Annotated in this window: 58 protein-coding genes (1 of these 58 running past the window's edge); 27 read left to right on the top strand and 31 right to left on the bottom strand. The window is 35.4% G+C overall.

Annotated elements, in window-relative coordinates; translation table 11 throughout:
• The 5 genes from O9307_RS03590 to O9307_RS03570 form a co-directional block, all read right to left on the bottom strand.
• Nucleotides 1-644 carry the 5' portion of an ABC transporter ATP-binding protein gene (locus O9307_RS03590; RefSeq protein WP_298295420.1) on the bottom strand. Its footprint begins 43 nt before the window's first position, so only the first 644 of its 687 coding nucleotides appear in the window; its start codon is at nt 642-644; the stop codon falls past the left edge of the window.
• Between the two features lie 117 nt (nt 645-761).
• Entirely contained in the window at nt 762-1541 is a 780-nt protein-coding gene (locus O9307_RS03585) for a class I SAM-dependent methyltransferase (RefSeq protein ID WP_298295418.1), read from the bottom strand.
• Between the two features lie 159 nt (nt 1542-1700).
• Entirely contained in the window at nt 1701-2159 is a 459-nt protein-coding gene (locus O9307_RS03580; protein ID WP_298295416.1) for an FKBP-type peptidyl-prolyl cis-trans isomerase, read from the bottom strand.
• A gap of 79 nt (nt 2160-2238) precedes the next feature.
• Nucleotides 2239-4101 (bottom strand): ABC-F family ATP-binding cassette domain-containing protein, encoded by a 1863-nt coding sequence (locus O9307_RS03575; RefSeq protein WP_298295433.1) that lies wholly within the window; start codon nt 4099-4101, stop codon nt 2239-2241.
• A 77-nt stretch (nt 4102-4178) separates the two neighbouring features.
• Nucleotides 4179-5096 carry a T9SS C-terminal target domain-containing protein gene (locus O9307_RS03570; RefSeq protein ID WP_298295414.1) on the bottom strand — a complete coding sequence of 306 codons (918 nt, stop codon included), beginning with the start codon at nt 5094-5096 and terminating at the stop codon, nt 4179-4181.
• Between the two features lie 114 nt (nt 5097-5210).
• Between O9307_RS03570 and O9307_RS03565 the strand changes: the two genes are divergently transcribed.
• From O9307_RS03565 to ftsY, 10 genes are all read left to right on the top strand, one after another.
• Nucleotides 5211-6374 carry a glycosyltransferase family 2 protein gene (locus O9307_RS03565; RefSeq protein ID WP_298295412.1) on the top strand — a complete coding sequence of 388 codons (1164 nt, stop codon included), beginning with the start codon at nt 5211-5213 and terminating at the stop codon, nt 6372-6374.
• A gap of 83 nt (nt 6375-6457) precedes the next feature.
• On the top strand, nt 6458-7768 hold the full coding sequence (locus O9307_RS03560; protein WP_298295410.1) for a dihydrolipoamide acetyltransferase family protein: 1311 nt from the start codon (nt 6458-6460) through the stop codon (nt 7766-7768).
• 173 nt (nt 7769-7941) lie between these two features.
• A complete protein-coding gene (locus tag O9307_RS03555; RefSeq protein ID WP_298295408.1) occupies nt 7942-8712 on the top strand; it encodes a 3'-5' exonuclease in 771 nt (256 codons plus the stop codon).
• A 75-nt stretch (nt 8713-8787) separates the two neighbouring features.
• A complete protein-coding gene (locus O9307_RS03550) occupies nt 8788-9399 on the top strand; it encodes a fumarylacetoacetate hydrolase family protein (protein ID WP_298295407.1) in 612 nt (203 codons plus the stop codon).
• On the top strand, nt 9399-9743 hold the full coding sequence (locus O9307_RS03545; RefSeq protein ID WP_298295405.1) for a histidine kinase: 345 nt from the start codon (nt 9399-9401) through the stop codon (nt 9741-9743). Before O9307_RS03550 ends, O9307_RS03545 begins: the two co-directional genes overlap by 1 nt.
• Before the next feature lie 36 nt (nt 9744-9779).
• Nucleotides 9780-11033, top strand: a complete 1254-nt coding sequence (locus O9307_RS03540; protein ID WP_298295403.1) for a CinA family nicotinamide mononucleotide deamidase-related protein — start codon at nt 9780-9782, stop codon at nt 11031-11033.
• A 71-nt stretch (nt 11034-11104) separates the two neighbouring features.
• The gene (gene rpmB / locus O9307_RS03535) at nt 11105-11341 is read left to right on the top strand and encodes a 50S ribosomal protein L28 (RefSeq protein WP_024980263.1); all 237 of its coding nucleotides are present in this window, start codon (nt 11105-11107) and stop codon (nt 11339-11341) included.
• Between the two features lie 28 nt (nt 11342-11369).
• Nucleotides 11370-11552, top strand: a complete 183-nt coding sequence (rpmG, locus tag O9307_RS03530) for a 50S ribosomal protein L33 (protein WP_017495179.1) — start codon at nt 11370-11372, stop codon at nt 11550-11552.
• Between the two features lie 46 nt (nt 11553-11598).
• On the top strand, nt 11599-11751 hold the full coding sequence (locus O9307_RS03525) for a DUF4295 domain-containing protein (protein WP_066310049.1): 153 nt from the start codon (nt 11599-11601) through the stop codon (nt 11749-11751).
• Nucleotides 11752-11872: 121 nt separating this feature from the next.
• Nucleotides 11873-12826 (top strand): signal recognition particle-docking protein FtsY, encoded by a 954-nt coding sequence (gene ftsY, locus O9307_RS03520; protein ID WP_298295391.1) that lies wholly within the window; start codon nt 11873-11875, stop codon nt 12824-12826.
• 168 nt (nt 12827-12994) lie between these two features.
• On the opposite strand, the gene O9307_RS03515 is transcribed toward ftsY, so the two are convergent.
• A complete protein-coding gene (locus O9307_RS03515) occupies nt 12995-14068 on the bottom strand; it encodes a serine hydrolase (protein ID WP_298295389.1) in 1074 nt (357 codons plus the stop codon).
• 235 nt (nt 14069-14303) lie between these two features.
• Here O9307_RS03515 and O9307_RS03510 point away from each other — a divergent pair, with 235 nt between their 5' ends.
• From O9307_RS03510 to O9307_RS03500, 3 genes are read left to right on the top strand one after another with little or no spacing between them, the layout of a single operon-like run.
• Nucleotides 14304-14744 (top strand): hypothetical protein, encoded by a 441-nt coding sequence (locus tag O9307_RS03510; RefSeq protein ID WP_298295387.1) that lies wholly within the window; start codon nt 14304-14306, stop codon nt 14742-14744.
• Nucleotides 14725-15021: a DUF721 domain-containing protein gene (locus tag O9307_RS03505; RefSeq protein ID WP_298295385.1), complete on the top strand. Its 297-nt coding sequence runs from the start codon at nt 14725-14727 to the stop codon at nt 15019-15021. The genes O9307_RS03510 and O9307_RS03505 overlap by 20 nt, the downstream gene beginning before the upstream one ends.
• A gap of 21 nt (nt 15022-15042) precedes the next feature.
• Nucleotides 15043-15516: a hypothetical protein gene (locus O9307_RS03500; RefSeq protein ID WP_298295383.1), complete on the top strand. Its 474-nt coding sequence runs from the start codon at nt 15043-15045 to the stop codon at nt 15514-15516.
• A gap of 94 nt (nt 15517-15610) precedes the next feature.
• On the opposite strand, the gene O9307_RS03495 is transcribed toward O9307_RS03500, so the two are convergent.
• The 3 genes from O9307_RS03495 to bshC all read right to left on the bottom strand — a co-directional run bounded on the left by O9307_RS03495 (nt 15611) and on the right by bshC (nt 19065).
• The gene (locus O9307_RS03495; protein ID WP_064715300.1) at nt 15611-16030 is read right to left on the bottom strand and encodes a nucleoside-diphosphate kinase; all 420 of its coding nucleotides are present in this window, start codon (nt 16028-16030) and stop codon (nt 15611-15613) included.
• A 108-nt stretch (nt 16031-16138) separates the two neighbouring features.
• Nucleotides 16139-17407 carry a DUF5009 domain-containing protein gene (locus O9307_RS03490; RefSeq protein ID WP_298295380.1) on the bottom strand — a complete coding sequence of 423 codons (1269 nt, stop codon included), beginning with the start codon at nt 17405-17407 and terminating at the stop codon, nt 16139-16141.
• A 14-nt stretch (nt 17408-17421) separates the two neighbouring features.
• Complete coding sequence (gene bshC, locus O9307_RS03485) at nt 17422-19065, bottom strand: bacillithiol biosynthesis cysteine-adding enzyme BshC (RefSeq protein WP_298295378.1); 1644 nt, start codon at nt 19063-19065, stop codon at nt 17422-17424.
• Nucleotides 19066-19391: 326 nt separating this feature from the next.
• Here bshC and O9307_RS03480 point away from each other — a divergent pair, with 326 nt between their 5' ends.
• The 8 genes from O9307_RS03480 to O9307_RS03445 all read left to right on the top strand — a co-directional run bounded on the left by O9307_RS03480 (nt 19392) and on the right by O9307_RS03445 (nt 29576).
• Nucleotides 19392-20675, top strand: coding sequence for an MFS transporter (locus tag O9307_RS03480; protein WP_298295376.1), 1284 nt, complete (start codon nt 19392-19394; stop codon nt 20673-20675).
• Nucleotides 20676-20754: 79 nt separating this feature from the next.
• Nucleotides 20755-21009, top strand: a complete 255-nt coding sequence (locus tag O9307_RS03475; RefSeq protein ID WP_298295374.1) for an autorepressor SdpR family transcription factor — start codon at nt 20755-20757, stop codon at nt 21007-21009.
• 8 nt (nt 21010-21017) lie between these two features.
• Nucleotides 21018-21659, top strand: coding sequence for an SdpI family protein (locus tag O9307_RS03470; RefSeq protein ID WP_298295372.1), 642 nt, complete (start codon nt 21018-21020; stop codon nt 21657-21659).
• A gap of 213 nt (nt 21660-21872) precedes the next feature.
• Complete coding sequence (locus tag O9307_RS03465) at nt 21873-23249, top strand: alpha/beta hydrolase (protein WP_298295370.1); 1377 nt, start codon at nt 21873-21875, stop codon at nt 23247-23249.
• Nucleotides 23250-23364: 115 nt separating this feature from the next.
• Nucleotides 23365-25578, top strand: a complete 2214-nt coding sequence (locus O9307_RS03460; RefSeq protein ID WP_298295368.1) for a B12-binding domain-containing radical SAM protein — start codon at nt 23365-23367, stop codon at nt 25576-25578.
• Between the two features lie 161 nt (nt 25579-25739).
• Nucleotides 25740-26225, top strand: a complete 486-nt coding sequence (locus O9307_RS03455) for an acetyl-CoA carboxylase biotin carboxyl carrier protein subunit (protein ID WP_298295366.1) — start codon at nt 25740-25742, stop codon at nt 26223-26225.
• A 127-nt stretch (nt 26226-26352) separates the two neighbouring features.
• Complete coding sequence (locus O9307_RS03450) at nt 26353-27792, top strand: acetyl-CoA carboxylase biotin carboxylase subunit (protein WP_298295364.1); 1440 nt, start codon at nt 26353-26355, stop codon at nt 27790-27792.
• A 242-nt stretch (nt 27793-28034) separates the two neighbouring features.
• Nucleotides 28035-29576, top strand: coding sequence for an acyl-CoA carboxylase subunit beta (locus O9307_RS03445; protein ID WP_298295362.1), 1542 nt, complete (start codon nt 28035-28037; stop codon nt 29574-29576).
• 83 nt (nt 29577-29659) lie between these two features.
• On the opposite strand, the gene O9307_RS03440 is transcribed toward O9307_RS03445, so the two are convergent.
• Genes O9307_RS03440 through O9307_RS03425 form a run of 4 tightly spaced genes read right to left on the bottom strand, consistent with a single transcriptional unit; the run spans nt 29660 to nt 33456 of the window.
• Entirely contained in the window at nt 29660-30712 is a 1053-nt protein-coding gene (locus tag O9307_RS03440; RefSeq protein WP_298295360.1) for a PCMD domain-containing protein, read from the bottom strand.
• A gap of 4 nt (nt 30713-30716) precedes the next feature.
• The gene (locus O9307_RS03435; protein WP_298295359.1) at nt 30717-31454 is read right to left on the bottom strand and encodes a hypothetical protein; all 738 of its coding nucleotides are present in this window, start codon (nt 31452-31454) and stop codon (nt 30717-30719) included.
• Between the two features lie 57 nt (nt 31455-31511).
• A complete protein-coding gene (locus O9307_RS03430; RefSeq protein ID WP_298295357.1) occupies nt 31512-32198 on the bottom strand; it encodes a response regulator transcription factor in 687 nt (228 codons plus the stop codon).
• Nucleotides 32191-33456 (bottom strand): HAMP domain-containing sensor histidine kinase, encoded by a 1266-nt coding sequence (locus O9307_RS03425; RefSeq protein ID WP_298295355.1) that lies wholly within the window; start codon nt 33454-33456, stop codon nt 32191-32193. Before O9307_RS03425 ends, O9307_RS03430 begins: the two co-directional genes overlap by 8 nt.
• Before the next feature lie 163 nt (nt 33457-33619).
• Here O9307_RS03425 and O9307_RS03420 point away from each other — a divergent pair, with 163 nt between their 5' ends.
• A complete protein-coding gene (locus O9307_RS03420; protein WP_298295353.1) occupies nt 33620-34045 on the top strand; it encodes a DUF1573 domain-containing protein in 426 nt (141 codons plus the stop codon).
• Between the two features lie 76 nt (nt 34046-34121).
• Here the strand turns inward: O9307_RS03420 and O9307_RS03415 are convergent, their stop codons facing one another.
• Both O9307_RS03415 and O9307_RS03410 read right to left on the bottom strand, forming a co-directional pair.
• Entirely contained in the window at nt 34122-34601 is a 480-nt protein-coding gene (locus tag O9307_RS03415; RefSeq protein ID WP_298295350.1) for a hypothetical protein, read from the bottom strand.
• Between the two features lie 52 nt (nt 34602-34653).
• Complete coding sequence (locus O9307_RS03410) at nt 34654-34941, bottom strand: hypothetical protein (RefSeq protein ID WP_298295348.1); 288 nt, start codon at nt 34939-34941, stop codon at nt 34654-34656.
• 498 nt (nt 34942-35439) lie between these two features.
• On the opposite strand from O9307_RS03410, the gene O9307_RS03405 reads away from it, so the two are divergent.
• The gene (locus O9307_RS03405; protein ID WP_298295346.1) at nt 35440-36318 is read left to right on the top strand and encodes a hypothetical protein; all 879 of its coding nucleotides are present in this window, start codon (nt 35440-35442) and stop codon (nt 36316-36318) included.
• Here O9307_RS03405 and O9307_RS03400 read toward each other — a convergent pair.
• Nucleotides 36301-40029, bottom strand: a complete 3729-nt coding sequence (locus O9307_RS03400) for a metallophosphoesterase (protein ID WP_298295344.1) — start codon at nt 40027-40029, stop codon at nt 36301-36303. The two genes, O9307_RS03405 and O9307_RS03400, sit on opposite strands and share 18 nt — an antisense overlap.
• A gap of 25 nt (nt 40030-40054) precedes the next feature.
• Here O9307_RS03400 and O9307_RS03395 point away from each other — a divergent pair, with 25 nt between their 5' ends.
• Nucleotides 40055-41227 carry a Pycsar system effector family protein gene (locus O9307_RS03395; RefSeq protein WP_298295342.1) on the top strand — a complete coding sequence of 391 codons (1173 nt, stop codon included), beginning with the start codon at nt 40055-40057 and terminating at the stop codon, nt 41225-41227.
• A 20-nt stretch (nt 41228-41247) separates the two neighbouring features.
• Here the strand turns inward: O9307_RS03395 and O9307_RS03390 are convergent, their stop codons facing one another.
• The 13 genes from O9307_RS03390 to O9307_RS03330 all read right to left on the bottom strand — a co-directional run bounded on the left by O9307_RS03390 (nt 41248) and on the right by O9307_RS03330 (nt 51680).
• A complete protein-coding gene (locus tag O9307_RS03390; protein ID WP_298295340.1) occupies nt 41248-41985 on the bottom strand; it encodes a carboxypeptidase-like regulatory domain-containing protein in 738 nt (245 codons plus the stop codon).
• Nucleotides 41986-42191: 206 nt separating this feature from the next.
• Nucleotides 42192-43124 (bottom strand): alpha/beta hydrolase, encoded by a 933-nt coding sequence (locus O9307_RS03385; protein ID WP_298295338.1) that lies wholly within the window; start codon nt 43122-43124, stop codon nt 42192-42194.
• A gap of 104 nt (nt 43125-43228) precedes the next feature.
• Complete coding sequence (locus O9307_RS03380) at nt 43229-43573, bottom strand: HepT-like ribonuclease domain-containing protein (RefSeq protein ID WP_298295336.1); 345 nt, start codon at nt 43571-43573, stop codon at nt 43229-43231.
• Complete coding sequence (locus O9307_RS03375; RefSeq protein WP_298295334.1) at nt 43566-43865, bottom strand: nucleotidyltransferase domain-containing protein; 300 nt, start codon at nt 43863-43865, stop codon at nt 43566-43568. The genes O9307_RS03380 and O9307_RS03375 overlap by 8 nt, the downstream gene beginning before the upstream one ends.
• A gap of 157 nt (nt 43866-44022) precedes the next feature.
• A complete protein-coding gene (locus tag O9307_RS03370; RefSeq protein WP_298295332.1) occupies nt 44023-44331 on the bottom strand; it encodes a DUF3784 domain-containing protein in 309 nt (102 codons plus the stop codon).
• A 180-nt stretch (nt 44332-44511) separates the two neighbouring features.
• A complete protein-coding gene (locus O9307_RS03365; RefSeq protein ID WP_298295330.1) occupies nt 44512-44823 on the bottom strand; it encodes a hypothetical protein in 312 nt (103 codons plus the stop codon).
• 3 nt (nt 44824-44826) lie between these two features.
• A complete protein-coding gene (locus tag O9307_RS03360) occupies nt 44827-45177 on the bottom strand; it encodes a hypothetical protein (protein WP_298295328.1) in 351 nt (116 codons plus the stop codon).
• Nucleotides 45178-45338: 161 nt separating this feature from the next.
• The gene (locus O9307_RS03355) at nt 45339-45947 is read right to left on the bottom strand and encodes a hypothetical protein (RefSeq protein WP_298295326.1); all 609 of its coding nucleotides are present in this window, start codon (nt 45945-45947) and stop codon (nt 45339-45341) included.
• 273 nt (nt 45948-46220) lie between these two features.
• Nucleotides 46221-48593, bottom strand: a complete 2373-nt coding sequence (locus O9307_RS03350; RefSeq protein WP_298295324.1) for a GAF domain-containing protein — start codon at nt 48591-48593, stop codon at nt 46221-46223.
• A gap of 290 nt (nt 48594-48883) precedes the next feature.
• Complete coding sequence (locus O9307_RS03345) at nt 48884-49942, bottom strand: nucleoid-associated protein (RefSeq protein ID WP_298295322.1); 1059 nt, start codon at nt 49940-49942, stop codon at nt 48884-48886.
• 155 nt (nt 49943-50097) lie between these two features.
• On the bottom strand, nt 50098-50517 hold the full coding sequence (locus O9307_RS03340; protein WP_298295320.1) for a four helix bundle protein: 420 nt from the start codon (nt 50515-50517) through the stop codon (nt 50098-50100).
• Between the two features lie 72 nt (nt 50518-50589).
• Entirely contained in the window at nt 50590-51129 is a 540-nt protein-coding gene (locus O9307_RS03335) for a hypothetical protein (RefSeq protein WP_064715297.1), read from the bottom strand.
• A gap of 155 nt (nt 51130-51284) precedes the next feature.
• The gene (locus O9307_RS03330) at nt 51285-51680 is read right to left on the bottom strand and encodes a hypothetical protein (RefSeq protein WP_298295316.1); all 396 of its coding nucleotides are present in this window, start codon (nt 51678-51680) and stop codon (nt 51285-51287) included.
• A gap of 450 nt (nt 51681-52130) precedes the next feature.
• On the opposite strand from O9307_RS03330, the gene O9307_RS03325 reads away from it, so the two are divergent.
• Entirely contained in the window at nt 52131-54317 is a 2187-nt protein-coding gene (locus O9307_RS03325; protein WP_298295314.1) for a TonB-dependent receptor, read from the top strand.
• A 310-nt stretch (nt 54318-54627) separates the two neighbouring features.
• On the opposite strand, the gene O9307_RS03320 is transcribed toward O9307_RS03325, so the two are convergent.
• Nucleotides 54628-54924 (bottom strand): type II toxin-antitoxin system RelE/ParE family toxin, encoded by a 297-nt coding sequence (locus O9307_RS03320; RefSeq protein ID WP_159686043.1) that lies wholly within the window; start codon nt 54922-54924, stop codon nt 54628-54630.
• A complete protein-coding gene (locus O9307_RS03315; protein WP_298295310.1) occupies nt 54917-55159 on the bottom strand; it encodes a hypothetical protein in 243 nt (80 codons plus the stop codon). Before O9307_RS03315 ends, O9307_RS03320 begins: the two co-directional genes overlap by 8 nt.
• Before the next feature lie 226 nt (nt 55160-55385).
• On the opposite strand from O9307_RS03315, the gene O9307_RS03310 reads away from it, so the two are divergent.
• Together O9307_RS03310 and O9307_RS03305 are read left to right on the top strand one after the other, a co-directional pair.
• Nucleotides 55386-55790, top strand: a complete 405-nt coding sequence (locus O9307_RS03310; protein ID WP_298295308.1) for a DUF2141 domain-containing protein — start codon at nt 55386-55388, stop codon at nt 55788-55790.
• A gap of 346 nt (nt 55791-56136) precedes the next feature.
• Complete coding sequence (locus O9307_RS03305; RefSeq protein ID WP_298295306.1) at nt 56137-56760, top strand: hypothetical protein; 624 nt, start codon at nt 56137-56139, stop codon at nt 56758-56760.
• Nucleotides 56761-56915: the final 155 nt, after the last annotated feature.

The raw sequence follows: 56915 nt of genomic DNA, 5'->3' as shown, positions 1-56915 counted from the left end.
ATTACGCGGTGCGCATAAGCAGCAATATCTTCCTCGTGGGTAACTAAGATAACGGTATTGCCTTTTGCGTGAATGTCACCAAATAACTTCATAATTTCAACAGAAGTTTTACTGTCTAGATTTCCTGTTGGTTCATCAGCAAGAATGATAGAGGGTTTGTTGACAAGGGCTCTTGCAATAGCAACACGCTGACGTTGACCTCCCGAAAGTTGGTTAGGTTGATGGTCCATTCTATCGGCTAGATTTACTTGTTGAAGTACATCCGTGGCTCTTGCTACACGTTCTGATTTAGAGTAGCCAGCATAAATCATTGGTAAAGCGACATTATCTAGTGCAGTTGTTCTTGGCAAAAGGTTAAAAGTTTGAAAAACGAAGCCAATTTCTTTGTTTCTAATTTCGGCCAATTCATCATCTTTCATTTTACTAACATCTTTTCCGTTAAGGATGTAATTGCCAGAAGTTGGGGTGTCTAGACAGCCTAAAAGATTCATCAATGTTGATTTTCCAGAGCCAGATGGTCCCATTAAAGCAACATATTCTCCTTTTTTTATTTCTAAATCAATTCCTTTTAGTACATAAACGGTTTCGTTGCCCAATGAAAAATTTCGTTTAATATTGGTTATTTTAATTAGTGATTCTGCCATCGACTATTGAATAAAGATTAATGTTGTTTTAAATTCGATTTTAAAAATACGAAATAGATTTTTATTAGTTGACCGAATTTGATTTCCGTTACAACTTTATCGTAATTTTAATTTTTTTTATAAGCGAATTGTAAAATGCTCTTTGGCTTGTTCTTCTCTAAAAAAAACTAATCCCCACTGAAAGGTGTCTATTGTAACTCGAACCTTTGGGTGTTCTTTTATTTGTTCCCAAGCTTCTTCCATAGCTGATGACCAATGAATATCGTCAAAAATCCAAAGGGTTTCATTGTTTATGGTCGGTAATAATTGTTCAAAGTAAGCTAAAGTTGCTTCTTTTGAATGATTGCCGTCAAAGTAAATGAGGTCATAGTTTTTTAAATAGAGATTATCAGTATTCAAGAATGATTCGAATTGACTAGTAATTGATTCAATTGTGTTAAAGTTGAATTGTTGAAATTGCTCTTTGGCTATTTTTGAAGTTTCGGGACAGCCCTCTAGAGTCGTTAGCTTGGCCTTTGGATTGCCTAAAGCTAGAGCAGAAGTCGCCAATCCCAAGGAAGTACCGATTTCTAAAATTGATTTTGGCTGAAAATACTGTGTTATTCGGAATAATAACTTGGCTCGTTTTGACGAAATACCAGCAGTTTTTGCAATCTGAGCAATTTGTCGGGTATTGGATTTGAAAACTCTTGAACCGGCCCCAAAATCAGTAACATTGATAGTGTTTTTGTTTTTTAGTAATGCCAATCGGTAGTCTTTTATAATGGCATATTCGGGTTTGTTTTTTTTGTCATAAAAACATTTTGTGACTAAAGAAAAAACGAAAGGCGAATGCACCCCATGTTCGTTTTTGGAGTTCCAAAGGAAATGTAAATAGGATTTTATTTGAAAAAGCATATAGTGTCAAAAGATTTTAATAGCTGAAAGTTTAAAAAGATCCATACAACTCTTGCTGCAAAGAAAAACACAAAAAAGAAGAATTTGCATCAAAGCACAAAAAAAAGTCACAACAAAATAATTCTAGTTGTGACTTTACTATGTTTTTTGGTTTCAGAATTAGTTTATCGAAACCAATTTTATGTCGAATAATAAAACCGAGCCTCCTGGAATTGGCCCATAATCAAAACTCCCGTAACCAAGATGCGCCGGAACCAAAAGAACGCCACTACCTCCCTTTTTAAAATACGGAATTCCTTCTGTCCATCCTTTGATTACTTGATTAAGTCCAACAGTAAAACCTTCGGGTTTACTTTGATCAAACACAGTTCCATTAGTAAAATATCCTTTGTAAATCACCGTAACATTAGAAGTGGCTGTAGGATGTTCTCCGGTGCCTTCTTCATTGATGATATAATATAAACCTGAATTTGTTCTTTTGGCTGATAAATTATTTTTAGTGAGATAATCTTTGATTTCTTGTTCGTTTTGTGCAGTATAGTCAACCACTTCGTTTTTGTCTAAACTACAAGAAACAAATAAGGTTAGGAGCATAAATGCTGATGTTAATTTTTTCATTTTTACTATAATTTTTAATAATCGCTAAAATAAGCTTTCGGTATTTTATGGAAAAATATTTAAGAAAACTTTAAAAATATTATCCTTCTGATTTGGCTAAAAGTTCAAACCAGCGTTCTTCTTTGCTTTCAATTTTTTTGATGATGTTTTCTAATTCTTTGGCTTTTTTCTCGATTTCTGCATCGGCAACTTTTCCGTCTGAGAAAAGTTGTTCTATTTTTGCTTTTTCTAGCTCTAAATCTTTGATTTCGCGTTCAATTTTTTGGAATTCTTTTTGTTCGTTGAACGTTAAATTTCCCGATGGATTATTTTGCTTCCATTCTTTTTTTTCTGCTTTATTGTCTTCTTTTTGAATCACATCGTTACTGTCTTCATAAGCTCTAAAGTCTGAGTAATTTCCAGGGAAAGTTTCTATTTCGCCTTGTCCTCTAAATACAAATAATTGGTCTACGATTTTATCCATAAAATAACGATCGTGCGATACCACCACCAAACAACCTGGGTAATCTAAAAGAAAACTTTCTAAGACATTCAGCGTTACAATGTCTAAATCATTTGTTGGTTCATCCAGAATCAAAAAGTTTGGATTCTGAATTAATACGGTACATAAATACAATCGTTTTAATTCGCCGCCACTCAATTTTTCTACATAATCGTATTGTTTTTTTGCATCAAATAGAAAACGTTCTAATAATTGTGATGCAGAAATCATTCTTCCTTTGGCTAAAGGGATGAATTCTCCGTACTCCTTAATTACATCAATTACACGTTGTCCTGGTTTTGGGTTGATACCGCTTTGTGTGTAATATCCAATTTTGATTGTGTCTCCAACTACCACTTTTCCATTGTCTAAAGGAAGTGTGCCAGTAAGTAGGTTTAAGAAGGTTGATTTTCCAGTTCCGTTTTTGCCAATAATTCCGATACGTTCACCACGTTGAAAATCATAACTAAAATTATCTAGAATAACGTGATCCTTGAACTTTTTGGAAATTTTATGAAGCTCTACGATTTTACTTCCCATTCGCTCCATATTAATTTCGAGTTCAACTACGTTTTCTTTTCTACGACTTTGTGCTTTTTCTTTAATTACATAAAAATCGTCTTGACGTGATTTGGATTTTGTAGTTCTGGCTTTTGGTTGACGACGCATCCATTCAAGCTCTTTTACAAATAAATTTTGAGCTTTATCTACACTAGCATTTTCTGAGGCAATACGTTCTTCTTTCTTTTCTAAATAATAAGAGTAATTGCCTTTGTATTGGTATATTTTTCCGTTGTCGAGTTCAATGATTTCATTACATACGCGCTCCAAAAAGAAACGGTCGTGTGTAACCATAAACAAGGTGATGTTTTCTTTTGCAAAATAGCTCTCCAACCATTCAATCATTTCCAAATCGAGGTGATTCGTTGGTTCGTCAAGAATCAATAAATCTGGGCGATTAATCAAGATAATGGCTAGTGATAATCGCTTTTTTTGACCTCCAGAGAGACTTTTTACTTTAAGTTTGAAGTCCTCTAGTTTTAATTTGAATAGAATTTGTTTGTATTGTGTTTCAAAATCCCAAGCATTATGACGGTCCATAGCGTCGAAAGCCTTTTGGTAAGCTTCTTCGTCTTCTGGGTTTTCTAGCGCTTTTTCATAGGCTTCAATAACTTTCAAACTTTCGTTATCGGAAGCAAAAATACTTTCCTCGATTGTTAATTCGTCTTGTAATTTATTATCCTGAGATAAAAAAGCCATTCTGATGCTTTTTCTTAAAACAACTTGCCCAGTATCAGGTTCATCAAGACCATTAATAATGCTCATTATTGTTGTTTTTCCAGAACCATTTTTAGCAATAAAAGCAATTTTTTGGTCTTTGTTGATTCCGAACGAAATGTCTTTAAAGAGTGTTCGTTCTCCAAAAGATTTTGATATATTTTCTACAGAAAGGTAATTCACGAGTGTAATTTTTTGCAAAAGTAAGTTTTTAAAACGGAAGTTGCTATCCTTACTATTCAAATGGTTAGGTGTTACTTCTAGTTTTGTGACTTTAAAAAGCTACTCAAATCGAGAGTGTGTAATTGCGGAGAAGTGTTTATGAAAGGTTTTTTTATAGTTGCTTCGTTGGTTAGATAAAATATTTTGCCGTCATCGGTTGTGATTCCTTCAATTTGATGAAACGGAAGTTTAATTTTTATTTTACGTTTTTTACCCTTCCAAAAGGCATTGTTTTGATAATCATCTATTACAAAAACAAAGGGCTGAAGTGTTTTGGAATAACCACATAAAACGATGCCTTTTTTTGTTGGTACTACAGTTGCGTCTGTAATTAATCCTTTTACATTGAGTGTTTCTTGGTGCTGCGCTGTATAATTCCCAGGTGTTTTTGGTAATGAATAGATGCTAGTTTTTCTTGAACTCCATTCTTTAGTAAACAAATAAATACTGTCTTTTAAAATCACAAAAGCTTCACAATCAAAGTTGGTAGTATTTGCTTTTTGGGCAGAGAAATCGGTTTGTTTAGCATACGAAAAAGCGATAGTGTCAATGATGGGTGTGGTGTCATAAAACGATTTTTTTTCAATTCTGTAAATACTTAAATCTTTTCTATTGCCTTTGTAATTGTTGCCAAAGTTACCTATATAAATGTATAAACTATCCTGAAAGATGGCCTCCCAATCCTTGTTATTGATTTGTTTGAGCGTGATTTTTTTCTGAATTGCACCTGAAGTATTTAGTCCATAAATTGTAGCACCGCTATCGTCATTATGAGTCCATAGTTGATTGTCAAAGAACAATAAACCAGAGGTTTCTTTTATTGTATCTGATAATTTTACGGATGATTTTATTTTTATTGTTTTTATACTTGAAGGTGTTTCTTTGCTGTTGCTATTTGTGTAGCTTTGGCTGTAGGATTTTGAAATACAAAACAATATAAATAAAAAATTTTTCATAGTATTTTTTCGAATGATGTTGTAAAAATAAACAAATACATTTGTGGCATTTTTTTCTGAATAAGAATTATTATTTAAATTTTTAAAAGAAGGTTTTCAAATTACATTTGTATTATGCAACTATCAATTATCATTCTTAACTACAACGTTCGCTATTTCTTGGAACAATGTGTACTTAGCGTTCAAAAAGCGCTAGAAAACATTGAAGGCGAAATTATTGTTGTCGATAATGCTTCTTCCGATGATAGTTGTGCTATGATGCAAACGCGTTTTCCAGAAGTCAAACTCATTCAAAATAGCGAAAATCTAGGTTTTTCAATTGGCAATAACATTGGAGTAGCAGCAGCTCAAGGGGAGTATATCTGTATTTTGAACCCAGACACTGTAGTTGCTGAGGATACTTTTGTAAAAGTATTGGCTTTTGCCAAAGCACAAAAAAATCTTGGAATTGTCGGGGTAAAATTGGTTGATGGCTCAGGTAATTTTTTACCAGAAAGTAAGCGTGGGATTCCAACACCTTGGGTAGCTTTTACAAAAATAATGGGTTTGTATCGATGTTTTCCTAAGGTCTCTTTCTTTACCAAATATTATGCTTCTCATCTTCGGTCAAATCAAACAGGCAAAGTAGATATATTAGTCGGTGCTTTTATGTTTATGTCAAGAAAAGTCTATCTTGAAGTCGGTGGATTCGATGAAAACTGCTTTATGTATTCCGATGATATCGATTTGTCCTATTTAGTGTTACAAAAAGGGAAAGACAATTTTTATTTTCACGATACTACTGTTTTGCATTATAAAGGAGAAAGCACTATCAAAGACGGCGCTTATATGAAACGCTTTCAACAAGCGATGCGTTTTTTTTATCAAAAACATTTTAAGGTTCCGTTTTTCTTTGAGCTATTTATGCAGATAGGTATTTTCTTTTTTTCGGCATTAAAAAGAATACAAGGAAAATCCAAAAAAATCAAAGCGCCAAATCATTATTTGTTGTTGTCTTCAAATGATAAATTGGTGGAAGAATTAGAGTCTGTTTTAGGAAAAAAAGTCGTTTTGCAACCTTTTGAAGGAGAAAAAATGGTAAATTCGTGTCTTTTTAAAACAAATGAAAGAACAGAAATAATTCTTGATAATGAGGATATTTCTTTTAAAGAATGCCTCACGATTTTAGAATCGCTAAAAAATCAAGGATTTACTTTTAAAATTATCCCAAAAAGTTCTAATTTTTTGATTGGAAGTAATAATAATAACGAAAGAGGTATGATTTTAAAAATTCGGTAAAAATTACATTAAATGTAATTTATATTTAAATTATTTATTAATTTCGCAAGCGAAAAATAAAAAACACCTTTTAGGTTAATAATATGGCAAGATTTGAATTAAAGCTTCCAAAAATGGGAGAAAGTGTTGCAGAAGCAACCATTACCAATTGGTTGAAACAAGTTGGAGACAAAATTGAAGCGGATGAAGCAGTTTTAGAAATTGCAACAGATAAAGTGGATAGCGAAGTCCCAAGCGAAGTTTCGGGAGTGTTGGTTGAGCAATTATTTCAGGTAAATGATTTGGTTCAAGTAGGGCAAACCATTGCTATTATTGAAACCGAAGGTGGTGCAGTTACGGAATCTGTTGTTGCGAATGAAGTACCAGAAGAAGTAGTAGTCATCGAAAAAGCGATAGAAGTAGCCAAAGAAACGGTACTTGCTCCAGTAGATTTTACCGAATCGGATAAGTTTTTATCGCCTTTGGTAAAAAATATCGCAAAAGAAGAAGGTATTTCTATAGCAGAACTTCAGACTATTTCTGGAACAGGAAAAGGAGGAAGAATTACCAAAGCAGATATTTTAGAATACATTAAAAATAGAGGAAATCAACCTAAAGTTACTGCAACGCCATCCTTAATGGTCGATACCATCGCACCTGTGGCGACACCAGTAGCGGCAAAAGCAGCTCCAGTTTCTGTTAATGGAGGAGACGAAATTGTAGAAATGGATAGAATGCGTAAGCTAATTTCAGGTTATATGGTAGCTTCTGTTCAAACTTCGGCTCACGTACAATCATTTATTGAGGTTGATGTGACGAATATTGTAAAATGGAGAGACAAAGTTAAATCCGCTTTTGAAAAGAGAGAAGGTGAGAAATTGACTTTTACTCCTATATTTATGGAAGCGGTTGCCAAAGCATTAAAAGATTTCCCAGGAATGAATATTTCTGTTGATGGTGATTTTATCATCAAAAAGAAAAATATCAATTTAGGTATGGCAGCAGCTTTACCAAACGGAAATTTAATTGTTCCTGTTATCAAAAATGCAGACCAATTGAATTTAGTTGGAATGGCGAAAGCGGTGAATGATTTAGGAAATCGTGCTAAAGCTGGAAAATTAAAACCAGACGATACGCAAGGAGGAACTTATACTGTTACTAATGTGGGAACTTTTGGTTCTGTTTTTGGAACACCAATTATCAATCAGCCACAAGTGGGTATTTTAGCTTTAGGTGCCATTAGAAAAGTGCCTGCGGTTATTGAAACCCCAGAAGGTGATTTTATTGGAATTCGTCAAAAAATGTTCTTGTCTCATTCTTACGACCATAGAGTGGTGGATGGAGCTTTGGGTGGAAGTTTTGTAAAACGAGTTGCTGAATATTTAGAAGCTTTTGATGTAAATAGAGATTTTTAATTCTCCATAAAACAAAAAACAGAAGAGACCGACGTTGAAAATTTCAATTGTCGGTTTTTTTGTGTTTTAATTTTTTTTAGCTTGCAATGTCATTTGTTTTATTCTAAAATGGTTAAACACTTGTATTTAATCATTTTTAAAGAATTATATTTGCATTCTTATAAATACCAAAAATGGAACTGAAACTAAATAGACCAATTTGTTTTTTTGATCTTGAAACAACTGGGATTGATATTGGAAAAGATCGTATTGTAGAGATCTCAATTTTTAAAGTTTTTCCAAACGGAAACAAAGAAAGTAAAACATGGTTAGTGAATCCAACGATTCCAATCCCAGCTGAATCTACTGCGGTACATGGGATAACCAATGAAAAAGTAGCCAATGAGCCAACTTTTAATGAGCTAGCATCACAAGTGTACTCAATGATAAAAGACAGTGATTTGGCGGGATTCAATTCAGATCGTTTTGATATACCTTTATTAGCTGAAGAGTTGTTAAGGGCAGAAGTTGATTTTGATATGAAAAATCGCGTATCAGTGGATGTTCAAACGATTTTTCATAAAAAAGAAGAGAGAACATTAGCAGCAGCTTTAAAGTTTTATACTGGGAATTCCCTCGAAAACGCCCACTCTGCTGAGGCGGATACCATGGCGACCTATGAAATTTTAAAAGCGCAATTGGATCGTTATCCCGAGTTGGAAAACGATATGAAAGTCTTGTCAGAGTTCACCACGCGAAAAAAAATAGCCGATTTTGCTGGGATGATAGCTTTTGATAAAGACAACGAAGAGATTTTTACCTTTGGCAAACACAAAGGTGTTAAGGTTGAAAAAGTATTGGAGGCTGAACCAGGGTATTTTAGTTGGATTCAAAATGCTGATTTTCCTCTGTATACCAAAAAAGTGCTTACAGCGATTAAATTAAGAAAGTTAAACACAAAATAGAGTGATTAGTGAAAGTAATTAGTGAATAGTATGTGTTTGCTAATTACTTTTTACTTTTTACTATTCACTTAAGTTATGAAAATAATTTGCATAGGCAGAAATTATGCCAACCATATAGAAGAGTTAAAAAACGAACGACCAACAGAACCGGTGGTTTTTATGAAACCTGATTCGGCTATTTTGCTAAAGCAGCATCCATTTGTGATTCCAGAATTTTCGGAAGATATTCATCACGAAATTGAGTTGATTGTAAAAATTAGTAAAGTTGGAAAATACATAGAACCTAAGTTTGCACATAAATATTATGATGAAATTAGTGTTGGAATTGATTTTACAGCAAGAGATTTACAGGAAAAACTAAAACAAAGAGGGTTGCCTTGGGAAAAAGCAAAGGCTTTTGATGGATCGGCGGTGATTGGAGAATTTTTACCCAAAACGCAATTTAGTTCATTAGAAAATCTTACATTTGAGTTGACCAATAACGGACAGACAGTTCAAAAAGGCTGCTCAAGTCATATGTTATGGGCGATTGACGAGTTGATTGCTTACGTTTCTCAGTTTTTTACTTTGAAAATTGGAGACATTATTTTTACTGGTACGCCAGCAGGAGTAGCATCTGTTCGTCCAAATGATATTTTAGAAGGATTTTTAGAAGGACAACAACTATTTAGAATACAAGTAAAATAATGGCTTTAAAATACAACCTCTCCAAAGTGTATGCACTTTCCGATAATGATCCAGAATTTGTCCAGCAAATTTTGATCTTATTTGTTACCGAAGTTCCTCAGGATTTGAAAAAGATCAAAGAAGGAATTAACGAAAAAGATCATAAAAAAGCGTATGCATATGCGCACAAAATCAAGCCTACCTTGGATTTAATTGGTTTAAATGTGGCTTTTGAAGAAATTCTTCAGGTAGAAGCTTGGACTAAAGCAGAAGGAAGAAAAAAAGATATTATTGAGACTTTTAAAAGTGTCAAGCAGCGTGTTAAAGATGCGGTAAAAGAAATCAAAAAGGATTTTGACTTGTAGTTAACTTTACTCTTAAATCATTTCAATTTTTACTAAATGAAAGCAGCCATAATTACTATCGGTGACGAAATTCTTATTGGTCAAATTGTTGATACCAATTCGGCTTATATTGCTAAAGCCTTGGATAGAATAGGAATTGAGGTCGTAGAAATGTTGTCTATAAGCGATGATAAACAAGCTATTTTAGACACTTTTGCTTTAATGCAAGATACTGTTGATGTGGTTGTTATTACAGGTGGTTTAGGGCCTACCAAAGATGATATTACCAAAAAAACTATCTGTGATTATTTTGATGATACACTCATACGCAATGTTGAGGTAGAGGCTCATGTGATTGCTTTAATTGAAAAAGCGTTGCAACGAGAAGCCTCTCAAATGAATAAAGATCAGGCTTTGGTTCCTTCAAAATGCGTTATTTTGCATAATGAAGTTGGTACTGCGCCGGGAATGTGGATTAAAAAAGGGCAAACGGTTTTTGTTTCTTTACCAGGTGTTCCTTACGAAATGAAATATTTGGTAGATTATCAACTAGTACCCAAGCTTGTTGTGGAATACGAGCGACCTTTTATTATTCATAAAACCGTTTTGACTTATGGTCAAGGGGAAAGTTTGGTAGCGGAACGTATAGAAGATTGGGAGAATGATTTGCCAAGTTTTATAAAATTAGCGTATTTGCCTGCCCCAGGAAGGGTTCGATTGCGGTTAACGGCAAAAGGTAAAGATAAACAAGTTTTGGAAACAGAATTGGAGCGTCGATTAGCTACTTTGAGTACGCTAATTGGGGATATTATTGTTGGTTTTGATGAAGAGGAAACGCTAGAGTTTGTAGTTGGAAAACAATTAACTTTAAAAAATAAGACTTTAGCTACGGCGGAAAGTTGCACGGGAGGGAAAATTGCACAATCAATTGCAGGTGTCCCAGGTGCGTCAAATTATTTTAAAGGGAGTGTGGTGGCTTATGCTACCGAGATGAAAACGAAGTTGTTAGAAGTCTCTTTGTCCACTATAGAAGCGCATAGTGTTGTTAGTGCAGAAGTAGCAAAAGAAATGGCAATAAATTGTCAAAAAATCTTCGAAACGGATTATGCAATTGCTACAACGGGTAATGCTGGACCATCAAAAGGGGATTCGGATGCTAGTGTTGGTAGTGTTTTTATTGGTTTGGCCACACCCAATGGTGTCATAGTTGAGGGCTTTAATTTTGGACAACCCCGAGAAAAAGTAATAGATAGAGCGGTTACTAAGAGTTTGGAAATGTTGCAAAAAGAAATTTTAAAAAATGTGTTATAATTTTTTGTTTCATCCGTTTATTTTTCTTTTCTTTGCACCCTGATTTTGAATAACGATAAAAGATAAGCATAATGTCAAGAGTTTGTGACCTTACAGGTAAAAGAGCGATGGTAGGAAATAACGTTTCTCACGCTATGAATAAAACTAAGAGAAAGTTTTCTGTAAACTTAGTGAAAAAGCGTTTTTATCTTCCAGAAGAAGATAGATGGATTACTCTTAGAGTAGCAGCATCTACGATAAAAACAATTAACAAAAATGGAATTGCTGCTGTTTTGAAAAAAGCGCAATCAGAAGGATTTATAAAATAATCTTTTTCCTAAATAAATATATAGCAAGATGGCAAAGAAAGGTAATAGAATCCAAGTAATTTTAGAATGTACTGAGCACAAAACTTCTGGTGTTGCAGGAACTTCAAGATACATAACAACAAAGAACAAAAAAAATACTCCAGATAGATTAGAGATTAAAAAATTTAATCCAATCTTGAAACGTGTAACTGTTCACAAAGAAATTAAATAATAATTAGAGATTTTTATTTATAAAAATTTCAAATAACATTTGAATCATGGCAAAGAAAACCGTAGCATCGTTACAAACCGCTTCTAAAAGATTATCAAAAGCCATTAAAATGGTAAAATCTCCAAAAACTGGTGCATATACATTCGTTGAATCTATTATGGCTCCTGAAGCAGTTGATGAATTCTTGAAAAAGAAATAATTTACATACATTTTATATAAAAGCTACTTTCTTTCGGAAGTAGCTTTTTTATTTTTTATATTTACCCTTTCAAATAAAGTAAGGAATTTTTCCTTTGATGACATACTTAACCTAACAAAAAATGAGTTTTTTTAAACGTATATTTTCCTCCGAAAAGAAACAGACTTTAGATAAAGGTCTTGAGAAAACAAAAGTTAACTTTTTTACTAAATTGACCAAAGCTGTGGCTGGAAAGTCAAAAGTAGATGATGATGTTTTAGATAATCTGGAGGAAATATTAGTTGCTTCTGATGTTGGAGTTGCTACTACTTTAAAAATTATTACACGTATTGAAAATCGTGTTGCAACAGATAAATATTTAGGGGTTGATGAGTTAAATGGAATTCTTCAAGAAGAAATTGCAGGATTGTTATCTGAAACCAATAATGGTGAAGCAACAGAGTTTGTTATTCCAGTGAATACTAAACCTTATGTGTTGATGGTGGTTGGCGTGAATGGAGTCGGTAAAACCACTACTATTGGTAAATTGGCTTATCAGTTTAAAAAGTCAGGATACAATGTAGTTCTTGGAGCGGCGGATACTTTCCGTGCGGCAGCCATCGATCAATTGCAGATTTGGGCTGACCGTGTTGGAGTGCCTATAGTGCGTCAGGAGATGGGAAGTGACCCGGCTTCTGTAGCTTTTGATACTTTGCAATCTGCAGTGGCTCAAAATGCTGATGTTGTGATTATTGATACTGCTGGACGTTTGCATAATAAAATTAATTTAATGAATGAGCTATCAAAAGTGAAGCGTGTGATGCAAAAAGTGGTTGCTGATGCGCCTCATGATGTACTTTTGGTATTGGATGGTTCTACGGGTCAAAACGCTTTTGAACAAGCCAAACAATTTACCGCTGCTACCGAAGTTACTTCTCTTGCAGTTACGAAATTAGACGGAACTGCTAAAGGTGGTGTTGTGATTGGTATTTCGGATCAGTTCCAGATTCCTGTAAGATATATTGGAGTAGGTGAGGGAATTGAAGATTTACAAGTCTTTAATAAGTATGAATTTGTAGATTCTTTCTTTAAATAGTTTGGTATGAAAAGTATAAGTCCGTTATACCTTTATTTTTTTAGCTTAATCTGTTTTGTTTTAGCCAATTTAGTTCGAGGCAAAATAGATTTTGCATATGGTTTTTTTCTTGGAACTGGTGTAGTTCTTTTTTTAATAGGTCTTTATAAAAAGATTACTAGCAAGTAATTATAAATACAAGGCTTTTATTTTACTCCATAGGACTTCGTCAAAATCTGATAAGGCTAGGTTAGCGTTGTCCGCAGCTTCTCCCATTCTTACTACTACCATGTTTTTACTTGGAATTACATAGATTTTTTGATCGTTTTTGCCCAAAGCCATATACATATCTGTTGGGGCGCTAGGTACTAAACTCCCTTTGAATACTAATTGAGTTTGCGGTAGGCGGTAACTTTCTTTACCGTTGAGCCACCATAAGTATCCATAAGAAAAGTTAAGATTTTGAGATGTGCTGGTGGCTTCGGATACAAACGCTTCGTTTAAGATGGTGTTGTTTTCCCATTTTCCTTTGTTTAGCATTAATAAACCAAAGCGCGCCATGCTTCGAGTGGTGCTCCAATACACGCTATTGTTGTCCATCTGAATCCATGAACCTTCCATTCCAATTTTGTCTCTAAGCTTGGTGTTGAAGTATCCTGACCAAGTTTGCTTTGTGGCTTTTGCTATAACATCTTGCAGTTTTACATATACATTATGATAGGCCCACCTAGTTCCTGCATCGGCTTTGTATTGCAAGCTTGCAGGATCGACGGCGTCACCATTGGCAAGGTCTTCTATGCCTGAAGTCATGGTAAGGAGATGTTTGTTAGTGATTAGGTTTTCTTTGGCTATGGGGAGACTAGTCCATCCTGTTCCTAAGTAATCAGACACTTTAGCGTTGATGTTCACCATGCCTTCTTGTTGCGCAATGCCTGTAATGGCGGTAGTGAGTGTTTTTCCCGCACTTGCCCAATACCAAGAGGTGTTGGCGCTATGACCATTAAAATACTTTTCGAGTACTATTTTTCCGTCGACCAAGATGATAAAGCCTTTGGTGCTTTTTTGGGTTAAATAATCCAATAAGGGTTGTACGGCTGTGGGTTTCCAGCCTAAACTCTCGATGGTTTTGGTTTCCCAAATTGTTCCTGTTATAGGTGGAAAATAAGTCTTTGTGGTTGCATCGGTGGAAGGTGTGTCGGCTTTTTCGGTGCTACAATTGACGAAAGTTAGCAAGACAATTATGATGGTTAAGAATTTTTTCATAATTTTTTTGGTTTTGAGATTAGACAATAATAGTGAAAAATAGTTTAACGAAACCCTTTTATTTTTTGTTTCCTAATTTGTTTTCTTCGTACTTTGTAGTGTTGCAATTGCGTCTGATTTTGCACATAGTTACTAGCCCTGATGGGAACGGCATCCTTGTGGTCCCGGGGTTCGGGACGACAAGATATAGTGGACAGCAGGAGGTAGCTCCTAAAAAATATAAGTCAATAATAATATGAAAAAAATAGTTGTATTTGTAACCCTTTGTTTGGTTTTTTTAGGGTGTCAACCTAAAGTTGAGAAGGAATCTGTGACTTTGTTGAATGGGTATTGGGAGATTGAGAAAGTGGTTTTTGAAGAAGGTGCCGATAAAGAATACCCGAGCAATGATAGTTTTGATTATTTTGAAATAAAAGGCGATACTGGATTTAGAAAGAAAGTAATGCCACAATTGGACGGTACGTTTCAGGCGAATGATTTGGTAGAAACGATTCGTATTCGAGAGAAAGATGATCAAATTTTTCTTGATTTCAAGACTGATTTTGCGCAATGGTCAGAGGAATTGGTAAAGATTGATGCAAAGGAATTGGTCTTAAAAAATTCAGAGCAAAAAGAGTATCACTATAAAAAAACAGGTCCGATAAAAATTATTGACAATGGCAAAACGACTAAATGATCAGAATACGGTAGGTGATGTTTTGAAGCATATTATTGAAGTTAATAAACTGCAAACAGGTCTTAACCAGATTGATGTACGTGAGGCTTGGAAAAATTTGATGGGGAACGGTGTGAATCATTATACCAAAAACGTGATTTTGAAAGGAACCGTTTTGTATGTTGAATTGTCTTCTTCTGTTTTACGGGAAGAACTGAGTCACGGTAAATCAAAAATCATTAAGATGATTAATGAGGAATTGCGTCGTGATGTGGTTAGAGACGTGGTATTGAGGTAGTTTTGTTGAGTTTAAAAAAATATGATGAGTACAGTTTCGAAGTTTAAATTCTTGCCGATTTTATTAGCATCTTATATTAGTATTTTGCCCGTTATGCTTATTTATCTTTGTTATAATTCACCCTATGCAACGATGACTCTTCCTATTTTGTGCTTGTTTTTTATCTTGGTTTTTTGGGGAACAGTTTTTAGAACTAGGGCGCATAGAGTAACAATTGATCAACAATGTGTAGTTGTAAAACGTTATTTTGGGTTAGGTAAATCAGAATCATATGCTTTAAATAGTTTAGATGGGTTTGTAAGCTTGTTTGAGTCTGGAAAACTTGGTGTTTCTGAAAACCTTTTTATTCTTCAAAAAGGAAAAAGAGTTGTCTGTATTTCTGAATTCTATCATTCTAATTATGGTGAATTAAAAAAAATACTTATTGAAAGATTAATCAATTTTGGAGTTAATGACTATGATGTTAAAGAAGAATGGAGTAATCTTTTTAAATAAAAAATCCCGTTTCAATTGAAACGGGATTTTTTTATGAGATAACTATTTTTAGTGCATTTTACTGCCCACTAAAAACTGTTTACTGAACACTGATTTAGAATTGCTCTCTTCCAGCAAAGTGGAAAGCACCTTCGATAGCAGCATTTTCGTCGCTATCAGAACCGTGAACTGCATTTTCTCCGATAGAAGTTGCGTAAGCTTTACGGATAGTTCCTTCTGCAGCTTCAGCTGGATTAGTTGCTCCGATTAAAGTTCTGAAATCTTCCACTGCATTTTCTTTTTCTAAAATGGCAGCAACGATAGGACCACGAGTCATGAATTCTACTAATTCTCCAAAGAAAGGTCTAGCTGAGTGTACTGCGTAAAATGCTTGTGCGTCAGCAACAGTCAATTGCGTTAATTTCAAAGAAACAATTTTGAAACCTGCATTTGTAATCATTGCTAAGATGTTTCCGATGTGTCCGTTTTCTACAGCATCAGGCTTAATCATTGTAAAAGTTCTATTTGTAGCCATTTTTTGGTTTTTTAAAATTTGGTGCAAAAATAGACTTTTTTTGCAAATACAATTTGTGAAATTGTCATTTTTAAGTCAAATTTTTGATTATGCGATAAAATAGTGTGATTATACTTTAAAAAACAGTTTCTTTTGGTAGAAATACCACAATAAAAGACTCCAAAAACCTACATAAAGCAAAGCAAAGGCCAGCGAAGCATTCATTGGATTTTGGAAATGAGGCAAAACTCCAAATTCATAACTGTAGGTCCAAAAGTCGATTGGAGTGTTGTTTTTTGGATTTTGAACCGAAATCATTACCAAAGCTTGAGGAATGATTTGTGATAAAAAGAAAACAATCATAGGATTAACTCCCCAAACCAAAAATAGCGTGATTCCTTTTTTGAAGTTGAGTAGGTCGATGCAATAGTATAAAATCGTCAAGATAAGCGTGGCCAATCCAGCGGTATAAAGTACATACGAACTGGTCCATAAGGCTTTATTGATTGGGAATACAAAATTCCAAAGCCAACCCAAGAGCAGCAATGATGCTCCAATGCTAAGCATTTTTTGTGCTTTTGATTTTTTGGATATATTCATATTGAGTAATTGCCCAATTTGAAGGCCTAATAAGCCTGTTACTATAGCAGGGATAGTACTTAAAATTCCTTCAGGATCCCAAGTTTTGGTAGCTTCCCAAACATGTCCTGATAGTACCATTTGGTCCACCCAAGTAGCTAAATTGGTTCCTTTTTCGAGATTGGTAACTGCAAAGCCTGGCGCAGGAACTAATGTCATTAGCGCCCAATAGCCCACTAATAAAACACTGCTTACGATGAGTTGCATTTTGGGCGTAGTTTTTAAATATAAAAGAGAAGCGATGAAATATATAATCCCGATACGCTGTAAAACCCCAGGAAGACGTACGTTTTCATAAGCTGGGATACCGCTGTAAGCAAGGAACATAAAAAGAATAAAACATCCAATGGCCAAATAGGTTTTGGTTTTTTGATTGAAATTCCCCATTAAAGCATAACCAACAATGGCAGTTATGAGTAGGCGAATGATCATTAATGGCGTTCCTTCGAGATCAAAAAACTGAATCTTGCCAAAAAAATTAAAGAACAAGCCTAGGTTTATCATCCGCAACGAACGAACAAAGATTTTGTTGAAGGTTGAGCTGTCGTAGGTTTTAGTAGGCATGGCAAAAGCAATGGCGGTTCCCATAATGAAAACAAAAAATGGAAATACCAAATCGGTTGGGGTACAGCCGTGCCATTCTGCGTGACGTAAGGGAGCATAAATCGTGGACCAACTTCCAGGATTATTGACAACAGTCATTAATAAAATAGTTAATCCTCGAAATACATCCAATGAAATCAGTCGGTCTTTGCTCATGAAAAAAGTAGGTTTTAAAAGGTAATAATGGTAAAATTGGTAGACAAAGGCTTTATTTCATCAACCAATTTAGGAAGTAGTTGCTCGCCATTTTCTAAATAAAATTCAGCAAAATTAGCTTGACGTTCTTGCAAACTTTGGTTGGGGAAAAGTTCATTTTGAAGCGCTGTGATTCTACTCAAACTATCGGCTAATTTTCGTTTTTGTGCTTTTAGCAATCGTTTTTTAAGTTGTTCTAGTCCTTTGGTTTGTTTTATTTCCTGCGCTTTTACGGCGCCTTCAAAAGAACGATCGGTTTTAGAAGTGAGTTCGTGTAGGGCATGAAACTGTTGTTGTAATTGCTGTTTCAAATCGCTCAAATCTATTGAAAATTCCGATAATTGTTTTGTCTTGTTGTTGATTAATTGCGCTTGTTTTTGGAATAAATCGCTCCAAGTCAAGGCTAAGGCATCGGCTTTTTTTAGCTGTTTTTCAGTAGCCAAAACTACGGAGTTACGTACAATGAGTATTGGGAAAGTCACCTTTACTGCATCAAAAAATGATTTCAATTCTAACCAATAGGCTATTTCTCCGCCACCGCCAATATAGGCTAGATTAGGTAGAATCGCTTCTTGATATAAAGGACGCATCACTACATTGGGACTAAATTTTTCAGGATGGCGTTCCAATTCAGCGAGTAGTTCTTGTTCTGAAAACTGAATTTTAGTATTGTTTATTTTGTACAATCCGTCTTCAAAAATAATACGCTCTCTCAAGTCATCTTCTATATAAAACAAATTGATTTCACGAGGATTCACTTGAACGGTATAGTTACCCATTTGATGGATAGTTTCATTTACTTTTGAAAAAGCCGTTTGCTTAATTACCTCTTCCTTAATGAATGGAATAAATTGTCTTTTTAGATTGGCATCATCAGCATCTAAAATGACTAATCCGTAGTCGCCAAATAGAGTATTGGCTAAATATCTGGTCGCATCTGCTAAATTGGTATGCTTCAAATAAGCATCTTGAAATAGTGTTTTTAACGTTTCAGCATTAGTACTGCTCCCTAATTCTAGCGAAAAAATGGTTAAAAAATCTTCAAGACCTTCTGTAGATAATCGGCCTACTGGTCCAGTACTTTCTCTGTTCCAACAGAATTTTTTCCCTTTAAAAGTAAAGTAATTGATTTCTTCAAAATCATGGTCTTCGGTAGCCATCCAATAGATTGGAACAAAATTTTGTTCAGGATATTGTTGTTGTAATTCCTTAGTCAGATTGATGGTCGAAATTATTTTGTAAAGAAAATACAAAGGTCCGCTGAATAAATTCAGTTGATGACCTGTTGTAATGGTATACGTATTGGAATGATTTAAAAGTTTAATGTTGTTTAAAGTTGCCGATGAAGCATTGATTTTGGCATATTGTGCTTCTAAAGCAGCAACTAAAATAGCTCTTTTCTTGCAATAAACGGTTTTGTTGTTTATTGCTGCTCCCTCACCTTCGGGGAGGGCTGGGGAGGGGAAGTTAGCTTTCTTTTCTTCTATTTGAGGGCCAAAGTTTTCAAGAGTTGGGAAGCGATGGTACAAAGGCTGTACGTTTGGTTTTTGGTCTAAATAATCATTGATTAGTGAGGAAAAATATCCAGAATTTTGAAAGCTGATACAGTCGGATGGCATAATTAAAATAGATTTAGGGCTAAATTACCAAAAAAAGCGGAATTAAATGGCTTCCCTTTTTGAATAGCATTGCATTTTAACTTATTATTGTAACCCGTTGGGTGAAATTATTTTTTACCACATAGGTGAAACATAGAATTTATAGTTTTAAAAGAAAATCATAGACGTTTTACTATTCACATAGCTATGCTATGTGTGAAATAGTACTATTTCTATTTATTCTTTACTTATTTAGTGTTAATCTATGATTCTATGTGGTTTTTTTTTATTTTAATTTCACCCAATGGCTTATTTTAATTCTTAACTACTAACTAAAACCACAACTAATGACTCAAGATACTCCTACTAAAGGAAAAAATTCATTGCAACATGTACTTTTTGGCAGTTTGATAGGAACGACCATTGAGTTTTTTGATTTTTATATTTATGCCAATGCCGCGGTATTGGTGTTTCCCCAACTTTTTTTCCCGAGCACAGATGCTACTATGGCTACGTTGCAGTCACTAGCTACGTTTTCTATTGCTTTTTTATCAAGACCTTTGGGTTCGGCTTTTTTTGGACATTTTGGGGATAAGATAGGTCGTAAATTTACCTTGGTAGCCGCATTACTAACGATGGGAGTTTCTACTGTTGCTATTGGTTTTCTTCCAAGTTATGCTAGTATAGGTATAGCTGCACCTTTATTGTTGATGCTTTGTCGTTTTGGACAAGGCGTTGGTCTTGGAGGCGAATGGGGAGGAGCTGTTTTACTAGCCATCGAAAATGCGCCACCGAATAAAAGAGCTTGGTATGGTATGTTCCCACAGTTAGGTGCTCCTATAGGCTTGTTACTTTCGGGAGGTACTTTTTTGCTTTTAACGGATAGTATGACCAATGAAGATTTTATGAATTATGGTTGGCGAATTCCCTTTATCGCTAGTTCACTTTTGGTAGTGGTTGGTTTTTATATTCGGACTAAAATTTCTGAAACACCTTCTTTTGAACAGGCTAAAAAAGTAGAAGAAGAAGTAAAAATCCCTTTTTTAACCTTACTCGCCTCATACAAGAATCAATTGATTTTTGGAACATTGGCGGCAGTGACTACTTTTTTGGTTTTTTATTTAATGACGGTATTTACGTTAAGTTGGGCGACCTCTGATTTGGGTTTCACCAAAAGAGAGGGTTTGTTGATTCAGTTGTTCTCTGTGCTCTTTTTTGCGCTGTTCATTCCTGTTTCGGCAGTGGTTGCAGATACCATTGGGCGTCGCAAAATGCTGGTTTGGGCTACTATTGCCATAGCTGTTTTTGGTTTTTTCTTCCAATTTTTTCTCAGTTCAGGAAGTGCTGTACTAGTAACTGTTTTCGTTTGTATCGGAATGGCGTTGATGGGATTTACCTATGGCCCTTTAGGCACCTTTTTGTCTGAGTTGTTTCCTACACAAGTGCGCTATTCAGGAGCTTCCTTGACCTTTAATTTAGCAGGAATATTTGGTGCTGCTTTTGCTCCTATGATTGCCATTTGGCTGGCTACGGATTATGATATTTCATATGTGGGGTATTATTTGACGGGGGCTGCTTTGTTGAGTTTAGGTTCTCTTTTTATGATTTCTAGAAAAAGTCATCAGTTTTAATTTTAAAAAATAATATAAGTTTTTGGTGTACTTTTAAAATAACATTTAGATATTTGTCTAAATATATAATCATAAATTGATGAACGTTATTTTTAAAGCCCTTAATGATGCCACTAGGCGCGAAATTCTGAATCTTTTGAAAGAAAAGGACAGGACTGCTGGAGAAATTGCGGATCACTTTAATATCAGTAAACCCAGTATCTCGCATCATCTAGATTTATTGAAGCAAGCCGATTTAATTACTTCTCAAAAATTGGGTCAGTTTGTAATTTATTCAATCAACACCACTATAATGGACGATGTTCTACAATGGATTTTAACTTTTAAAAAATAAACTCAATTATGAAAAATACGTTACAAAAAGAATGGTTTTCGATACTTTTAGTGCTAGTCCCCTTTGTTTATTTGGCTTATATATGGAATTCCTTGCCAGAAAAAGTACCTATTCATTGGAATTTAAAGGGAGAAGTTGATGGTTGGGGAGACAAATTTTCCTTGATTGGATTACTTTTTATGTTGCCCGTTTTAACTTATGGAATTATGTTGTTGGCCCCTAAAATTGACCCTAAAAATAAGATTGGTATGATGGGTAATAAATACAAAAGCCTTAGATTAATTTTAGTTTTCTTCACTTCAGTGCTAGCTTTATTTATTTTGTTCAGTGCAAAAAATCAATCTATGTCTAGTCCTGTCATTATTGTTTCTTTAATTGGTTTTCTGTTTATGGCTTTAGGAAATTATTTTAAAGTCATTAAACAGAACTATTTTGTGGGGATTAGAACTCCTTGGACGTTAGAGAGCGAAGAAGTTTGGAAGCTAACCCATCAAATGGCAGGAAAATTATGGGTAATAGGTGGAGCAATGATTACTATTTTTTGTTTTTTTATTCCAGAAGATTTTATAGTGTATCTTATCTTAACAGTTACAGGAATTATTACCGTTGTCCCAATAGTATATTCCTATATTAAGTTTAAGGAAATATAGTAAAAAGAGTAAGTATTTCTTGCTTAAGTTCAATTAATTGTTTGGAGCAGAAAGGTTAGGTTTTTTTGCAAGCATCGTCCCGCTTTCCATTTCAATCGAGGCTAAAGAGGAAAATGTTGCCTTTATAACATTATTCAAAAGAAGAAAATGCAAAAATAATTGAGTTCCATTTTTTAACTATTTAATATTAATTTTAAAATAAAGTCAACTAAAATGAAGAAAACCGTATTTTTTATTATAGTAATTCTAGCTTCTTTTACAATGTTCGGACAAGAAATTTCTGGTCAATGGAATGGAGTTTTAAAAATTCCCAGAGGACAGTTAAGAGTGGTTTTTAATATCGCTAAAACCGAAAACGGTTATAGTTCCACAATGGACAGTCCCGATCAAGGTGCAAAAGGGATTCCAGTAACGACAACCAGTTTTGAAAATGCTGTTTTGAAGTTGCAAATACCAGCAGCTGCTATTAGTTATGAAGGAAAATTAAATAAGGAGCATATAATTGTGGGTAATTTTTCGCAAGCAGGTCAATCTTTAGCTTTGAATATGTCAAGAGATAGCATTGAAAAAAAAGCACTAATAAGACCTCAAGAACCACAAAAACCTTATCCGTATTATACAGAGGAAGTAGTGTTTGAAAATAAAATTGATAAAAATATTTTGGCTGGGACCTTAAGTTTGCCTCAAAAAGAAGGTCACTTTCCCGCTGTAATTTTGATTACAGGAAGTGGTCCTCAAAACAGAGATGAAGAGTTGTTGGGACATAAACCCTTTCTAGTTTTAGCTGATTATCTAACCAAAAAAGGAATTGCAGTATTGCGATTTGATGATAGGGGAGTTGCCAAATCAACTGGTGATTTTAAATCGGCAACCACTATGAATTTTGCTAAAGATGTTAAGGCAGGAGTCGATTATTTGAAAACCAGAAAAGAAATCCTTAAAAGCAAGATCGGATTAATCGGCCACAGCGAAGGTGGTTTGATTGCGCCAATTGTTGCGGCGAATTCAAAGGATATTAACTTCATTGTATTGTTGGCAGGAACTGGAATTCGCGGTGATAAATTATTGCTTTTGCAAAAAGAAAAGATAGAACGCCAAATGGGAGTTCCTGAAAAAGAAATTCAAAAGGCTCAAGAAATTTTCAAGGGAGCTTATGAAATGGTTTTGATTTCTACAGAAAATGATTCTAGTCTTAAATCTAAAATAAATAGTTATTTCAAAGTTCAATTTGGAGACAAATTGAATGAGGGACAAATAAGTGAAATAACATCACAAATCACAAGTCCTTGGTTTGTTTCTTTTCTAAAATTTGATCCTGAAACTGTCTTACAAAAAGTAGAATGCCCAGTTCTAGTACTCAACGGTGATAAAGATTATCAAGTTCCCTCCGATGTAAATATTGATGCTATTAAGAAAGCATTGGCTAAAGGCGGGAATAAAAATGTAACAACTAAAGTAGTACCAAATTTGAACCATTTGTTTCAAGAATGCAAAACAGGTTTAATGAACGAATATGAAACCATTGAACAAACATTCTCTCCAATTGCATTAGAAGAAATTTCCAAATGGATTTTGATTCAAGTGAAGTAATAGGATTTACAGTGTAAGTAAGAAGTCCAATTTATTGGGCTTTTTGTGTTTATTACTTTTATTAGAATTCTAAAGTTATTAAATATCCCTTATTTTTGTATCAAAATTTTTTCTTTTGAAACCAAAACTCTTCCTCATCACGCCACCGTTTACGCAACTGAATACCCCGTATCCAGCGACGGCGTATATCAAAGGATTTTTGAATACCCTTGAAGTGCCCTCGGAGCAAGCGGATTTGGGTATTGAGGTGATTTTGAAATTGTTTTCGAGAGAAGGATTACAAGGAGTTTTTGGTCAAGCAACAACAAACCATAAACCAAAAACCATAAATAGTCAACGTATAATTGCCTTACAAGACGAATATCTCAAAACCATAGATTCAGTGATTGCTTTTTTGCAAGGCAAAAATCCAACCTTGGCTTTGCAAATTTGTCAAGAAGACTATTTACCCGAAGCCTCTCGTTTTGCGCAATTGGAGGAGTTGGATTGGGCTTTTGGTACTATGGGAACACAGGATAAAGCCAAACATTTGGCAACTTTGTACCTTGAAGATATTTCGGATTTTATAGTCGAATGTGTCGATGAAAACTTTGGTTTTAGTCGCTATGCCGAGCGTTTGGGCCGAAGCGCCAATTCATTCGACGAGCTGTACGAGGCTTTGCAAAAGGAACTTAGCTATATTGATGGTATTTTACTATCTATTTTGGAAGAAAAAATAACCAGAATTCAACCTGAATTAATGCTGATTTCTGTGCCTTTTCCTGGGAATTTGTACAGCGCTTTTCGTTCGGCACAATGGGTGAAAAAGCACTATCCGAATATCAAAATTGCCATGGGAGGTGGTTTTCCCAATACCGAATTGCGTTCGCTTTCGGACGCTCGAGTGTTTGAGTTTTTCGATTTCATTACTTTGGATGACGGGGAATTACCAATAGAACTCTTATCCTCCCCCGACCCCTCCGAAGGAGGGGAGAATAGAACCTATAAAAGAACTTTTATTCTAGAAGGCGGTAAAGTCGTTTATAAAAATAATTCTACTAGACCCGATTATAAGCAATCGCAAGTCGGCACTCCAGATTATACGGATTTGCTGTTGGATCAATACATTTCGGTGATCGAAGTCGTGAATCCGATGCATCGGATGTGGAGCGATGGGCGTTGGAACAAGTTAACGATGGCGCATGGCTGTTATTGGGGTAAATGTACTTTTTGTGACATTTCTTTGGATTACATCAAAATCTACGAACCTATAGCTGCCAATTTGTTGTGTGATCGAATGGAAGAAATGATGACACAAACAGGTCAGAATGGCTTTCATTTTGTTGACGAAGCAGCACCACCAGCTTTAATGCGAGCTTTAGCACTCGAAATTTTACGCCGAAAATTATCGGTTACTTGGTGGACGAATATCCGTTTTGAGAAAAGTTTTTCGGCCGATTTATGTCGATTACTCAAAGCTTCAGGTTGTATAGCAGTTTCAGGTGGTTTGGAAGTAGCTTCTGACCGATTGTTGCAATTAATTGATAAAGGAGTAACGGTTGAGCAAGTGGCCAAAGTGACTCGCAATTTTACGGAATCAGGTATTATGGTGCATGCGTATTTGATGTACGGGTACCCAACCCAAACGGTTCAAGAAACGATAGACAGTCTCGAAATGGTGCGTCAATTGTTTGAAGCGGGAGTGTTGCAATCCGGATTTTGGCATCAGTTTGCCATGACGGCCCACAGCCCCGTGGGATTGTATCCAGAAAAATTTGGTGTTGTTCCAATCTCCCCTCCTTTGGAGGGGTCGGGGGAGGATATTTTTGCCATCAATGACATTAATTATACCGACAAAACAGGTATTGACCACGAAAAATTTAGTTTCGGACTGAAGAAATCGTTGTTCAATTTTATGCACGGTATTTGTTTCGACTTTGAGCTGCAAGAATGGTTTGACTTTAAGATTCCAAAAACCAAAATTCACCCTGATTTTATTTTTAATGCACTTCAAGAAGAAGAAAGTTTCACCACAAAACCTACAGCCAAAGTAGTTTGGTTGGGAGGAAAACCTTCGGTTGAATATTTTACTAAATCCAAAAAAGGCAATTCTTGGGAACTCGCTAAATTGACCTTTCACGATAAAAAAGAAAGTTTTGCTGTTCAAACCAATAAAGCCGAAGGCGAATGGTTGGTTGCTATTTTAGACAAAATTGCGGTTTCACAATCCAAAGTGTATTCTTTTCAAGAAATTAAAACTGATTTTGAAGACCATTTATCCGATTTTGAGCTGTTTTGGTACTCAAAACCGATGCAAACGTTGCGCTCCTTTGGATTATTAATTTTGTAATTTATTTACATTTTTCTTTCGAAATCTATCGTTAGAAAAACCAATTTTTATTATTTCTTTTAAAACAGTTTGCTACTTAGAATTTTTTGTATAAAACTTACTTTAACTGTGTTACGAAAACGTTTTCTTTAATTACATTTACCAGTACTAAAAACGTAAACATGAGTAGTAGTTATCAACTAAAAGTAAATGATACTTTTCATTTCGAATGCGATGCAGCCTCAGCCAATGCGCTAGATGTGGTTGCGACAACTGACAATCAATTTCATATTTTAAGTGAAAACAAGCGGTATCAAGCTCAGATTATAGTTGCTGATTTTCATAAGAAGGAATACACTATTGAAGTGAACAATTCAGTGTATACTGTCGCCATTGCTGACGCTTTGGGCCTTTTAATTAAAGAAATGGGATTTGATACCGGCACAGTACAGAAGGTAAATGCTATCAAAGCGCCTATGCCAGGTTTAATTTTAGAAATCAATGTGAGTGTGGGTCAAACCGTTCAAGAAAACGATAATTTACTCATTTTGGGAGCGATGAAAATGGAAAACAGTTTTCAATCGCCACGAAATGGAGTAATCAAATCGATTGCAGTAGCTGTTGGCGATGCTGTAGATAAAGGACAATTGTTGGTAGAATTTGAATAGAGAATATAGAGCATAGAAAATAGCGTCAAGATTATAGAAAGAAGAACCTAAATAACAGTTTTTATTATTTTGCATCCTCTTTCTTCTATTTTCTTTCTTCTAAAATCTTTCTCAAAAAAATAATTATATGAAAAAAATACTAGTTGCCAATAGAGGAGAAATCGCGATTCGCGTGATGAAAACTGCTCGAAAAATGGGAATCAAAACAGTAGCGGTGTATTCTACTGTAGACCGAAATGCACCTCACGTAGCCTTTGCAGATGAAGCAGTTTGTATAGGTGAAGCGCCATCTAACCAGTCCTATTTGTTAGGAAATAAAATTATTGAAGTGGCCAAAGCGGTACAAGCTGATGCCATTCATCCAGGCTATGGTTTCTTGAGTGAAAATGCTGAATTTGCCGAAGAAGCCGAAAAAAACAACATCATCTTCATTGGTCCAAAATCCAAAGCCATTCATATAATGGGTAGTAAATTGGCCGCCAAAGAAGCCGTTTTAGAATACGACATTCCAATGGTTCCTGGAGTGGACCACGCTATTACCGATATAGAAGAGGCTAAGCGTACTGCAAAAGCAATTGGTTTTCCAATTCTTATCAAGGCTTCTGCTGGAGGTGGCGGAAAAGGGATGCGTGTGGTGGATAATGAAGCCGATTTTGAAGCGCAAATGAACCGTGCTATTAGCGAGGCAGTGGCTGCTTTTGGAGATGGAGCGGTTTTTATTGAAAAATATGTGGCGTCGTCAAGACATATCGAAATTCAAGTGATGGCGGATAGTCACGGCAATGTGTTGTACTTGTTTGAAAGAGAATGTAGTATTCAGCGTCGTCATCAAAAAGTAGTAGAGGAAGCACCCTCTGCGGTTATCACGCCTGAAATTCGAAAAAAAATGGGAGAAGCTGCCGTATTGGTAGCCAAATCTTGTGATTATTTAGGTGCAGGAACGGTTGAGTTTTTGGTGGATGAACAGCTGAACTTTTATTTCTTAGAAATGAATACGCGTTTGCAAGTAGAGCATCCTGTGACTGAAATTATTGCTGGAGTCGATTTGGTCGAAATGCAAATTCGTGTGGCGAAAGGCGAAGCGCTTACATTGCAACAAGAAGATTTGAAAATTCACGGTCACGCTGTAGAATTACGTGTGTATGCCGAAGATACTTTGAATGGGTTTTTACCGAGTGTAGGTAATCTAGAAGTGTATCAATTACCCGAAGGCGAAGGTGTCCGAGTGGATAACGGATATGCTCAAGGAATGGATGTGCCTATTTATTATGACCCGATGTTGGCCAAATTAATCACTTACGGAGCCACTCGTGAAGAAGCTATTCAGCGTATGGAGCAAGCTATTGCGGATTATAAAGTGGTGGGTGTGCAAACCACACTGCCTTTTGGTGCTTTTGTCATGCAACATGAGGCGTTTCGTTCGGGAGATTTTGACACCAATTTTGTAAAGAAGTATTACAGTCCTGAGATTTTAAAGGAACAAACCCAAAAAGAAGCTGCGATTGCAGCAAAATTGGCGTTGAAACAGTATTTACAGGATCAAAAAGTGCTTCGATTGCCTAATTAAATAGGTGCTTGGTACATTTAATAACAAACAGTTGGGTAAAATTCAAATAAAATACGAATTTAACCACATAGGAGATTCATAGATAAACTAAATCAACATAGGAAAAAAGAAATAGGACTATTTTTCACAATAGATGAGCTATGTGAATAGTAAAACGTCTATTGATTTCTCTAAAAACAACAAATTCTATGATTCTATGTGGTAAAAAGTAATTTCATCAATGGGTAAATAACAAAAAAAGTATGGAATCTAAAATAAAAGTATTAAACGAAAAAATAGCACTAGCCCAATTGGGCGGTGGTCAAGCGCGAATTGATAAACATCATGCCGGTAAAAAACTAACCGCAAGAGAGCGTGTCATGTATTTGTTGGACGAAGGTTCTTTTGAAGAAATTGGGATGCTGGTTACCCATAGAACTACCGATTTTGGGATGGAGAAGGACTTGATTTACGGAGATGGTGTAGTCACGGGTTACGGAACTATTAATGGCAGATTGGTGTATGTTTTTGCTCAAGATTTCACTGTTTTTGGGGGTTCTTTGTCTGAAACGCACGCAGAGAAAATTTGTAAAGTCATGGATATGGCGCTCAAAGTGGGTGCGCCTATGATTGGACTAAACGATTCTGGAGGTGCCCGAATTCAAGAAGGGGTGCGTTCTTTGGGAGGTTACGCTGATATTTTTTATCGCAATGTACAATCTTCTGGGGTTATACCTCAGATCTCTGCGATTATGGGACCTTGTGCGGGTGGTGCGGTGTATTCCCCAGCGATGACCGATTTTACTATGATGGTAGAAAACAACAGTTATATGTTTGTTACAGGACCTAATGTTGTGAAAACGGTAACCAATGAGGAAGTAACTTCAGAGGCTTTAGGTGGAGCCGTAACGCACGCTTCCAAATCGGGAGTGGCACATTTAACTGCTTCCAACGGAGTGGCTTTATTGAACAGTATCAAAAATCTTTTGAGCTATTTGCCACAAAATAATAAAGAAACGACTCCAAAAGTACCTTATATTTTGGGTGATGAAGTACGAATGGAATTGGCTACGATTATTCCAGATAGTGCCAACAAACCCTATGATATGCACGAAGTGATTCGAGGGATTATTGATGCCGATTCTTTTTATGAAATTCATAAAGAGTATGCCGAAAATATTATTGTTGGTTTTGCCCGTTTGGGAGGAAGAAGTATCGGAATTGTAGCCAACAATCCAATGTTCTTAGCCGGCTGTTTGGATGTTAAGAGCTCTATCAAAGCCGCGAGATTTGTTCGTTTTTGCGACAGTTTCAATATTCCGTTGCTGGTGTTGGAAGATGTTCCCGGTTTCTTGCCAGGAACCGACCAAGAATGGAACGGAATCATTGTACACGGTGCCAAATTATTATATGCTTTTAGTGAGGCGACCGTGCCAAGAGTGACGGTGATTACTCGAAAAGCTTATGGTGGAGCATATGATGTAATGAATTCAAAACACATTGGTGCCGATATGAATTTTGCTTGGCCTACGGCAGAAATTGCAGTTATGGGTGCCAAAGGAGCCTCTGAAATTATCTTCAAAAAAGAAATTAGCGAAGCCGAAGACCACGAAGCGAAGTTATTAGAAAAAGAAGCGGAATATGCGGAATTATTCGCCAATCCGTATACCGCAGCACAACGTGGATTTATAGATGAGGTTATTCTTCCCGAAGATACACGTCGAAAGTTGTTGAAAGCCTTCAGTATGCTCGAAGGAAAAACAGTCAACAGACCAGACAGAAAACACGGCAATATTCCGTTGTAATGTTTTGTTTGAAAGATTACAATTGTGAGCGTTTATTAGTAAAAAATCCAAAGCTACTTTTTTCCTTAGCTTTGGATTTTTCATTAATATATCAATTTGAAATTGTTGACCAATAAGGTACTATTTGTGCCTCCTTCTAGCTGATCGCCATTAAAACTTGAGGAAAAAACTACCGAAATATGAGTAACTGCTTCATTTGCATTCGCATACAAACCGTTTTTAGGTTTTTGATAGGCTGGAAAAGAGCTATTTAATTCGCCGTAAGTCAATGGAATGGTGATGGTTTTAAAGGCATTAATTACTTTTTCCTCGGAACGAAACCAAGCTGTAGCTACTCTTTTTACTTCAGTACCGTTTCTATTTTCTAATAAAACATAGATATCGCAGGCATCTTTGGTGGTTAAAGTTTGTCCTTTTCTATCCAAATAGGGAGTACCTGGACTGTAGGCATATTCTACAGAGAAATTTTTAGGTCTAGCGGCAAAGGGGATTCCAAATTTTGCAGAATTAATTGGATTTGATACATCTAATTCAAATTTACCCGTAAACATAGAGCCTGCCGCCATTCGTTGACTGACGAATCCTGCTAAACTTCCCATATCTTGGGTCACCAATTTAGCTGCGATATTCGTTCCGTTGATGGTAAAAGGAGTAACATTTGCGTTCCCTAGAGTAGTAGCTCCAGCATTTCCGCTTGACCAAATAGAGTTGGCGTCTTTTCCGGGTTCGTAGTAGTTTTTGGGAGTCATATACCAATCATCAAAGGAACTATTTTCTAGTTGTGGTTCACTTCCTTCTTGTTTTACGGTTACGGTATAAATTTTTGTTGACCCATCTTCAGCTGTAACAGTGTATTTTACGGGATTGGTAAAATCTAATAGTTCCTCGCTCGATGGACTAATTGCAGCAAAGGTAGAGAGCACAATTTCTTTAGGTTTTAGTTGCTTGATATTTGCGGTAGCGCCAACATTTATACTGATAGTTCCCGTAGATTCTTCTATAATAGTATTGCCTACTTGGTTTGTCAAAACAAAACTCAATATTTTTTTTTGATCTGAATTTCCAAAATAATCTTCTGAGACACAGTTGGACAAAACGACAGAAATAAGGGTTAAGAATAAAAGTTTTGTTCTCATATTGCTAGGATTTGAAAAAATAGAAAAAGCTAATGTTTAACGATAAAATGTTTAGTTTTAAATCTAAATCATTGCTTTTGATTACGGTATTTTCTACTTCGTTTATGGTGGTTCTTTTGTATGTATGAGAAAGTCCGGCTAAATTGACTCCTACTTCAGTTGCAAAACCTTTGATGATAAATACTTGAATGCCAGGGTTAATGCCCAAGTTGTAATTGTTGGTAACAGAATAATAACGAGTTAAAATATCATTGCTGGTCTTTTCAGTGACTTTGTTTTCTTTATTCATTCCTAAGCTAACAATGTTAAATAGATTAAACCTACCGTTGGCTGTAATGGGAATATAATTTTTTATAAAAACGTTCCCTCCAAGACTGCTTTTCGCTTCTTTGACAAAGGTTTGGATTCCATCGCTATCTTCTAAAATCTGATTGAGTTTGGCCCAGTCATAGCGCAAAGCGGTTCCAATGGCAAATGATTTACTCAAAAAATATCCACCATTAGCTTGAATGTTGAAACCATCTTTTTGTTTATCAATGACATTTGTAATAAGAAAATTTTCGTTTTGACTGCTTCTAGTATTGGCACCGCCAGTTAAACCAACAAAGGCTAATCCTTTTTGAAGCTTGGTAAATGGTGAAATTTCAACAGAATTATTCGTTTGTGCATAGACTGTTTTTGAAAAAATCATGAGGCCAATGGTAAGTACCAACAAGAAATATCTTTTGCAAATTGAAATCATTGGTTTTTATTTATGTTTGAGTATCAAATTTCTGAATAATTCAGTTAATAAAATAAATTATTCTTCAAAAAAACGAAACCCAATGCCGTGAAGGTTTTCAATAGAAATGCCAGGTTCATGAACCAAAATTTTACGCAATCTCGAGATAAAAACATCCAAGCTGCGACCCATAAAATAATCATCATCTCCCCAAAGTGCTGTTAGTATTTCTTCTCGTTTTAGGACTACATTTTTATTGTCGAGAAATAATTTCAATAACTCTGATTCTCTTTGGGTTAATTTTATTTTTTCGGAAGCATTCCAAAGCAAGTAGTTTTTGGTGTCGAAAGTGTATTTCCCGACTTGATAGGGAGCAGATTCGAGCTTTTCTTTTTTTTGAGAGCGCTTTAAGAAAATTTCAATTTTGAGCAATAATTCTTCAATGCTAAAGGGTTTTACCAAATAATCATCGGCACCCAAACGCAGTCCTTTGATGCGGTCTTCTTTGAGCGTTTTGGCCGAAAGGAAAATGATGGGAATATGAGTGTCGACTTTTCGTATGGCTTCGGCCAATTCAAAACCATCTTTCTTGGGCAGCATAATGTCGAGAATGCAGAGGTCAAAGGCTATTTCACGAAAGCGTTCTAGCCCTATTTCGCCATCATCACAATGATAAACATCGTACTGATTTTGTTCTAAATTGTCTTTGGTCAAAAAAGCCAAAGTGGCATCATCTTCGACATATAAAATTTTTGGCTTATTCATTTTTTATCGGCAATACTAAAGTTATGGTGGTTCCAAAAGTCTCGTTATTGTGGGCATTAATTTTCCAATGATGCAAATCGCAAATCTTTTTTACATAATATAATCCTAGTCCAAAACCATTGATTTCATTGCTTTTTTTGGATGGAATTCGGTAGAATTTATCAAAAATAAAAGGAATTTTTTTAGGTTCAATGCCAATTCCGTTATCAATACATTCGATTTGTAAATGCTGTTTGGTATCGCTAAAACGAAGGGTAATTTCGGGTGTTTTTTCACAATACTTTATCGCATTGTCAATTAAATTATAAACAAGGTTTGAAAAATGAAAAGCATCGCCAAATAACTTGGTTTTATCGCTTTGATTCTCTAAGTGAAATATCACTAGAGGATGTTTGAGTTGACAGTTTTCTATGATTTCTTTGATGATCGGAAGGAATTCAAACGTAGTTTTTTGGAGTTGTAAGGGAGTGGCATCCGACTTGGCAACCGTTAAAATTTTCTCGATGTGCTGGTTTAATTTGTTGCTTTGTTCGACAATGATTTGAGCATATTTTTCCAACTTTTTGTCAGCAGTAATTGGTTTTTGTTTACTCAAATAATTCGAAGCAATCAGTATAGAAGAAAGAGGTGTTTTGAATTCATGCGTCATATTGTTGATGAAATCACGTTGCAAATCGGAATATTTTTTTTGTTGCAAAAGCGTATAAATCGAGTACACATAAATCAAAAGAATCAATACCAAAGCCAATGAAAGCACAAACCAAAACTTAAGGGAACTGAATAAAAAGCTCGTTTCGTTGGGAAATCGAATGGCAAAATAATAGACCAAGTTTTTGTGTTTGGGAAAATGAATAGAGTGCTTAGAAGTATCTTTTTCGTCTAGCGAAACATAATTGCCATACACCATTTCGTCACTTTGACAATTATAAATCGCATATTCGAAATCCGTTGTTACGCCCAACTTTTTGAATACCGATTTGAGGTAAAATTCCAAAATAGAAGCATCAAAATCATTCTCCACATTGACAATGTAATAATCATTAGAGATTTTTTGCACTGGGTTTTGCACTGGAATTTCCTGATTGTTGCCTTTGTACAAGTTTTTAGCCACTTCATATAAGGCAATATGTGCTTTTTGACTGAATTTTTTCTCTTCAATTCGAAAAGCTTCTTTAGTCCATAACAATTGTGCCAATAAAATACCGATAATGGCAATTAGTCCAATGATAATGATACTATTGAGGCGATTGATTTTCAAGAAATGATGTTTTTTAGGATGTAATATTAAGTAAAAATAAGTTGTTTTTAAGGCATTAACAAGTCGTTAACAATCATTTGAATTTGTTTAACAGCAATACCAAAAAGAGTTATTACATTTGATTTTTAAAAAAAGCAATAATAAACAATTAAAAATAGAAATTATGAAAATGTTAAAAATCTCTTTATTAGCAGTAGCTTTTGGATTAATGTCTTTCTCGGCTATTACTCCAGTTAAAACAATGGTAACCAAAGTAGCAAATTATGCTAGTGTTTTGGTTTGGAAATCAGAAACTATTGATGTGGGTTCTATCCCTCAAGGTACTCCAAAACCTATTGTTTTTGAATTTAAAAACACAGGAAAAACACCAGTGATTTTGACTAATGTACAAGGTTCTTGTGGTTGTACGGCTACTAATTATACTAAAACTCCAATCGCTCCAGGAAAATCAGGAACGGTTACGGCTACTTACAATGCAGCCGCTGTTGGGGCTTTCACCAAAACTGTAACGGTAACTTCTAATGCAGAAGCTACTCCAAAAGTTTTAACTATTAAAGGAAACGTTGTTGCTGCAACGGTTAAAAGCTAATTTGTTAGTTCTAAAAAATAAAAGAAGCCGTTTCAAGAAATGAAACGGCTTCTTTATTTTTAATACAATTCGTTGCTTAATAAGTGTACATTCTAGCATTAGACTCCATTCTATTGATCGGTGCAATAGAAACGAAAGGAATACCTTCTTTGGCAGCTCTTCTTTTCAAAGCGATAATGTTTTGTTGCTGAACAGCCAATGGAGTTTGCCCTTTGATTCTGTTAACGAATTTAGAGTCATTAGTAGTTGAAGATAAGCCAGTAGCTGCATTAGGAGCAATAACAATTACTTTGTTGTAATCTTGCTCACCGCTTACCACAATTTTATCTGAAACTTTTGTTCTATCATTGGTAGTAGTGTTGACCAATTCGGCTACAGCAAAAGTACTTATCGTTTGCTCTACCTGATCTTTTCCTGTGTTGAAATACAGTAAATTGTTGTTGGTTTTGATATAATTTACATTCATTTTTTCACCATTATGTTTAACTAAAACATGTGATTGAGCGAAAAATGGGGTCGAAATTGCTAAAAATAATAAAGTAATAAAGGTTTTCATAGGACTAATTTTTTTCTTGTTGTTATAATTTAAAAGTATGCTGAAAAAAAAACTAGCATTCAGGAGGCGGACAATATTTTTGCAAGTAAATAGCGGTAGTATAAAAAGTATCCATAATCACTTTTGGTCTTCGGCTCACGAAGTATTCTTTTTTGGTTTTTGACCAAGGCTCAGTTTTGCACACCCAATAAAATTCGGAGTCTAATTCCTTTTGATTTTCAGTTTTTACGGTCCATTCTATTTTTTTAGATGAATTTACTTCTAAATAGCAGTCTAAGGCCCATAATAAAGAATATGAAAATAAAAAGAATAAAAATACTATATTTTTTGATTTTTTCACTTTGTAAAGTTATCAAAATTGCGAAAAGTGTACAATTTTCTTTGGTTAAATAACAGTTAATGTGTGTTTTATTAGATTAGAATTTATTTTTATTGTTTTTTGCTTTCTAGTAAGATCAGAATGGGGTGAGTTCTTTGTTTTGTATTGGGAACTTATTTTTTGCGCCTTTTAATTTGGGGGCTGTTCACAAAAGTTAAAAATAGTTTTTTTGTTTTTAGGAGTTAGGTCTTTTATTTTGTTTTTTTTTAACTGTTTATTCGACTTAAAAAATCTTGTACCTTCGAATTAGGAGCATTTCCTGAATGAAAAATGAACTATTTCTCCTCAAAATAATTTTTAAATACCATTTTTAATTAGACTTTTTAGAAAATTAAATTGTTATATAAGTGCTTACGTATTAATAATGAGAAGGTATCAAGATGCAACGAATACTTTAAAAAAACACAGATCTTTTTTGTATTCTTTCTTATCTTGCCCCTTATTTAAAGACTTTCAATCATGAAAAAGGGAATTATAGTTTTAATAGGAATTGTATGTTTAGCTTGTCAAAAAGACAGCAGTGTTTTGACTTTACAATTCGAATTGCCTAAGCAAATAAAGGAAATTTCAGGAATGGTTCACATGCCTCAAACTAAACTAATTTGGGCATTAGAGGACAGCGGTAATAAAAATGTACTCCTTGGTTTAGATGCGAATTCAGGCGACATCAAAAAGACGTGCACTATCGTAAATGCCACCAATGTTGATTGGGAAGAGCTGACCAAAGATGCGCAAGGCAATGTGTATATTGGGGATTTTGGAAACAATCGCAACACCCGTCGTGATTTATGCATTTACAAGATTGGGGCTTCTCAGCTCGATGCTTCTTTTGCAAAAGCCGATTATAAAATTTCCTTTTCGTTTCCGGAACAAAAAGAATTTCCACCCAAAAAAACGGAGCGACTTTACGATACCGAAGCGTTTATTGAATACCAAGGCTATTTTTATTTGTTTGCCAAAAACAGAAGCAAAAACTTTGACGGTACTTCGTTAGTCTATAAAATCAGAAATGCCGCTGGAGTGCAGCAGGCACAATTAATTGGAAAAATTAAAACGTGCGATACTTACAACAGTTGCCAAATTACAGGCGCAGCCCTAAGTCCTGATGAAAGTAAAGTAGTATTGCTTTGCCACGATAAAGTATTTTTGTTAGCTGGTTTCAAAGGAGGAACGGTGCTAAACGGAACGAAAACTCTTTTTGAATTAGGACATTTTTCACAAAAAGAAAGCATTGCATTTATTGATGATAATCAAATACTAATCGCTGATGAAGCCGAGAAAAAAGGAAGATCAAGTATGTATTTGACTTCGCTTCGTCAATTAAAAACCAAACCCTAAGCCTACAGAAAGTCGTGCCTCTTCGTCTTTACCTTTAAAATAAGTAATTCTAGCGGTTAACACATTCAATCCGTTTAACCAAAGTCCACCACCAAAGGCTTGATGCCATTTGTTGGAACTTTCATTGGGAAGCCAAACGCGACCGTAATCAAATCCGCCAAGAAGACCATAAGAAAGCGGCAACAAACTTTTTTTGATTTTTCCCAATTGCCAACGAATATCACTGCTTTGATAGAACGAACGTTTTCCTAAAAAGCGTTCATTTCGAAAACCTCTAAGATCATAATCTCCTCCTAATGTGGCGCCTTGATAGAATTCGTAATGGTCATTAAAAAGTATTTTGGATTTTAGAATCGTGGCTAGGACTATTTTTCCTTTTTTATCTAGGCGATGGTTGAGGTTAATTTTGGTTTCCAAAGCGGTGAAGTTTCGGTTGAGTTCTTCCAAATTCATTTTCCAAGTTCCTTTTATCGAAAAGCCAAATCCCATACTCGGATAGGCTGGTAAATCATAGTTTTCAAAAGAATAGGAAGCAATAGCCCCCGCAAATTTTTGCCTTTCGAAAACCTCTGGATTAACCACACCTGGCGTATTAATAAAACGGTTTGTACTTTCTTCTACGGTAATGCGTTCTACGAGTGCTGCAAAGTTCCATTCACTGCCTATTCTTCCAATCTTTTTTAGGGTAGGCGTAATGGCTAATGTTCGGAGACGCACTCGGTTGAAATCTTTACCTTTGATTTCGTCGTAGTTAACGGTTTCGTTACCGTAACCAAAAAAATTGATGGTAAAATTAGGGCTCGTATACTTGGAAGCCACATCCAAATCCCAATTGCCCAAAGCCTTTGGAAAATGAGCGTTATAAATAAGTTCAAAACCGCTAGTGGCAAAAAAGTAATTGGCTTTTAGGATGTGTTTTTGTGAAAAAGGATTTTGTTTAAAACGATTCACGGTATAGCTTGTAATCAACCCTAATTTTACACCATCGTCTGGATTGTATCCACCAAATGGAAGTCCAGAAACCGCATTGTATTTGGGTTTTTCATAGTTGTAATATTGGGTGTCATAATCGTCTGTGATTATTTTTTTGGTTTTCCTATCCAAATTATAAGTATTAGGTTTCGATTTAAAATCATAAACCATAATATTTTTTCCATTCGTAACGGTGTAACTATCGTTATTTTGTCCACCCAAAAGACGTAGTAGAACTCCAGACTTGTTTTTTCCATTAACTTCAAATACATCATCATCATCCAAGCCATAAATCCAAATTGTTTTGGTGGTTTTAGCATCAAATCGTTTGGTGTACCACCATTCTGGACCTTCTTTTTTAAGACGAGAGACTACCACTTCTACTTCGTTTTTTGAAGGGAATGAAATAGAAAATTGTTCTTTTTTGTTGGTCCCGACAATCATCACTGTTTTTTGAAGCACTTCATAATACGCTTTGGCATAATTCGGTAAGTCTCGCATTCGGACTTTTAACTTTTGAATGATGTCGTTGATAGTGGCTCCTTTTATTTCATTTGGAATTGATGCAAAACCTTCTTCTATTTCTTTATCAGACAAATGGTTTTGAATGTATTGGGCTTCTTCAATCCAATCTTCCTTTGTAGCAGTTCTTAATAAAGCCAAATCTAGTGGATAAGGCTCTCTATTGAGCCATTTTACATTGCGAATAGACGAGTTGAACGTTTGCATATGGCGTAAAGCGGGCATATTCATTAATAACGAAAGCAAGGCTCCATCGTATTTACTAAAGGCTTGATCTCTGTCTTTTGGAATTGGTTTGTAAGTAACATTTTTTTTCTCTTTGAAGGCACTCCAGCGCCATTGGTCACTATGACGGTCCCAATCTCCAATAAGCATATCAAACAAGCGCGCTCTGATATAGGCTTTTTCATCGACTTGGTATTTTTCGTCTTTGTGTAAATTGTGGAGTAACTCATCGGTAGCAATGATTTTATCGGGATTGTCGAACAAGTCATTGTCGACTTGACTATCACTTGGTCTTTCTTCCACCATATACAATTCGTTTCCAAAATTGGCATTGAATTCTTTCAAAGCATTGTGTTTCGGGATGTAAAACAATTTTGGATTGGTATGGTAGACGCCAATTTTGTCCGCAAGATTGCCCACGGCAAAAGGCGCATAAGGATGTGATGTGGTGTAAAAATCAAACAAAAAATCTTCAGCATAGGTGTCTTCAAAATCAGTAACCACGTATTGATCTTTGAAGGCAACCGCTTGCAAAAAACGAGTAGCACTTTTTTTCAAAGCACGCATTACGTATTCTTTCCCTTCTTTGTCTACCAATTGCAGTGAATTGGATTGATGTCCGCCTCCAGCTCTTTTGGGACGTAAGCCGCCATACAATGTGTCTAATGTAACTGTAGGAACGGTAATTTTCGTGCTGTAAACTTTTCTGTAATGGGTACCAAACAGGAACTTATAAAATCCGTTTTTTTGAGTTTGTTTTGGTGTGTAAATCGAAGCAGTAGTCGTTTTTGGGAAATCTTTTGACGCTACGACAACACTTTTTTCTTCCGAATCGAACAGCGTGGTTTCGAATAAAAGTTGTTCTTTTCCTTTTTCATTTCCAAAAAAAGAAGCTTTGATACGACCATCATTATAAACGGAAAGTGTAACATAACCATTGCCACCATAGGAGAAATCATTTGGAAAAATGGCTCTTGCAGCTTCAGATTTTGAGCCAGCACCACTAATAATTTGTTTGATGTTGTCGTGGTCAATATACTGTAAATTATGGTCGTGTCCCGAAACTACGACCACATTATTGTGGGCTTGCAATAGGGTTTTGATGCGCTTCGTCAGGATGGTGTATTGTTTGTTTTGAATGTCTTGCGGACTTATTCCTGATGTTTTGCGTAGTAAATTGATAACTGACCCAATTACAGGCAACGGAATTTTTTGTTTCAAAGGGAAAAGTTGTTTTTCTAGCGAAAATTGCCCGCCGTGCGACCCATTAGTTTGCAAAGGATGATGGATCGCCAATACTACTTTTTTGTCCCTGTTTTTGTTTAAAAGGTCTTCAAGTTCTTCAAAAAAAGCTTCTCTGGTTTTGATGTCACAAAACTCATTAATAGTAGGATGCTGATTCCAATCTTCAAGGAACCATTGACTATCCACCACAATCATTGTTAGGTTGCTGTTGATTTTTACACTTTCGATGGCACAGTTTTTTTGTGGAAGAAAGCTTTTTTTATCGTTTACTTTCGTGATGATGTATTGCGCTTGACGTTCTAATCCTTTGATGCCACTGTACCAATCGTGATTTCCAGGAATGAATACCGTTTGTCCTTTGAAGTTTTTAGCCAAAGCCAGTTGGGTATTCAATTTGGTTTCGGCCAAGGCCCTAGCTTCAGGTTCTTTGTCGCTGGGCATTCCTTTGGGATAAATATTATCTCCCAAAAACAATAAAGTGCTATTTTTGCGTGCCGAAGCTAATTTTTGACTCAGCAGTTCAAGGTTTTGTTGGGGTAGCGGTAAGTCGGCATTGCCAGCATCGCCAATTAAATAAAAAGTGTGGGCAATTTTTGTGGTATCAATGCCGTTAGTAGTCCTTGTTTTTGCTACTTCTTTTCCAAATTGTGCCTGATGTGTGGCACAAGATTGAAGCAATAGTATAAAGATAAGAAGGGTAATTCTAGTTTTAATAGCTTTAAAACAATAATCCCAAAACAATTCCATAATTTAGACGAATAAAAATTTGTTTATGATCCTGATTGATAAAGCTCAAGATTTTGTCACTTCTTTGCTCAAAGATAAACTTTCTAGCGAATATACCTATCACAATTTGACACATACCCAAGGAGTTGTAGCGGCTGTTGCAACTTTGTGCCAAGAAGAAAAAGTAGAAGGTGAAGAGCGTGAGGCCCTACTTATTGCCGCTTGGTTTCATGATACAGGTTTTATCACCAGTTGTAAAAATCATGAAGTTTGTAGTTGTAATTTTGCTACGGTTTTTTTAAAAGAAAATGGCGCAACTACTGATTTTATTGATAAAGTATGTGGGTATATTAAAGCTACTGAAAAGCATTATGTTCCGCAATCACTTTCAGAAGAGGTCATAAAAGATGCCGATTATTTTCATCTTTTTGGAGCTGATTATTTGTTCAGTTGTGAAAAACTTCGCAAGGAATGGGAAATAACCGAAAACAAGACCTATACCGATAAAGAATGGGCTTTGGTTAATTTTGATTTTATGGTCAACATTCACCAATTTTATACCGATTACGCCAAGGAGAATTGGCAACCTTTAAAAGACAAAAACTGTATTGCTTTGCAAAAAATAATTAACACCAAAAAAGAAAAAAAGAAAGCCAATACTCCCAAAGAAGATAAGCCCGACAAACCGGATCGTGGAATTGATACAGTTTTTAAAGTTACCTTGGGTAATCACACCCGATTGAGTGGCATTGCCGACAGTAAAGCGAATATCTTGTTATCAGTAAATGCCATTATCATTTCTATTGCTTTGTCTACGATTATTCCGAAGTTGGACAACCCCAAATATGCGCATTTAATGATGCCGACTTTTTTTATGATTGTCTCTAGCGTAACGACGATTATTTTTGCAATTCTTTCTACGCGTCCCAAAGTAACCAAAGGCTTCTTCTCCCGAAAAGGCATCGAAGAGCAAAAAGTGAACCTCTTGTTTTTTGGTAATTTTTATAAAATGCCTCTCGATGAATACCAATGGGCAATGAACGAAATGATCAAAGACCGTGATTACATCTACAACACTATGATCAAAGATTTATACTTTTTGGGCATTGTCTTGGAGCGCAAATACCGCTTGCTTCGTGTGGCGTATAATCTGTTTATGTTTGGGATTGTGGCTTCGGTTTTGGCTTTTGTGGTGGCGTTTAAACTGTCGGGTGAGTAATATTTTCAGAATTCTCATGTTTACGGAACCACAAATGACGTGGCAGCAACAGTAGTACCATTTAGATTTGGAAATATTCTTTTGCCAGGGGTGGAGTCATCATAGGCATTGTCCCAAAACGAATCTCCGTAGGCTCTCACATACACTTGTTGGCCGGAAGCAAAACCAGCAGAAAGTAGTTCGGTTTGGGTGATGGTTTTTTCAAAAGGATTAATTTGCGCCACAAATACAGCAGAAAAATAAGTGTAATTGGTGGCACTTACTTGAGGACTGGTAGATAAAAAGTATCGTACATAGCGACGGTTTGCTGTATTTCCTGCAGGGTAGGTGGTAATCAATAACTTTGCTTGATTGTTCGAAACAGCAGCCGTTACATCCGTTACGGTTGTGGTAGATTGCTGTCCTAAGGAGGGAATAGTACTAATGGCAGTGGGTTGCCCGTTGGTCCCGTGTACTACACCAGTTTTTTTATAACTTCCAAATCCCGCTTTAGAGTATTCTAGAGTGTAGGTGCCAAAAGGTACTTCTGGTAGTATAAACTTTCCTTCAGCGTTGGTAGTAGCTTGAATCAGAGGAGTAGTTCCAATTACCTTTACGGTCATATTCGATTTGTCCAAAAGCGTTGTTCCTTCATCGTAAAGAATGACCGATCCAGAAATAGCTGCTTTTGTTGGAACTATGGTTTCATCATCGTTTTTACTGCAAGAGAAAAACAAAACAGAGGCTAACGTTACAAGGGGAAAAAGGATACTTTTCATTTAATAAAGTTTTTATGAGTGGCAAAACTAATAAAAATATTCCGACTTTTTGTGAATGGCTATTTGTAATTTATGAAGGTAATAGGTTAAAGGATAGCTATATCCGATAATCTGTAGTGATACAAGTCTAAAGATTTTGATACTTGCACAGAATATAAAATGTAACTACAATGTTGCGAAGGCGGAGACATTCGCAGATCGGGTTATTACTGTTGTAGCAGCCATTTTATTAATTTCTCATTATCGACAATACTCCAAGAATGTGGATGTCTTTTATTGTTGGGTTTTCTATAGCCTTTATTTTGTGTTGTTATTAATGCTGCACTTTGATTTCCAAGTCTATTTAGTTCATTTATCATAGCGGAACATTCTGCTGCATTCATACTCGTAAAGTCCAAACCTCGTTCTTTCAACCACCAATTTATGTCAGGTTCTGTGTAAATTCTCAAAGGTATTTTTATTAATTGTTTAATTGCTCTTTGAGTTGTGTCTGAAAAGGAGTAAGGCGATATAGTGTAATACTCGGAGAGGACGGTTGTTGGACTTCCACCAGTTTCTTTTTCAAGTCTGTCTATCATATAAACATTCTCTTGATTGGCTTCCTTGTCTTTTGAAAGCCGAATATCTCTTTTTGCGGAATTGTAAAATCTTTCAAAGTCGAGTGGTGGGTCAATTGCAAAAACGGCTGTTGGTTTAATTAGTGCGTTTTCAGCATATTTAATGGCACAACTACCACCAATTGAAAATCCGCCAACATAAAACTTTTGGTCAATAAGTTTGTGTTTAGAGGTTACATCCTTAATGATTTTGTCAAAAGTTTGTTGACTTAAACGGTCTACCCCAAAAGATAAAACTCCGTCTTGGAAGGTGGGAATAATTGTCAGAATGCCGTTTAATGCTAATTGGTTAGGTAAGTTAGTTTGTTGTAAAACGTTTTCTGCTGTTTCTCCAAAACCAGGAATTAGAAAAATATATCCTCTCCAAGGAAGTTTTGGCGGATAAATTATTGTGTAGCAATTTTTTGTTTTATCGGTTTCGTCAAGAAAGACTTTCTCCATTTTAGGAATAGACATTTTCTGTCCATTACAATTCATAGAACCTAATAAAAAAGTCAAAAACAGTATAATAAGTCTATTCATAATTGCATGTTCTTAAACCATATCGGAGACGTTTGCTGAGCGGAAGTGAGGTATTGATTGACTTTAGGGGCGGAACCATTCGTAGAGCACAAATAATGAACTCGCTAGTCTTCGTTGAGCGGCAATAAAATTTCCACTTCACTTTTTAAGATTGGAAGATTGTTGACTACGATTCCCCAAATTACGTCATCTGAAATTGCATCATATCCATGAATTATTTTGTTTCGTGCATCAACTATTTTTCTAGAGTTTGAAATTGCGATTTGTGGTTCAATTTTCAAAATTCTACTCATTGCTTCTCCAATAATTTCAATATTTCTCTCAACTGCGCGTTTAGTTTTTAAATCTTCATGATAATGTTGAAAAACTTTACCTGTTGGAAAATAACTTTCAATTTCTTCTATTGAAGTTTTTATGTCATAAAGCCAAGCGTAAATATAATTATCCATAAATCAATTGCTTATTTTTTTCGATAGCCTTTTTGAAGTATGGATTTTTTATCGCTTTTTCTTCCAATAGATCCACGGGTCTTTTTAGAATGTCTTCAAGAGAAAATTTAAAGTCAAAATAATTATCGGCGTAATCAAGCAATTGGATATCACTAAAATCGACGATTAAATCTATATCACTTTGCTCATTAAATTTATCAGTTAATACAGAACCAAACGCATATAAACGCTTTACTTTGTGTGATTTACAAAGCGCAGTAATAAGTTCAATATTTTGACTAATAAAATTCATAGCTTCAAATATACAAAATCGTCTTGTTCTTTCAATGTGCGGTTAAAGCATTTCTCAAAACGTTCTGACTCTACAGTGGGTTTGGATTACCAAACGAAACAACAATACTGCTAAGTCGGATACATTCGCAGAGCGAGAGTACCGAAATAGTTTGTCTTTAGGAACGAATTTTGTACTTTTTTGAATTTGAGGCAATCAATAAATAAGGTACACCCACTAAAATTGCCGCAAAAAACGCAATGTTTTCAATATTTGAATTTTCAAAGTTTTTTGCAATGAAATACCCAACTATAATTGTTAAAGCCATTCCAAACAGCACATTTCTGAATAAAGTGGCAATTCCTTTGATGTCAATCTTTTCTTTTTCTTCTTTTGATATAGTGTTATAGCCCGCAATTAAAAAATACATTTTTCCGTATTTAATTAAGATGCCGAAAATTATAAAAAGTATCGCTATTCCAATCATTTTTTACTAGTTAGGTTGCTATTTTGTTAAGTTAAAGTACTCAAAATAATCTGAAACTACAATGCTGCGAAGTCGGAGACATTCGTAGAGCGGGAGTGACGAATTAGTTTGACTTTGGGGAGCGGGTTTTTCCATTAAGCCTAATACCCAAATTCCTTGTGGCTACTGTAGTCAATGTCTTTATTGATATAGTTTTGGTTCTTTTATTCCTTGTTTAAAATAATAATCTTTATTCATTTCAAAATGATTAGTTGTCAACGAATTATAATATTCTTTAAAAGGTGGTAAATTATAGTTAATTCTCAAATTGTCAACATTTAATGAGTCAATTAATCCGTTTTTTGGAATTGCTTGTCCTGCTTTGTTGTAAGTAGCCTGCGAACCAAATCTCTGCTTTTGATTTAGGTTAATTGCAATTCTGTCTTCGAGCATTGCATAATTAGATTTTTCTGCGTTATTTTTATCGATTTCTTTTGCCAATTCTTTAAGCATTTCCTATTGGAACTTGATATCATTGTCTGCGTGTTGGATTGTAATCCAAAATTTTCGTGAGTACTCTTTACCAATTTTATCATATCCCAAATAACCATATTTTGAATACATTTTTTTGATTTTTTTTTGATTCTCAAGACCAACACTATCTCTCATCGTTTCAAAAATTTTCCAAGCTTCCTTTTTCTCATATTTTTTAAATAGGTAATCAAAAGGACCTCCTGCATATTTTTGGTCAATATTGAATATGTAATTCAATTCAGATATTATATCTTCTTTTTCTGAATTTGAAATTATTTTGGTTGAATTACAACTAATAAAACCTAAAAATAAGAGAATTAATGTTTTTTTCATATAATTCGTTTTTAGTAACATTGCCTAACGTTCAGATATTACAGCAAATTTGGGTTCTAACTTAAGATTTATTTTTCGGTTATTACTAAATTGCCAAACATAAAAACATTATTCGATTAAGCCAAATATACAAATCTGTTGTAGCTGTTACCAGTTGTTTTTTAGCATGCACTCCAATTACCACGACTATAAACTACTTTCCACTTTTCTCCAATTTTTTGTAAGAAAAATGACATTCCAAAATTACGATTTTTAGAATAGTAATCAATTTCCACGTAAGCTTTCTTATTGTCACTCGAGAATATGGGTATGGAAATTATCATATATTGAGCATTTATTTTTTGGCTTTTCAGTTCCTCTAAAGAAATTGTTTTAGCACTTTTAGATATACTTTTTGGAATATATAAGTTGGACAAACAAAAATTTTGCGAAACAAAATTTAAAGAATCCTTTTGATTGAAAACAGACTTGACAACAAGAAGCTTTTCTATAAAAATTTCATTATTTTGAGAAAGGATATTTCCTATGGGAGCAAGTTTAATTATCGATACAGAATCTTTAATTTTATTTTGCTCCTTTAAATCGGTTTTAATAGTAAGCTTTTTTAAGCTTGTGCATATTGGTAAAGTAGTTTCGGCAGTGCTGTTTATTAAGGTTTGTATAATTATTCTAGTTTCTTTTTTTCGTATTTGTTCGTTATCCGTGTAACTTTGATTTTTATTGCAACTAATCATTACCATCAAAAAGATAAAAGTTGTGATTTTCTTCATAAGGTTCTATTTTAGATATTAGCTGTTTAAAATAACTGGTAACTTGTATTTAGGTCTAACAAAATCAGAATTATTAGTGCCTACAAAGAGAGATATGTTCACCTCTGGTCAGTTTTTTTCTTCCCCAAATATATTCCTTTTCCTTCAAAAAATATAAAAATTTTCTGAAATATAGCCTTCTGTTTTCTTTTTTAATCTGCCTTTTGTGTACTGTAAACTGCCGTCTTTTTCACATGCCCAAAAGAATTAAATTGGGATAGGTATGTTATCTAATTACTTGATTTCGTCGAGGAGTTCTTGGTAAGAATAGGTTTTGGTGGGAGTGTCGCTCTCGGTGGTGTTTTTGACTTTGACACGTAGGGCGCGCAAACCCGAAACGCCTTGTAAATCCTCAATCTCGAATTGCTCTACGGTGGGCTCAAGGATGTTCTTGAATTGTAGGTACTTGATGTATTTGAGGTATTCTTGCTCTTCGTTGTTGTGCGAGTACACTACGGTGATTTTTTCTTTTTGGGTGATGCGCTCTTGGGTGCCTTTGATGTTGGCTTTGTCAATGCGTTTTTTGACCACTTCGTAACGGGCATTGTAGGTGCCGTCTACATCAAAACGTTTTTCGTCCATGCGAAAACGAATGGAAAGCGGGGCGCTAAAGACCAAAATCAGCGAGGTGACATCGAGTTCATACGGCAAAGTGGCTTTGAGTTGGTGGTGTTCCAGCTCCATTTCGCAAAGGGTTTGCAATTGCCAAAGGCGTAAATTGTGCAAATACATCATGTCGAAACTTCGGGTGGGCGCAATGCTGGTGCCAATGTACAAGTTGTGTTCTACGCCATCGGTTTTGAAGCGCTCGTAATAATGTGGGTAAATTTGCTGCGCTTCGACTTGTTTTTTGTCGAGGACAGCAGCCAGTTTTTTGTTGATAATCGACATGGCGTTATCGAACTTTTTGCGGGCGTGGTAAAACAATCCCGTTTTGGGGTCCAAACTCGCAAAGTAGCTGCTTTCTACTTTTTCGGTATCAAAATCCATTTTGGTGTTTCTCAAAATGGGGTGAATTTCGTTTTCGATGTAATTCTGAATCAGCTGCTCGGAGTCGGCTTTGAGCGGCGCGTCGAGTTCGTTGTAGAACGACTGCAATTCGAATTGGCGTTGCTCGAGCAACAACAAATGCTGATTGGATTTTTGGTTCGAAAAAATGCCCAAGAGTGTTTTTAATTGCTTTTTCAAGTCTTCTTTGACTACCTCGTTACGGTGCACTGAGGAGCCTTTGATGTCGATTTGACCGAACAATGGAAACACTTCTTTGAAGACAATTTCCTTGAAAATGTACTCTTTGTTGAAACTGTTGGTTTGAAGAAACTTATAAGCTTCTTTTCTGAATTTCCAGTACACGCTGGGGTGAATGGCGGTATACTCACGTTGAATCACCGCTTCGACCTGATGCAAAATATCGGTATTGTGTCGTTCTATAGTGTCGATTAAATACGGAAGAATCAAATCGAGTTTTTCGACATTGAGGCTGTTGAGTACTCTTGCCTTAGACGCCACGAGTTCTATAACACCCAACAACACATCATCTTTGATGACAGGTGAAAACACAGCACTTTTGATGCCTTGCGAAAGCAAATGTTCGCACAAGGCTTTGTTTTTTGTAGTGAGTAGGTATTGGTCTACATCAGCAATGATGAGTGATTTTTTTTCTGTGATGGCTTCTTCAAAACAACTGTCAAAAAGCGAGTCGGAACAACTCAATTCTTGCTCGTTGAACAGTAAGTAGCTCGAAAAAGTTTCATCAGAATATGGCGGTTTGAAAAAGGTGTTTTCTTCTTTATTGTATAAAATAAACCCAACTTTGAGTTCTGCAATTCGAAACACCGAACGGAAAATGGTCTCGAAATTATCGGCATATTCAGGTTTTTCGATTTCGGATTTCAAAAGGTTACTTTTTAAATTCGAAATGGCGCTTTCGGTCGTGGCATCATACAAAGTTACAATACAAAATCCTTTTAGAATCCAGCTTTCTTTGGGGAATTTGGTTTTCCAAAGGTCGATGTTGTCGTAATTATCGAGTAGTTCATTTACTTCTTCTGGAGTTAAAGTCAAGGATTTCTCGGTAGGAATGATTTCAACAAAATCGGCATTGTACAAAATGCGGTAATGATTCATGATACCGTTTTGGTCTTGGATATCAAAAAACAAAGGTTTGTTGAAATTGATTTTTTGACCGTAGCATTCATTCAGAATCAAGGCGCAATTCATGATGTACAATTGGTCATCGTCTACATCTCTTATCGAGAATTCGGGAGTAAATCCTTGGTGCTGAAGTATTTTTTTGAAACGTTCAGTATAATTGAAGGTCAGATTTTGAAAAGGAATGGCCACCGCTTTGATTTCGTTGTGGGTTAAAGCAGTAGGAAACAAGTCGGCAAGTAAATTGCGAACCAAAGCTTCGTTGTTCTCAATTAGACTCAAATCCTCGATTCCGTCTCTAAATTGAGGAAAAGCTTCGATTTCTTTGAGTAAGGCTTTGGCATAGTTGGAACGGTAATCCACATCGGATTGCGCAATTTCTTCTAAAGATTCGATGAGTTTATGAAACGAAATGAGCGTTTTGAAAGGACTTTCTTTGAGTGTAATGCTTTTCATTTGCTTAGGCTTAAGAATGCAAATTTACGCAATCTTAGTGTGCTATGACGCAAAAAAATCCTCAACTGCACAGGGCAATTGAGGATAAAGTTATGTCGACATAATTTGCTGTCTGTAGAAATGATTTTACCACATAGAGGCATAGAAAAATTTTAGAATAAAAAAGTAGCATAGACGTTTTACTATTCACATAGTGTTTCTATGTGTGAAAAATAGTGCTATTTCTATTCTTTCTCTTTATCAAGTACTAATCGATGATTCTATGTGGTTACAAAAGTTTTTTTTCAACTTTAGTTTTTCTCTTCTTTGTTGAAATATACAAGGTAGTAATACATTTGTTTTTCTTCGTCCCAGCCTTTTTCTACAAATTTTTCGGCACTTTCTGGATTGATAAAATCCATTTTGATTTGGATATGTGTATCGAGATTAATCACGTTTTTGATGGATTTTCTCGCGTCCGAAACGGCTGCATTGGCAATAGGGAAGGAGGTCACGTCTTCGATGCTGTATTTTTCTCCTTTGTCTACTTTATAATTTTTGAATTCAGGAATCAAATCAGGATTATCAATGACTTCGCTTAAGAAATTCGATTCTTCAAATTGGTCATTTTTAGCAAAATAATTCACCGAGCGGTTCATAAACATCACTTCTTCTTTTTTGTCTTCGGCAGGAAAAACAACGTCTTTGGCAAAGTTTTGACAAAATTTCAAATACTTTTTGGTGATGAAGTTTTCATCCTCAAAAGCATCTACAGACAAGAAATGCTCCAACCAATAGCGCGCATCATAACGATTGCTGTCTACGGTCAATATTTTGTAACCTTCTTCTTTTTTGTGGTTAAAGATTAAACAACCTTTGTCGAGTTTGTTCAAGCTCACGCCGTGTTGCAGAATCATCTCCAAATGCGTTTCTTTTTCCTCAAATTGCAAAAAGTCGGATTGGATTTCGCTTTTAAAAACACCAATAGCATCTACTATGTTATTGTCTATCGAAACATTCGTCAAGTGCGCCACATACACCTCGCCATTCTTGATATGCGGATGATTGGATTGCTCGAACAAGTGTTGTGTAATTTGTTTTGAAACTTCGTGCAAACTGCCTGGATTATCAAAAATTTGAGTGGCAAATTTGAACATGTCGTTGTAATCCAAATCTACTTCGTGCGCAAATTGAAAGTAATTTTCTTCTTTTTCTCTAAAAGGTTTTAAGAAGAATTCTTTAATCAACGGCACAATTTCATCGTTGAGGTTAAAAGGTTGTTCTGATAAGAAAATCGCTTCATTACGACTCTTGTTTCCAACACGATGTATGGAAAGCGTTTCGATGTGGGTGTTGAATAAGTTGATCATTAAGGAAGTATGAAGGTTTAAGGTTGTTTAAAAGTTTGAAATTGTTTAAAGTTTGAAATTGTTTAAAGTTTAAGATTGTTTAAAGTTTAAGGTTGTTTAAAGTTTAAGGTTGTTTAAAAGTTTAAAGTTTTTTAAAGTTTAAAGGGGTTAAGAGTTTAAAGTTTATTGTGGTTTTGGGAATGTTCGTCTATGAATTTTGTTCCTTTAAAGTCTTTTTTGTTAAGGTATGTGATGAAATTATGGATTTTTATACTCAATTTTTCATATTCAATGACTAAATAGTTTAATTTTTCTTCATTGATATAATCATTGTCAAATACTCTATACAATTGAGAACGAGTCTCTCCGGCAGAACCTTTTGCTATTGACAGAAATTGACGGAATTCTATGTTTCCATTTCTTTCAAATCCTTCAGCAATGTTATCCATAACAGATCCCGATGAGTCTTTTATTTGAGCATTAAATTTAAAATCTTTGTTTAAATCGGTGTTTTTAGATATAAAAATGATTTCTTTTGAAAGTCTTCTAGCGTCTTGCCAAATTTCTAAATCTTCAAATCTTTTTATAGTAGCCATACTAGTTAGTTATAACTTTTAAACAACCTTAAACTTTAAACAATCTTAAACCTTTGCACCACTATTAACCTCTTAGTTCCAATTCTCCTCGAATCCGTAGTCTTCGAAGCTATCGTCACCACTAAACATGTCTAGGTCGTCTTCGTCAAGATCGTCTTCGAATTCGCCGTAGATGTCGTCATTCATATCGGCTTCAAAGTTTTTTTCACCGGCTTCTGCTGGCATGATACCGTGAGAGAATAAGGTTTCTGGATAGGTTCCACCAGCAACTGGTTCTTCTATAGCGGCTAATTCAACCAAGAACGTCCACATGTTGATGAAATCGTATACATAGATAATTTTGGTATTGGCTTCATCAAGGATATCCGATAAAGCATAATCGCTCATGGTGCGTTGTTCGCCAGGAACATCTCCCGTATCAAACAAAGGAATTTCATCTTCTTGATTCCAAGTTTCGTCACAGGTATAAAAGGAAGCTACCTCCATACCATCAAAGCCAAATGCATTAAAAATAGCGTTGTGTAAATCTTCTAAAGTATCGTCAGAACGTATTGCTATGTCTCTAAAAATGTCTTCTTCGGCATCTAGAATAACTCTAAATTTATAAACCATAATTTTTGTTTTTGTTGAAACGCCAAAGGTAAAACTTAATTTTGGAAAACCATTTTGCAATCTTATTTTGTTGAAAAGATTTTATTTTCGAAAGCTGCACAAACAAAAAAAGCTGTCCGTGACAGACAGCTTTTACTATGATTAATAGTGAAGTTTTAGTGTTTCTCTTCAGAACACAAACCTACGATTTCATGGAATACATCGTGCAAGGCAGTCAATGATTTTAGTATAGTTTCGTCTGAACCTTTGGCTTTTACCAATTTGTCCAAACCTTTGGCACCTTCTTGCAATTTTTTGATAGAAGCTAAGATGGCTGGTGTTTTGAATTCGGCTGGGATAGCTTCTTTTGACAACGCATCAGCTTTTTGAACCATTTCTTCAGAACGTGTTTTAATAGGATTCAAATCACCTTCTTCTGCAGGATGAAAAGTTTGTGACATTACCCCGTGGAAGGTTTTGATAGCAGGCCATTTTTCAAAAGTAGTTTGTGCTGACAAATTGGAAACCACCAAAAAGAAGAACAAAACAGGTAAGAATTTTAAAGATTTCATGGTTATTGATTAAAGTTATTGGTTCAAAGGTATAAATTAATTTAGTGTTTTAAAACGCTCTTTTTTCAGGCCATTCGATTTTCAAAAGAAGTTAGCCACGACCCGGGCGATAGCGAATAGGCGAAGCAATAGCAGAATTGGTACTAATTTTTTTAAGTTTTAAAATGGAATGGCACTAATTTATTGATCTTAAGAATTCGTGACTTGAACGATGGAGCAAATAATACGGTTTTAAATTACTGTTTATTTTCGTGTTATTTGTGATTGAAATTTTAAAAAATAGTGCCTTGTAATTGAATAAAATGGAGTTTTTTTTGTCGAAAACGATTAAGAAATCTTTGTTTTAAATGATTTTACAATTCAACCTCGTTTTTCTACAATTCGGTCATAACTTTTTAGAGAATCCATAATCCCGAAAGATATTTGCTTCATCAAAAAACAAACAGTATAATGAAAACAAGTATCAAAAAAATCGCACACAAATTCTTTTTAGCAACCCTATTGGTTTTGATGAGTAGTGTCACTTTTGCTCAAAGCACCATTTCAGGAAAAGTTATTGACCCAAAAGGTAAGCCCGTCGTTAGCGCCAATATTTATATTGAAGGCACTTATGATGGCGCCACAAGTGATGAGAAAGGACTTTTCTCATTCGAAACCACAGTCAAAGGAAATGCGACCTTAATCATAAGCTCTTTGATACACGAAACAGCTACCATTTCAATAGATGTTGCGAATTACAAAGACAAAACAATAACCCTCAAAGAGAATGTCAACACCTTAGATGCGGTGGTGATTACAGCTGGAACTTTAGAATCAGGAGACAAAGCTCGTGTTTCGGTGTTGAAACCTTTAGATATTGTAACCACAGCGGGTTCTGCTGGAAATATAATTGCAGCGCTACAAACGTTGCCAGGGACACAAAACGTGGGTGAGGACGGTCGTTTGTTCGTTCGTGGGGGCGAAGCCAATGAAACGCAAACTTTTGTCGATGGTATCCGAGTGGCACAGCCTTATGGCACTAGTACGAATAATTTGCCTACTCGCGGACGCTTTTCTCCGTTTTTGTTCAGCGGCATCTCTTTTTCTACTGGAGGTTATTCTGCCGAGTATGGCGAGGCTTTATCGAGTGTGTTATTATTGAATACCCAAGACGAACCCGACCAAAACAAAACCGAAATCGCCTTAATGACCGTAGGTTTGGGCGTTGGAAATACACAAAAATGGAAAAAAAGTTCCTTGAGTGTCAATGCCGCTTACATTAATTTGGCGCCGTATCAAAAAGTGGTGCCTCAAAATATCGAATGGAACAATCCTTTTCAATCCCTTTCTGGCGAAACGGTATACCGCTACAACTTCAATAACGGAATCCTAAAATTATATGCAGCTTTCGATTCCTCCAAATTCGATTTGAATCAAGAAAGCGTCAATTCACCTAACAAAGTCAGAGTCGATTTGAACAATAATAACTTTTATTTAAATACTTCCTACAAAGGTGGTTTTGGAAACAATTGGCAAGTAACAACGGGATTGAGTTATGGCTATTCCAAAAACAAATTGGGATTGGATTTGGATAAACTAAACAATGACGAAAACGCCTCACATCTTAAAATCAAACTCCGTAAAAGCATTTCGCAACACGTTAAATTAGCTTTCGGAACGGATTATTTCATTACTCGTTTCAACGAAGATTTCACGCCAAATTCAGGCATAGGAGGGACTAGCGGATACAACTCTTCAATAGCAGCAGCTTTTGCCGAAGGCGACATTTTATTCACCAAAAACTTTGCTGCCAAAGTAGGGGTTCGTGCCTCATACAACGATTTGTTGGACGAAACCGCCGTTGCTCCTCGTGTTTCCTTGGCGTACAAACTGAATAAAACCTGTCAGTTTTCTTTTGCTTATGGCGATTTCACTCAGGCGCCAAGTGTCGATTTTATCAAATATTCCAAAATGCACCAATTCGAAAGCGAAAAAGCCTCGCATTACCTCTTAAACTTTCAATACAACAACGACCGTCAAACGTTTAGAGCCGAGGCTTATTACAAAGACTACAGCAATTTGGTAAAATATAATACAACAACGCCAATGTTTAATTCAGTGTACAACAACAACGGTTCTGGCTACGCCAAAGGACTCGATTTGTTCTGGAGAGACGGCAGCTCGATTAAGAATTTAGAATATTGGATTTCCTATTCTTACATCGATACGGAGCGCGATTATCGCAACTTCCCTAAACAAGTCACTCCAAGTTTTGTGGCAGACCATACAGCGTCTTTGGTGACCAAATATTTCATTACCGACTGGAAATCACAAATCGGGTTCACCCATTCGTTTGCCACAGGTCGTCCGTACAACAATCCTAACGAGACCCAATTTATGAACGGAAAAACCAAAGCGTTCAATAATTTGAGTTTCAATTGGGCGTACTTGGTGTCACAACAAAAAATCCTGTATTTCTCCGTGTCCAATATTTTACAAACTCAAAATGTCTTTGGTTACGAGTACGCTAATACTCCAGATTCAGCGGGCGTGTACAACCGCAGAGCCATCATACCCACAGCCGATAGTTTCTTTTTCGTAGGTTTCTTTTGGACCATCAGCGAAAACAAAAAAGACAATCAATTGAATAATTTATAAGTCTAATTAGGAGCAGTAAGCATAGGGCATTTCCAGCAGGCATCGTCCCGTGATCCGCTATATCTTTGTTGCCGAACCCCGTCAGCAAAGGATGCCGCTCCTCCCGGGGCTAGTTAGGAAGAATCGTTTTCAAAATACTTGTAGAAATAGCATAACCCTTTCAGCATTCTTAACGCTGAAAGGGTTATGTTTTTAAAAGGTAGTATTACAAGAATCGTTTATACTGCAAGGTTTTTTTTAACCTTGTAGGTTTTCTGGAGATGATGATACGTCTAAAAATAAGGTAAGAGATGTTTTAATTCTACACAGCTCAAAAACTGAAATCATTTGGATTTTGTCTGGTATCGTATAACCTTAGAATTTCAATACGAGTAGAGGTTACTCTATAAAACAAAGAATTGTGTTTGGTAATAACACATTTTCTAATTTGTAACGATGCATTAAAGTATGGAAATTGAGCAGGATTGATTTGTATTTGATGGATAGAATGGTCTAATTTTTCAATAAAATTCAAACATACTTTTTTGTTCCATTTAGCTTCTAAATAATCTAATAAATTACTTAAGTCTTTTGAAGCAAATGAAGACCACCTAACGGATTTAAGCATATTTATTTTTAAGCGTATTTAATAAAGTTTCGTGTTCCATTCCTTCTGAATGGTCCATTTCTTCAATAGCTTCAATCAAACCTTTTTGTTGGTTTTGAGATAAAGAATCCCAATCAGAAATGTCTTTTTTTGATTCGGTTGCTGATACCAATAGGGCGTAAAACTTCTTCAAGTTAGCTTCGTCTAAACGGTCCAACGTTTTCAAAATTTTTAATTTCAATTCGCTTGTTGACATTTTTTTTAAATTTTATCAAAAATACAAAAATAGTAGCAACAATTTGTTTTCCGGTGAATTTAATAATAGTAACTCATTCTTAACCAGAGAAACAAATAGTTGTTGTTTTTTGCAATTCATCCTTTAAAAACAACAGTTCAGTTACAATCAATTTTAGTTTCGATTGGTCCAAACTACTTTTACATCAGTATAATAAAAGTAACAACCTTTAAATAACAAATAAACTATGAAAACATCAGTTCTTATCCTGTTCTTAGCCATAAGTGCAATGGCAACCGCTCAAGTCGCTATCAAAGTAGACATCGTTGGTCTAAAAAACAACAAAGGGCAAGTCCTCATCGGATTGTACAATTCCGAAAATCATTTTCTAAAAAAAGTCTATAAAGGCAATGTCGCTTTAATCCAAAACGAAAAAGCAACCGCCACTTTTGAAAACCTTCCTGCTGGCGAGTATGCCATTAGTATTTTTCACGATGAAAACAGCAACGGAAAATTAGATGCCAATTTTATGGGAATACCAAAAGAAGATTACGCCGCTTCAAACGATGCCAAAGGGTTTATGGGACCTCCAAAATACAAAGACGCTAAGTTCCAAGCCACCCAAAACAAGCACATCGTATTGAAAGTATAATCAGTTTACAATTCATCCTCCAAAAACGACAGTTCAGTCAGAATCAATTTCAAAAGTAGCACATCAGCAATACTTTTACATCATCAAAATAACAACAACCATTAAAAGAAATTAAAAACCCGTTGGGTGAAATTTAAATACAATAAAATTATAATCACATAGAATCATAGATCTAAACTAATAAAATAAAGAAAGAATAGAAATAGCAGTATTTCTAACAATAGATTGAACTATGTGAATAGTAAAACGTCTACTGTATGCTAATAAAAACTATAAATTCTATGTATCTATGTGGTTAGAAAAATAGTTTCACCAACAAGTATTAACAACTAAAAAAATAGAAATTATGATTAAAGTTTTAACCGCCACCGCTTTATTTATTTGCAGTTTATTAGCTGCCCAAGGACAATATGAACAAGGAATGGGAAAAGCGTTCCAATTGTGGGGAGAAGGCAAAAACACCGAAGCTGCCGCTTTATTCGAAAGAATTGCAGCAGTCGAAAAAAACAACTGGTTGCCTAACTATTATGTGGCTTTGGTGAATACCACAACCGCTTTTAGAACCAAAGGCAAAGACGAAGTAACAGCTTTACTAACCAAAGCACAAAACGCTTTGGATGTAGAGTTAATCAAAAACGAAAACAATCCCGAATTATTAGTAATGCAAGCTATGATTCACACCGCTTGGATTGCTTACGACCCAATGACCAACGGACAAAAGTTATCTGGAAAAGTAATGGAACTCTATGGTAAAGCACAGGCCATTGCCCCAGAAAATCCAAGAGTGGTATTTTGTAAAGCTGAGTTCGAAATTGGTGGAGCTAAGTTCTGGGGAACAGATACAACACCTATGTGTGCACAAATTGATAAAGCTATCGGACTTTTTGCTACTTTTAAACCAGAAACAGCTTTCTCACCAAAATGGGGGTTAGACCGTGCTCAAGAAGCTCAAAAGAATTGTAAAAAATAGGTTCAACCTGAAAGGGTTGAAAACCCAAAACCCAAAACCCAAAACCCAAAACCCAAAACCCAAAACCCAAAACCCAAAACCCAAAACCCAAAACCCAAAACCCAAAACCCAAAACCCAAAACCCAAAACCCAAAACCCAAAACCCAAAACCCAAA

This window comes from Flavobacterium sp., from assembly GCF_027531905.1.
Classification (GTDB): Bacteria; Bacteroidota; Bacteroidia; order Flavobacteriales; family Flavobacteriaceae; genus Flavobacterium.
This window is presented reverse-complemented; position numbering and strand designations above follow the sequence as displayed.

What these genes read in the sequence shown, in the direction of transcription:
- O9307_RS03585 (WP_298295418.1), bottom strand. Translation starts at nt 1,541, where the DNA reads ATGCTTTTTCAAATAAAATCCTATTTACATTTCCTTTGGAACTCCAAA.
- O9307_RS03580 (WP_298295416.1), bottom strand. Translation starts at nt 2,159, where the DNA reads ATGAAAAAATTAACATCAGCATTTATGCTCCTAACCTTATTTGTTTCT.
- O9307_RS03570 (WP_298295414.1), bottom strand. Translation starts at nt 5,096, where the DNA reads ATGAAAAATTTTTTATTTATATTGTTTTGTATTTCAAAATCCTACAGC.
- O9307_RS03565 (WP_298295412.1), top strand. Translation starts at nt 5,211, where the DNA reads ATGCAACTATCAATTATCATTCTTAACTACAACGTTCGCTATTTCTTG.
- O9307_RS03560 (WP_298295410.1), top strand. Translation starts at nt 6,458, where the DNA reads ATGGCAAGATTTGAATTAAAGCTTCCAAAAATGGGAGAAAGTGTTGCA.
- O9307_RS03555 (WP_298295408.1), top strand. Translation starts at nt 7,942, where the DNA reads ATGGAACTGAAACTAAATAGACCAATTTGTTTTTTTGATCTTGAAACA.
- O9307_RS03550 (WP_298295407.1), top strand. Translation starts at nt 8,788, where the DNA reads ATGAAAATAATTTGCATAGGCAGAAATTATGCCAACCATATAGAAGAG.
- O9307_RS03545 (WP_298295405.1), top strand. Translation starts at nt 9,399, where the DNA reads ATGGCTTTAAAATACAACCTCTCCAAAGTGTATGCACTTTCCGATAAT.
- O9307_RS03540 (WP_298295403.1), top strand. Translation starts at nt 9,780, where the DNA reads ATGAAAGCAGCCATAATTACTATCGGTGACGAAATTCTTATTGGTCAA.
- rpmB (WP_024980263.1), top strand. Translation starts at nt 11,105, where the DNA reads ATGTCAAGAGTTTGTGACCTTACAGGTAAAAGAGCGATGGTAGGAAAT.
- rpmG (WP_017495179.1), top strand. Translation starts at nt 11,370, where the DNA reads ATGGCAAAGAAAGGTAATAGAATCCAAGTAATTTTAGAATGTACTGAG.
- O9307_RS03525 (WP_066310049.1), top strand. Translation starts at nt 11,599, where the DNA reads ATGGCAAAGAAAACCGTAGCATCGTTACAAACCGCTTCTAAAAGATTA.
- ftsY (WP_298295391.1), top strand. Translation starts at nt 11,873, where the DNA reads ATGAGTTTTTTTAAACGTATATTTTCCTCCGAAAAGAAACAGACTTTA.
- O9307_RS03515 (WP_298295389.1), bottom strand. Translation starts at nt 14,068, where the DNA reads ATGAAAAAATTCTTAACCATCATAATTGTCTTGCTAACTTTCGTCAAT.
- O9307_RS03510 (WP_298295387.1), top strand. Translation starts at nt 14,304, where the DNA reads ATGAAAAAAATAGTTGTATTTGTAACCCTTTGTTTGGTTTTTTTAGGG.
- O9307_RS03505 (WP_298295385.1), top strand. Translation starts at nt 14,725, where the DNA reads ATGGCAAAACGACTAAATGATCAGAATACGGTAGGTGATGTTTTGAAG.
- O9307_RS03500 (WP_298295383.1), top strand. Translation starts at nt 15,043, where the DNA reads ATGATGAGTACAGTTTCGAAGTTTAAATTCTTGCCGATTTTATTAGCA.
- O9307_RS03495 (WP_064715300.1), bottom strand. Translation starts at nt 16,030, where the DNA reads ATGGCTACAAATAGAACTTTTACAATGATTAAGCCTGATGCTGTAGAA.
- O9307_RS03490 (WP_298295380.1), bottom strand. Translation starts at nt 17,407, where the DNA reads ATGAGCAAAGACCGACTGATTTCATTGGATGTATTTCGAGGATTAACT.
- bshC (WP_298295378.1), bottom strand. Translation starts at nt 19,065, where the DNA reads ATGCCATCCGACTGTATCAGCTTTCAAAATTCTGGATATTTTTCCTCA.
- O9307_RS03480 (WP_298295376.1), top strand. Translation starts at nt 19,392, where the DNA reads ATGACTCAAGATACTCCTACTAAAGGAAAAAATTCATTGCAACATGTA.
- O9307_RS03475 (WP_298295374.1), top strand. Translation starts at nt 20,755, where the DNA reads ATGAACGTTATTTTTAAAGCCCTTAATGATGCCACTAGGCGCGAAATT.
- O9307_RS03470 (WP_298295372.1), top strand. Translation starts at nt 21,018, where the DNA reads ATGAAAAATACGTTACAAAAAGAATGGTTTTCGATACTTTTAGTGCTA.
- O9307_RS03465 (WP_298295370.1), top strand. Translation starts at nt 21,873, where the DNA reads ATGAAGAAAACCGTATTTTTTATTATAGTAATTCTAGCTTCTTTTACA.
- O9307_RS03455 (WP_298295366.1), top strand. Translation starts at nt 25,740, where the DNA reads ATGAGTAGTAGTTATCAACTAAAAGTAAATGATACTTTTCATTTCGAA.
- O9307_RS03450 (WP_298295364.1), top strand. Translation starts at nt 26,353, where the DNA reads ATGAAAAAAATACTAGTTGCCAATAGAGGAGAAATCGCGATTCGCGTG.
- O9307_RS03445 (WP_298295362.1), top strand. Translation starts at nt 28,035, where the DNA reads ATGGAATCTAAAATAAAAGTATTAAACGAAAAAATAGCACTAGCCCAA.
- O9307_RS03440 (WP_298295360.1), bottom strand. Translation starts at nt 30,712, where the DNA reads ATGAGAACAAAACTTTTATTCTTAACCCTTATTTCTGTCGTTTTGTCC.
- O9307_RS03435 (WP_298295359.1), bottom strand. Translation starts at nt 31,454, where the DNA reads ATGATTTCAATTTGCAAAAGATATTTCTTGTTGGTACTTACCATTGGC.
- O9307_RS03430 (WP_298295357.1), bottom strand. Translation starts at nt 32,198, where the DNA reads ATGAATAAGCCAAAAATTTTATATGTCGAAGATGATGCCACTTTGGCT.
- O9307_RS03420 (WP_298295353.1), top strand. Translation starts at nt 33,620, where the DNA reads ATGAAAATGTTAAAAATCTCTTTATTAGCAGTAGCTTTTGGATTAATG.
- O9307_RS03415 (WP_298295350.1), bottom strand. Translation starts at nt 34,601, where the DNA reads ATGAAAACCTTTATTACTTTATTATTTTTAGCAATTTCGACCCCATTT.
- O9307_RS03405 (WP_298295346.1), top strand. Translation starts at nt 35,440, where the DNA reads ATGAAAAAGGGAATTATAGTTTTAATAGGAATTGTATGTTTAGCTTGT.
- O9307_RS03400 (WP_298295344.1), bottom strand. Translation starts at nt 40,029, where the DNA reads ATGGAATTGTTTTGGGATTATTGTTTTAAAGCTATTAAAACTAGAATT.
- O9307_RS03395 (WP_298295342.1), top strand. Translation starts at nt 40,055, where the DNA reads ATGATCCTGATTGATAAAGCTCAAGATTTTGTCACTTCTTTGCTCAAA.
- O9307_RS03390 (WP_298295340.1), bottom strand. Translation starts at nt 41,985, where the DNA reads ATGAAAAGTATCCTTTTTCCCCTTGTAACGTTAGCCTCTGTTTTGTTT.
- O9307_RS03385 (WP_298295338.1), bottom strand. Translation starts at nt 43,124, where the DNA reads ATGAATAGACTTATTATACTGTTTTTGACTTTTTTATTAGGTTCTATG.
- O9307_RS03380 (WP_298295336.1), bottom strand. Translation starts at nt 43,573, where the DNA reads ATGGATAATTATATTTACGCTTGGCTTTATGACATAAAAACTTCAATA.
- O9307_RS03375 (WP_298295334.1), bottom strand. Translation starts at nt 43,865, where the DNA reads ATGAATTTTATTAGTCAAAATATTGAACTTATTACTGCGCTTTGTAAA.
- O9307_RS03370 (WP_298295332.1), bottom strand. Translation starts at nt 44,331, where the DNA reads ATGATTGGAATAGCGATACTTTTTATAATTTTCGGCATCTTAATTAAA.
- O9307_RS03365 (WP_298295330.1), bottom strand. Translation starts at nt 44,823, where the DNA reads ATGCTTAAAGAATTGGCAAAAGAAATCGATAAAAATAACGCAGAAAAA.
- O9307_RS03360 (WP_298295328.1), bottom strand. Translation starts at nt 45,177, where the DNA reads ATGAAAAAAACATTAATTCTCTTATTTTTAGGTTTTATTAGTTGTAAT.
- O9307_RS03355 (WP_298295326.1), bottom strand. Translation starts at nt 45,947, where the DNA reads ATGAAGAAAATCACAACTTTTATCTTTTTGATGGTAATGATTAGTTGC.
- O9307_RS03350 (WP_298295324.1), bottom strand. Translation starts at nt 48,593, where the DNA reads ATGAAAAGCATTACACTCAAAGAAAGTCCTTTCAAAACGCTCATTTCG.
- O9307_RS03345 (WP_298295322.1), bottom strand. Translation starts at nt 49,942, where the DNA reads ATGATCAACTTATTCAACACCCACATCGAAACGCTTTCCATACATCGT.
- O9307_RS03340 (WP_298295320.1), bottom strand. Translation starts at nt 50,517, where the DNA reads ATGGCTACTATAAAAAGATTTGAAGATTTAGAAATTTGGCAAGACGCT.
- O9307_RS03335 (WP_064715297.1), bottom strand. Translation starts at nt 51,129, where the DNA reads ATGGTTTATAAATTTAGAGTTATTCTAGATGCCGAAGAAGACATTTTT.
- O9307_RS03330 (WP_298295316.1), bottom strand. Translation starts at nt 51,680, where the DNA reads ATGAAATCTTTAAAATTCTTACCTGTTTTGTTCTTCTTTTTGGTGGTT.
- O9307_RS03325 (WP_298295314.1), top strand. Translation starts at nt 52,131, where the DNA reads ATGAAAACAAGTATCAAAAAAATCGCACACAAATTCTTTTTAGCAACC.
- O9307_RS03320 (WP_159686043.1), bottom strand. Translation starts at nt 54,924, where the DNA reads ATGCTTAAATCCGTTAGGTGGTCTTCATTTGCTTCAAAAGACTTAAGT.
- O9307_RS03315 (WP_298295310.1), bottom strand. Translation starts at nt 55,159, where the DNA reads ATGTCAACAAGCGAATTGAAATTAAAAATTTTGAAAACGTTGGACCGT.
- O9307_RS03310 (WP_298295308.1), top strand. Translation starts at nt 55,386, where the DNA reads ATGAAAACATCAGTTCTTATCCTGTTCTTAGCCATAAGTGCAATGGCA.
- O9307_RS03305 (WP_298295306.1), top strand. Translation starts at nt 56,137, where the DNA reads ATGATTAAAGTTTTAACCGCCACCGCTTTATTTATTTGCAGTTTATTA.